Origin of the sequence: Microcosmobacter mediterraneus (genome assembly GCF_031846265.1) — a bacterium.
Lineage (GTDB): Bacteria > Bacteroidota > Bacteroidia > Flavobacteriales > Flavobacteriaceae > Microcosmobacter > Microcosmobacter mediterraneus.
Genome location: NZ_JAVRIA010000003.1, coordinates 1 through 57671 on the forward strand (window position 1 = coordinate 1; position 57671 = coordinate 57671).

A 57671-nucleotide genomic window follows, 5' to 3' on the forward strand; every position below is an offset into this window, starting at 1 on the left:
ATTAGAGATTAGAGATTAGAGATTAGAGATTAGAGATTAGAGAAAATTAAAAAATAATGAAATATGCAAGCCCTAATCAATTCGCAGAATTGAAAAACCAAGGCGCAGAATAGATGAAGAAAAGCTCCGAGATTCAGAAGAACGGAGTTCGACGCGGAGTTTTCAAATCGGTTTCAGTTTGCAAAACTGAAAATTCCTTGGCTTGGTGTCCTTTTTTGATTCGTTTTTTGGACAAGCAAAAAATGAATAACAGAAAAACTAAATAAGATTCCTGCCTACGCAGGAAATGAATATGAAAGAGTTACTAAATAGACTAATTAACCACCAAAGCATCTCAAGTGAAGAAGCCAGAAATGTTTTGGTGAATATTTCTGAAGGTAAATACAACCAAAGTCAGATTTCATCATTCTTAACGGTTTATATGATGCGAAGTATTACTCTTGAAGAACTTCAAGGATTCCGCGATGCGCTTCTTGACCTTTGTATTGCCATAGACTTATCTGATTTCAATACAATTGATCTCTGTGGAACTGGAGGTGATGGCAAAAACACTTTTAATATATCAACATTAGCTTCATTTGTTACAGCTGGAGCTGGTGTGAAAGTAGCTAAACATGGTAATTATGGCGTTTCATCAGCATCTGGATCATCAAACGTTATGGAAGCATTAGGTGTCAAATTCACCAATAATGATAATACCTTAAAAACATGTATTGACAAGGCAGGAATATGTGTACTTCACGCACCACTATTTCATCCAGCAATGAAAAATGTTGCGCCAATTCGTAGAGAACTAGGTGTAAAAACATTCTTTAATATGTTGGGACCTATGGTAAACCCTTCATTTCCTAAAAACCAGATGGTAGGTGTTTTTAATTTAGAATTACAACGATTGTACGGTTATCTATATCAAAACACTGATAAAAACTACAGTATTGTTCATGCCTTAGATGGATATGATGAAATCTCATTAACAGGAAACACTAAAATTATTACTAACCAAAGTGAATTAATGTTTGAACCATCAGATTTACATTTAAAAACACTCAAACAATCAGAAATTTTTGGAGGTGACTCTGTAGCTCAAGCAGCGAAAATATTTAAAGGTATTATAGAAGGTAATGGTACAGAAGCACAGAATAATGTGGTTTGCGCAAATGCTGGCTTAGCCATTGCTACGGTTAATACTATTTCACATCAAGAAGGATTTGAAATGGCACTTGAGAGCTTAGCAAGTGGCAAGGCGAGATCATGTTTAAACAGATTAATAGAGCTCACAAATTAATGGATATACTAAGCAAAATAGTCATCGATAAAAAAGCTGAAGTTGCATTGAGAAAGCAACTCATACCTGTTACACAATTGGAGCAATCTGTTTTATTTAATCGAGTTGCCAATTCACTTGCAGATAAACTCCGAAAAAGTAGTTCTGGAATTATTGCTGAACACAAACGCAGATCGCCTTCAAAAGCAACTATAAATAATAATTTAAACGTTCAAGATGTTGCCAAAGGTTATGAATCTGCTGGAGTTTGTGGCATGTCTGTGCTAACAGATAGTAAATATTTTGGAGGATCATTAGATGACTTAATACTGGCAAGAGCTGCATGTGATTTACCACTTCTTAGAAAAGAATTCTTCATTGATGAATATCAGATTATTGAAGCAAAATCCTACGGAGCAGATGTCATTTTACTCATTGCCGCAATACTTTCGCGTGAAGAAATTAAACGATTTTCAGAGCTAGCAAAAAGCTTGCAGTTAGATGTTTTATTAGAAGTACACAACGAAGAAGAATTGAAGAAATCAAAAATGCCTTCAATAGACATGTTAGGAGTGAATAATAGAAATCTAAAAACCTTTGAAGTGAGTCTTGAAACTAGCAAAAGGTTGAGCAGTTTGATTCCTGATGATTTCGTGAAAGTCTCTGAAAGTGGAATCAGTTCAGTAAACGCAATAAAAACCTTGCAACCTTTTGGCTATAAAGGTTTTTTAATTGGTGAGAATTTTATGAAAACAGACAATCCTGGAGAAAGTGCAAAGGAATTTATAAATAAATTATAATATCATGTCGAGCGTAGTCGAGACATCTCATCAAAAAATTTCTCAATCGCTTTTCTCATGTTGAAATGACAAAAAAATGAAACTAAAAGTCTGCGGAATGAAACATAACATCGCTGAAGTTGCCGAACTAAAGCCAGATTATCTTGGGTTTATATTTCATGAACCATCGTCAAGACATTTTGATGAAGCTATTCCGTCCTTACCAGGAAACATTCAAAAGGTTGGTGTTTTTGTAGATGAATCAATTGAATATGTTGTTGGTCAAATTGAAAACTATAGTTTAAACGCAGTTCAATTGCATGGTCATGAAACACCAGAATATTGTCGATTAGTAAAAACCACTGGAATAACAGTCATAAAAGTTTTTTCAATTAAAAACGAGTTTGATTTTTCAATCCTAACAAATTATGAAGAAGTATGCGACTACTTCTTATTTGATACCAACGGAAAACTTCCTGGAGGAAATGGCTATACTTTTGATTGGAAAATTTTACAGAATTATCCTTCCACTAAACCATTCTTTTTAAGTGGTGGCATTGGGCTTGAAGAACTAGAACAACTTAAAAAATTTAAGGAAACTACAGCTGCAACGTATTGCTATGCTATTGATGTTAACAGTAGGTTTGAAATTGAACCTGGATTGAAAAATATTGAAGATTTAAAAAAAATTAAAACAAGTTTGTCATTCCGCACTTGATGCGGAATCCACTATGAACAGAAGAAAATAAAATGAGATCCTGAACCAAGTTCAGGATGACAAAAAAACATGAAAAAAACATACAACATTAACGAAAAAGGCTATTACGGCGAATTTGGAGGTGCGTTTATCCCAGAAATGCTGTATCCAAATGTAGAAGAGTTACGTCAAAATTATTTAAAAGTGATGTCTGAAGCATCCTTTCAGGATGAATTTAATCAGCTATTAAAAGATTATGTTGGTCGTCCTTCACCTCTATACTTTGCCAAACGTCTTTCAGAAAAATACAATACTAAGGTCTATTTAAAGCGTGAAGATCTTAATCATACAGGAGCACATAAAGTGAACAATACAATTGGCCAAATACTTATGGCGAAGCGTCTTGGTAAGACTAGAATTATTGCTGAAACTGGAGCTGGTCAACATGGTGTTGCAACTGCTACAGTATGTGCCTTAATGGGATTAGAGTGTATCGTATATATGGGAGAGATTGACATTGCAAGGCAAGCACCAAATGTTGCTCGAATGAAAATGTTGGGAGCAGAAGTTCGTCCTGCATTGTCTGGAAGTAGAACACTAAAAGATGCTACCAATGAAGCCATTCGTGACTGGATCAATAATCCTGTAAACACACACTATATTATTGGTTCTGCTATTGGTCCTCATCCTTATCCAGATATGGTGACGCGATTTCAATCAGTTATTTCAGAAGAAATTAAATGGCAATTAAAAGAAAAAGAAGGTCGAGAACATCCAGACTATGTGGTTGCATGTATAGGTGGTGGTAGTAATGCTGCAGGAACCTATTATCATTTTTTAGATAATGAAGCTGTTGGTATTATTGCTGTTGAAGCAGCTGGAAAAGGAATCAATTCAGGAGAAAGCGCAGCAACTTCAGTTCTTGGTAAAGAAGGAATTATACATGGCTGCAAAACACTTTTAATGCAAACCAGCGATGGGCAGATTACCGAACCGTATTCCATTTCTGCTGGGTTAGATTATCCAGGTGTTGGACCATTACATTCACATTTATATACATCAGGTCGTGGTGAATTCTATTCAGCTACAGATGATGAAGCTATGGTTGCAGGATTAGAGTTAACACAACTTGAAGGGATCATTCCTGCCATTGAAACGAGTCATGCTTTAGCTATTTTTGAACATAAAACCTTTAAGCCAGAAGATGTGGTTGTAATTAGTCTATCTGGTCGTGGTGATAAGGATTTAGATAATTATATTAAGTACTTTAAATTATAATGTCATTCTGAGCGAAGCGTAGGAATCTCATAAAAGAGATTGTCACGTCGTTTCACTCCTCACAATGACAACTAAGAATATGAACAGAATAAATAAAAAACTTCAAGAAAACAAAAAGCTACTGTCAATATACTTTACAGCAGGTTACCCAAACCTAAATGATACTGTTTCAATCATACAAGACCTTGAAAAAAGTGGTGTAGACATGATTGAAATAGGCTTACCCTTTAGTGATCCTTTAGCAGATGGGCCAACCATACAAGCAAGTTCTACTAAAGCACTAAAAAATGGCATGACTACTGAAGTTCTTTTTGACCAAATCAAGGATATCAGAAAAACAGTTTCTATTCCATTAATCATAATGGGTTATTTTAATCCAGTGTTACAATATGGTGTTGAAGCTTTTTGCAAAAAGTGCCAAGACATTGGTATTGATGGCTTAATATTACCTGACTTACCAGTCGATGTATATGCAGAAGAATACAAGGCAACTTTTGAGAAGTATAGTCTAATAAATGTGTTTTTAATAACACCTCAAACAAGCTATGAGCGAATTCACTATATAGACTCCGTCTCAAACGGCTTTATCTATATGGTAAGCTCAGCAAGTACCACAGGAGGACAAGCTGGTTTTGGCGATGCCCAAACAAGCTATTTTAAACGTATAGCTGAAATGAACCTTAACAACCCTCAAATTGTTGGTTTTGGCATTAGCAACAATGAGACTTTTAAACAGGCTACGACTCACGCTAAAGGCGCCATTATTGGTAGTGCATTTATTAAGCATTTAACCCATAATAATTTTGGCACTATTTCAGATTTCACAAGAATGATTCTTAACAATGAATAACAGAAACATCCATGCAGATTTTTTAAATGTCCTTAAATACAAGGATCAAGAATTGATTGATCTCTATATTGGTTTAAGAGACTATATTTTGTCGCTTTATCCTGAAAGTATTGAGCTTTTATATCACACACATGCTTTAACGTCAGTATATTCAACCTCAGAAAAATTAGGTGATGCGTTTTGTATGATTCCAATTTACACCAATCATCTAAATCTTGGTTTTAATAAAGGAACGCTACTTAACGATGAGACAAAACTACTTCAAGGAACTGGTAAACTAATTCGGCATATTCCTATTCTGAAACCTGAAGATTATCGAAATAGTAATGTGCAGCAACTAATAACTTCTGCAATTGAATTATCACTTACTGATAGAAATCATGCACCAAAGAATACAGGAATCACAATTTCTAAAATTAAAACATAAGAATGCCATATCAAATTTACGTTGTAGAACTTTCAAAACGTGTCTTTACTGAAAACAGAAAATTTCGTGAAGCAAATCTACAATTTAATGGTGTATTAGAGTGCTTATATGTTGGTATGACGAGTAAAACGCCAAAGGAAAGATTTCTTCAACATAAAACCGCATATAGAAATAAAAAAGGGCATAAACTCTCCTCTAACATTGTAGAAAAATATGGCTCTTACTTACGACCAAGTCTCTATAATCATATTGGACCAATTAGAACTAGAGAAGAGGCTTTAAAAAAGGAAAAAGCTTTAGCTTTAGAATTACGACGACAACGTTATGCAGTTTGGTTTAATTAATGTTTCTGCTTCTTACTGAGCATATCTAAATACATCGCTTCAACTTTTGATCTTGCCCAAGGCGTACGTCTTAAAAATTTTAAACTCGACTTTACGGAAGGATCATTAGTAAAGCAACGAATAGAAATTTGATAACCCATATATTCCCAACCATAATGAGCCACAAGCACATTAATAATTTGCTCTAATTTTACACCATGTAAAGGATTGTTGATCTGAGACATCTAATTAGATCTGCGAGAATTAGTATTTCGCCTGCGATTTCTATTTCGGTTAGAATTTTTGTTCCCTCCAGAAGAACTTCTAGAAGCAGAATTTCTATTACGATTTTGATTTCGCTGTCTACCTTGACCTTGCTTAATAGGTTCTGTTGAGGCATTAGGATCTGGTTCAAAGCCCTCAATAATCTCTACCTCAATCTTTTGATCAATCAATTTTTCAATCCCTTTTAAATAAGACGTTTCATCTGCACTTACTAAAGACAAAGCTTGTCCATTAGCTCCTGCTCTACCAGTTCGCCCTATTCTGTGTACATAATCTTCAGAAATATTAGGCAATTCAAAATTAACAACGTGAGGCAGTAAAGGAATATCGAGTCCTCGAGCAGCAATATCAGTTGCTACCAACACTCTAACTTTACCAGTTTTAAATCCTGCTAATGCCTTGGTTCTTGCACCTTGACTTTTATTACCATGAATTGCTGCAGCACTTATACCTGAAGCCACCATTTTCTTGGTGAGTCGGTTTGCACCATGTTTCGTTCTGGTAAACACCAACACTTGTTGCCATTGACCTTCGGAAATAAGTTTTATTATTAATCCTGTTTTCTTGCCCTTAGCAACACGATACACTTTTTGTGAAATAGCATCAACAGTAGAGTTTTCAGGAGTTGCTTCAACTTGTACTGGATTATTTAAAATACTATTAGCTAGCTTCCTTATATCTTTAGAAAACGTGGCTGAAAACATGAGGTTTTGACGCTTGCTAGGCATCAATTTCATCACACGTTCTATATCTCTAAGAAAACCCATATCGAGCATTCTATCGGCTTCATCTAGTATAAAAACCTCAACACGTTTTATAGACAATAAGTTCTGATTTTGAAGGTCTAACAAACGACCAGGAGTTGCTACTAAAATGTCTATACCTTGACGAATTTTCGCCACTTGCGGTTTTTGATTGACACCTCCAAAAATCACAGCGCTACGTATATTTAAAAATTCGCTATAATCCTTAACGCTCTCATGGACTTGTGCAGCTAACTCTCGTGTTGGCGTTAAAATCAAAGCTCGTATTGGTCTAAATTTTGTCTTAGGATTCTCGGATAAATAATGTAATAAAGGCAAGGTAAAACCTGCAGTTTTACCTGTTCCTGTTTGAGCTGAAGCCAAAACATCTCTACCTTCTAAAACTGGCGGAATGGCTTTTTCTTGTATTGGACTCGGCGTTGTATATCCCTTTTTGCTAATTGCTTTAAGCAAAGCTGTAGATAAGCCTAGGTTTTGAAATGACATATAAATTGGTTGTAAATGACAATCTATACGTTTAGCGTCATTCTTTTATTAATGGCCTAAGGTACTCTAATTTTCATGACTTAGGTAAAATGAATCCTTAATAGAAGTATTTATAAAAACTCACGATACTGTATAACTCTAAAATCAAAGGTATTAAAGTCAGGGTTTTTAGACTTTAGTTGTTTGTACAAAGGCATTCTACTTATAGAAATGTTAGCTGCTCCTGAGCCTGACGTTAATGAAACTGTTTTGATTGTTCTCATATAGGTCTCGACTTCGCTCGACCTGACAGGAATTGTGAATTTATGAATCCTTGGCACATCATTATTGACGAGTTCTAATTTTAATCCGTATGTTTTTAGATGTTTTCTAAAAAAGAATTCTGGTCCGTTTTTACTATTACCTCCTGTAAATAATATCGTGTCAATATTAGGAAACTGTTTTATATAACCTATAACATCTCGCAGCACAATATTTTTCATACCTAAATCTGACGCATCAATTTTATGACGTTCTGCACTTTCAACAATATCACAAACACCTATTTTGTGCCGAACAAGAAATTGCTTGCGTTGTTCAACGGCCTCTTCAGAATTATCATACCTTAAATTTAGGTTATGGATTACCTCTATTTTTTTCCATAGAGAATTGTAATAACTCCCATAACAAAAGTCAACATCCTGTTCTAACAAATTCCCTTTAGAGAATCGTGGTGGTGGTAAGGTACCAACAATGATTTTGGTAGTATCGTTTTTTAAAAATGGTGGATATGGATGCTTATGTAAAAACAATAAATCAGTATTTATATTTATCTTTAAACGAAACTGTAAATTTACCAAAATTACGTTTGTAATAAATCAACACCTAGATGAAGCCAATTTTAAAATTAACTAATGAATATGTTCAAATTCTTTTTGGTGTTATTTTGGCAAGTATTGGTTTAAAAGCCTTTTTATTACCCAACGGCTTCTTAGATGGTGGTGTTACAGGAATTGCCATTCTTCTGAACACTCAATTTGATATTAATATTTCGTATTTATTAATCGGACTGAGCATTCCGTTTTTAATCATGGCCTATTTTACTGTATCTAAGCGTATTGTAGTAAAGTCGATTATTAGTATTGTTACATTAGCCTTATTTATTCATTTTGAAAATTTTCAAACCATAACAGACGATAAACTTTTAATTGCCATTTTTGGTGGTTTATTTTTAGGTGCAGGAATTGGCATTGCTATTAGAAATGGATCTGTGTTAGACGGTTCAGAAATTTTAGGTGTGTTTGTCAATGACCGATTTGGGATAAGTATTGGTAAAATTATTCTATTATTTAATATCATTCTCTTTAGCATTACTGCATTTGTATTGTCTAAAGAGGTCGCCTTATATTCTATCTTAACCTATATTGTTACCGCAAAAGTTACCGACTTAACTATAGAAGGTTTCGAGGACTTTATTGGAATTACTATTGTATCCAGTAAAAATGATGAAATCAAAAAATTAATTATGAAAGAACTTGGAGCTGGAATGACCATTTACAAAGGAAAAAAAGGATTTGGTAGTCAAGGTCAAACACAGGATTTTGATATTATTCATACCGTAATTAATAGAATTGATTTACGGAAAATAAATAGACTGATTGATCGCACAGATTCTAATGCGTTTATAATAGAGTTCGATGTTAACAACGTTAAAGGCGGTGTATTACGACGCTATTTATCTAGAAATAAAGGCAAACGTTTAGCCGCAAGTTTATCTGACAATAACTAATTATTTACTAAATAAAATGATGCTTAGATTATTAATACTATTGAGCTTTACTCTTGTTCTAAATTGCAAAAATGAACCTCAAATAAAAACTAATGCTGAGTTTACTAAACCTATGCCAAAGTTAGAAGAAGGCAGATACAATGTAGCCTTTTTAATCATGGATGGTGTTTATAACACCGAACTAACTGCACCTTTCGATATTTTTCAGCATACTATTTTTAGAGATAGTATAAAAGCTATGAATACCTTTACAGTCGCTAATACTTTAAATCCTATTAGAACTTTTGAAGGGATGTACTTGCTTCCAGATTTTGATTACACCTCAGAAAACTTACCTAAAATAGATATTCTTGTAATTCCGAGCGCAGAACATCATTTAGATACTGATTTAGAAGATGAGGTGATGCTAAGTTTTGTAAGACAAGTTGATAAAGACGCACAGTTTATGACCTCACATTGCGATGGTGCATTTGTGTTAGCCAAAGCAGGATTATTAGACGATGTGGTATCTACAACGTTTCCTTCAGATATAGATACTATGCGAGCTATGTTTCCTAAATTGAACATTAGAAAGGATATTCTCTTTGTGCATGATGGAAAGTATATTACCTCAGCAGGTGGTGCAAAATCATTTGAGGCTGCCTTATATTTAAGCGAATATCTTTATGGTAAAGACATTGCTCAAAGTCTTGCTGGAGGATTAGTCATTGACTGGAATCTAGACGATGTTCCTCATTTAGTCATTGATTAAGCTGGCTTTATAGCATTTTGCTTAACTACTTGCGATAAAACAATCTGTGTTTTGGTTTCGCCATATACAATGAGGTTGTCTATAAATCCTTCTAAATGTTTTTGATTTCTCAATACAACTTCCATAACTATGTTTTCGTTACCTGTAATTCTGTAGCAATTAACAACCTCATCATAGGTTTGTATTTTCTCTAAAAAGGGTTTTAATTTTCCCATAAAAGCTCTAAGCGTAATTATCGCTTTGAACTGATACCCTAAATCTAAAGATGAAATCTGAGCAATATAGCCTTCCAATATTCCGGAGTCTTCCATTTTCTTAATTCGCTCAGAAACTGCAGGAGAGCTTATTCCTACTTGCTTGCCAATAGCTACATTAGATTGACGTGCATTCTCTTGCAAGCATTTTAAGATCTTATTATTAATTAAATCCATATTTTTTAAAGTAAATATATTAAAATTTAATAATTATTAAAGTAATTAGTTTAAATAGATTTAAATATTAATTTAAAGTAACCCATTTTGCTCGTAACTTTGTGAAAATTGCTATAAATAATGTCGCCGAATCTCCCAAATTATTTGTCCGAACTCCCTATCTATCAGAAGGCTATGGATATCTGGACACTGTCCAGAAATATTTCTACATATCTTAATTATGATTTATGCACTCTGGATGAGTATGGTAATGAAGATCCTAATATTTACTTTTCAGGTGACATTGTTCAGCAAAGTTCTTCCTTAAGTTCAGAAGTTATTAATACTGCATTAGAGAATACTCGAGATGAGAAATACAAACGAATGTTATCTTTAAAACGTTTAACTCGACATCTGTATAATAACTGTACACGTTTAGAAAATGCAAACAGCAATGGTAAAGAATATTTACCGCTTCTTAAAGTTGAACTTAAAAGATTTAACAGACTGCATCGCTCTTGGATGCTCACACTTTAATTCTCAGCGCTCGACATTTAGGGATTTTAATTTTGTAACTTTGCAGGCAAAATTAAACATCTAATAGCATGTCTATAGAAAAGCTTCCAAAAATAAAACATACATCATCTAACAACTTTTTTTTATTAGCAGGTCCTTGTGCTATTGAGGGAGAAGATATGGCAATGCGTATTGCTGAACGTGTTGTAAGAATAACTGAGGATTTAAAAATACCTTATGTATTTAAAGGCAGTTTTAAAAAGGCTAATCGAAGTCGTATAGATAGTTTTACTGGTATTGGCGATGAGAAAGCACTTAAGATTCTAAAAAAAGTTTCTGACACCTTTAATGTACCAACGATTACAGATATTCATGAAGTTTCTGATGCTGCTAAAGCTGCTGAATATGCAGACGTTCTTCAAATTCCTGCTTTTCTAGTAAGGCAGACTGACCTTGTTGTTGCAGCAGCTGAAACAGGGAAATTTGTAAACCTAAAAAAAGGACAATTTATGAGTCCTGAAGCTATGAAACATGCCGTAAAAAAAGTACAAGATTCTGGAAACAGTAATGCCTGGATAACAGATCGTGGTACTATGTTTGGCTACCAAGATATGATTGTAGATTTTAGAGGCATACCAACAATGCGCACTTACGCGCCAACCGTTTTAGATGTGACACATTCACTACAACAACCTAACCAATCTTCTGGTGTTACAGGAGGTCGACCAGATATGATTGAAACGATTGCAAGGGCTGGTGTTGTAAATAATATTGATGGTCTATTTATGGAAACTCATTTCGATCCTGCAAATGCTAAAAGCGATGGCGCCAATATGCTACACTTAGATCACTTGGAAGGTTTACTTAAAAACTTAGTGGCGATAAAGAAAACTGTAAATTCACTCTAAGAACGCGGTTTAGGTAATTGCCTATCATACATTACAATACTTCCTGCAACAGATACGTTAAGACTTAATTCGCTATTAAACTTCACTAAAAAGTGACTTTTCTCTATGGCTTGTTTGGATAATCCATGATCTTCGGCACCTAATAAATAGACACAACGTCTTGGGTGATGGAATGTTTCTAAATCTTGTGCTTCTTCAGTCAATTCAACACCAACAATACGAGCGCCTTTGGGTAAATTATTATAGAATTCATTAAACGTATCGTAATGAAAATAAGGCATAGATTTTACTGCGTTATGTGTATCGCTAGCTTGTTTTGCGTAACGGTTACCAATAGTAAAAATAAAACTTGCACCTAAGTTTTGAGCAGAGCGCCAAAGTACACCTAAATTTTCTGGTGTTTTACCATTTTGGATGCCTATGCCAAAGAATTCGTTAATAAGGTTATCATTCATAGTATAAAACTAAAAAAGTCTTTCATTAAATGAAAGACTTTTCTTTGTAGCGGGAACTGGACTCGAACCAGTGACCTTCGGGTTATGAGCCCGACGAGCTACCTACTGCTCTATCCCGCGATTTAATTTCAAAATAACTGTCTTAGCTATTAACTTTCGGTTCATAATGCCGACCCAGTCATTTTGGATTGCAAATATACGATGCTTTTTGATTTTAACAAGTATAATAACGAAAAAACTCCTGCAGATTAACAGGAGTTTTAATTAAAACCAAAAGACTGTTATGTTTAGTTATCGTCTTCTTCTGTATCTAAAGTTGCTATACTTCCTTTACTATTTGTAGCTTCGTAATCAAAAGCAATACCTTCTGGTAATTGCTCACCTAAAGCTGCAAAATCTCCTTTAAAATCATTATTACCTATCATTAAGGTTTTTAAGTTACTTAAACTAGCAATACCTGATGGTAAATCGCCATAAAAAGCGTTATTGGAAAGTATTAAATCTTCTAAATTGGTTAATTTATCCATTGAGGTTGGCAATGTTCCAAATAAGCTATTATCAAATAAACTTAGGGTTACTAATGATTCTAAATTAGAAATACTAGATGGTAATTTACCACTCAAATTATTACTGCTAACCAATAATTGTTTCAAGTTTTTTAATTCTCCTATTGAACTAGGTATTGATCCTGAAAGTTCATTGCTGTATAATTCTAAAACTTTTAAATTCTTAAGATTACCAATCTGAGCTGGGATTTTTCCTTTGAGAGTGTTCATAAATAATTGTATTGACTCTAACTCTGCAAGTGTAGTAATCTCATTTGGTATTTCACCTTCTAAACTATTAAATGCAATATTAATTTCTTGTAAAGACTTAAGGTTGCCAATAGTATTTGGGATTGATCCTTTTATTTGATTTCTGAACAAACATAATTTTTCTAAGTGAACTAAATCGCCAATCTCTGCTGGTAACTCACCTTGTAAATTATTGAGCATTAAATTTATCTCAACGACTTTTCCGTCAGAAACTACAACACCATACCAATCGGTAACTGGTTGAGTCATGTCCCAAGAGGTGCTCCATTCTGATCCATTTGTTGAATTGTACAAGGCTTTTAAGGCCTCTTTTTCCTGAGGAGATATGTTGGCAAATGCAAAAACAGATACCAAACATAATACTAGTGATAGCTTCAAAGTTTTCATAATAGTAGATTTGAGGAGGGACTCTTTACTGATACGAAACTATAAGATTATCGTTTAAAATACAACTTTTTTCGACGAAATGCACTTTTGTATGTATAATTAACTGAATATCAATTAATTAAAAAATAACTTATTGTGCTTCTGAAGCTGTAAAACTTACTATATTTTCGGCTTCAATTGTAAAATCTACAAGTAAAGGATTACAGCATACTTCACAATCTTCAATATAACTTTGAGGCCCTGACGATTGTTCTAAAAGTATAGAAATCTGTTCCCAACAATGAGGACATTGAAAAAAATACTCTAGCTGTTGCATAATTTAATCAAAACGTATCGCTTTTACAGGTGTAATTTTAGAGATTATTACTGATGGTATAACGAGTAATAACATACAGGCTATGAAAGTTCCTATATTTAATAGTAATATATAGTCAAAGGATAAATACACTGGTGCTTCATTAACATAATATGTATCTGGATTTAGCGGAATTATTTTAAAATATTTTTGAATTAACAATAATCCAATGCCTATAATATTTCCCCAAAGCAAACCTAAACCAACTAAATAGGAAGCATTAGTTAAAAATATTTTTCTAATACTAAAGTTAGAACTTCCAAGTGCTTTAAGAATTCCTATCATTTGTGTACGCTCTAGAATTAAAACCAATAACGCTGTGATCATATTAATACCTGCAACTAGTATCATAATACCTATAATGCCATAAACATTATTATCAAATATTTTAATCCATTCAAAAACAGAGTAATATTTATCAGAGACTTTTCTTGCATTTAATAATGATGGAATACTTTCATAGATCTCAGTCGTCTTTTCATCTAATTTAGAATAGTCATCGATAAAAATTTCGAAGCTTCCTACATCCTCTTTTTCCCAACGATTAAGACGTTGTATATGCCTTATATCTCCTAGTATAAACGTTTTATCTAATTCTTCAAATCCTGAGCTAAAAACACCTGAAATTGTAAATGATCTAATTCTTGGTACTTTTTGCAAGTCTTCTCCAAAAACCATTTGAAATTTATCACCAGATTTTAAATTTAATCGGTTGGCGACGATACTTGAAATCAATACTGAGTTACTCATAGTGTCATTAAAATTTGGTAATGAACCTTCTACAAGAAATGTTTCAAAATAAGACCAATTATAATCTGAAGCAACACCCTTAAGTACAACACCTTCAACATTCGTTTCAGTTCTAATTAATCCGAATTTGGCAGCTACAGGTTGTATATATTTTACACCTTCAACAGTTTTAAATTCTGGATAAAAATCTTGGTTTATAGAGATAGGAACAATAGACTCGTTAGACGCATTATTATCATAATTAGACACCACAATATGGCCATTAAAAGCTACGACTTTATCTCGTATTTTCTGTTGCAGACCTAAGCCAGTGGCAATAGCAACCAACATCACAACCATACCAATAGTAATAGCAGTAATTCCAATTTTTATTATTGGTGCTGATACACTACTTTTATACGACTTACTACCAATGATGCGTTTAGCTATAAAGAGTTCGAAATTCAAAATGTACTTATGCAATTACTAGTTATCAAAAATAGGGTTTTATTCTGTTTCTTAATGCTTATTGCCTGTGGTTCTAAATCCAAAAATGATATCGCTGCCAATAACGAGGTTGTTAATAATATCAAGGAGAATAAAACTATTGTAGTTGGTGCCAACAGAACATCAGAGTATTTATCATTATTAAAAGGTAAGCGTGTTGGTATTGTTGCCAATCAGACGAGTGTTATTTTTAAGAGCACAGATTCTATTTTTGAAGTTGATCCTGAGACAAACAAACCTATTCTATACGAAACTCAGGAAGTCTATACACATCTCGTAGATTCGTTACTAGACCATAATGTTAATATTAAAAAAGTATTTTCTCCTGAACATGGTTTTAGAGGTAAAGCAGATGCAGGAGAATTGGTTAAAGATGGTATCGATACCAAAACAGGATTACCAATTTTGTCATTACATGGAAAGCATAAAAAACCATCAAAAACACAACTTGAAAATCTAGATATTATGATTTTTGATATACAAGATGTTGGTGTTAGATTCTACACCTACATTTCTACATTACATTATGTTATGGAAGCTTGCGCAGAACAAAACATTCCACTTCTAATTTTGGATCGTCCAAATCCTAATGGTAACTATGTGGATGGTCCTGTTTTAGAAAAGGAACACAGTAGTTTTTTAGGTATGCATCCTATTCCTTTGGTTCATGGAATGACCATTGGAGAATATGCTAAGATGATAAATGGTGAAGGTTGGCTTAACAATGCTTTAAAATGTGATATTATTACTGTAGAACTACTAAATTACACTCATAATAGTACTTACAGCTTACCAATACGACCGTCGCCAAATTTACCGAATGATCAATCCATAACTCTATATCCAAGTTTAGGTCTATTTGAAGGTACCAATGTAAATGCAGGCAGAGGAACTGAATATCAGTTTCAACGTTATGGAGCGCCATTTTTAGATCAAAACCATTATGAATTTAACTATACTCCAATTCCAAATTTTGGATCAAAATACCCTAAACATCAAGATAAGATTTGCTATGGTGTAGATTTATCTAACATTGAAGCTAAACGGCAATTCACTTTAAAATACATCTTGGATGCTTATCACAACGCTACAGATAAATCTAAGGTATTTAATATGTCTAATTTTACCACTCATGCAGGAACTGCAGAGTTGCAACAACAAATTGAAAGCGGTCTCAGTGAAACTGAAATTAGACTAACCTGGAAAGAAGAATTGTCTAATTTTAAAAAAATAAGAGCTACGTATTTACTTTATGATTAGTTAGAGCTAGTCTCTGCAAGAGTTACCTCAGCAGTACTTATATCTATAGATTCTCTTCCAAAAACTTTAACTACAAAAACTATTCTAACAGGTGATTGCACTACAACAAAAACATGCTTACCAACTGACAATTCTCTTAATGGAACTTTAAAATCTGTTGCATTTACAGTGTAACTTAGCTCGCGTTTAACGGCTCTATTTATAGAGTACACATAGTTGATTTTCTTATCACTTTTTAAGATTAGTGTATCTTTTGTAGTGTTAAGGTCATGATATAAGCCATCTGCTCTAATATTAAAGTTTTTTTCAATTTTGGCGTAAGATGTTTGTGCTAAAATCGGTTGTGTAAAAACACCGAAAACGGCTAAAAGGATAATCTTGTTATGTAGTTTCAAATTTGCGCTATTAAGTTCAACATTGATGAACTCAACAGGTATTTTTTAGCCCTCAGTTGTGAAAGTAGATACTTTTCCTACAAAACTCAAGATTTATTCTATGAACGACTTAAAATACTCGAAGAACAGCAAAATAATGTTAATAACATTGTTAATAACCTAGCTTTTTATGAGTGAGATTAAAAGATCTGGATAATCAGTAATAATACCATCAACAGAAAAATCTATCATTCTTTTCATATCATCTATATCATTAACTGTCCAAGGTATTATTTGAATTCCTTTTTCTTGGTATTGTTCAATAATTGAATTATCTAAAAGCTCAAAATATGGACTTATAATTTCTGGAGTATAACTCAACTTTAAAAATTTTAGATCTATATTTTCATCTTCATCAACCAATAATGCTACTTTCATCTTAGGATCTTGTTTTTTAATTTCTTCTAGAATACGTAAGTCGAAAGATTGTAGATTACACCGTTTACCAATTTTATATTGCTTTAATTCCTCTAATACCAAGTTTACAAATACTTCTGGTTTGGGAGTATAGATATCATCATATTTTGGCTTGGCTTTTAATTCAATATTATATTTAATATCAGGATTTAAAGCTTCTGCCATTTCAAAAACTTCTGATAATAGTGGTTTATAAACGGATTGTAATTGCTGATCTGGAAAACGTGGATGAGTTTTGGTTCCGCAATCAAATTGTTTAATACTATCATGAGACATTTGATATAAATTAAATTGCATATCATCATGTTCAAGTATTGGCTTCCCAGTTGGCATCTTGCAGATGGTTCGGCTCATAAAAGGCTCATGAGAGACTATAACCTGGTTATCATTTGTCACTGCGACGTCGAGCTCCAAAGTATGAACACCTAGCTCTATAGCTTTTTTAAATGCTGGTAGGGAATTTTCTGGCAACAATCCTCTGCAACCTCTATGACCTTGAACATCTATCATTGTATTGGAGTTACAACTTACAAGTAACACTAAAATAAATAGAATTTCATTATTTCTCCACATTAGAAATGGTCGTTGGCTTTGCATATTTTTGAAATGGTTGTCTAAGCAGTTCAACAATATTGCTGTTTTTTTCTTCATCAGGGAAAACATCAACACCATAAACTAATTTATCTCTATCAATTTCCATATAGGTCCCTAGAAGTCTATCCCAAATAGAAAATATATTTCCGTAGTTAGAATCTGTGTAAGGCAACACATAATGATGATGTACTTTATGCATATCTGGTGACACTAATACATAACTGAGTGCTTTATCTATTTTTTTTGGAAGTTTAATATTGGCATGATTAAACTGTGTTGCAATTAAAGACATGGATTGATATAGCATAACAATGGCAATTGGAGTACCAATTATAAAAACTCCAAGTAATGTAAACACAAATCTAATGACACTCTCTAATGGATGATGCCTGTTAGCTGTTGTAGTATCTACGTTATGATCACTATGATGCACCAAATGGACCATCCATAATGGTTTAACTTTATGCTCAACGTAATGCGGTAGATAGGCACCAATAAAATCCATTAAAAACACTCCAAAAAGTACGTATAACCACAATGGCATTTCTGGCAACCAATTTATGATTCCAAAATCATTAGCCATAACCCAATCTGCAGATTTTAATAATAAGAATGCTAAAGCAAAATTGACAATAATAGTGGTTAAGGTAAAAAACAGGTTAGGTAAAGCATGCTTCCATTTTTTATACTTAAAATTAAATAAAGGCACAGCACCTTCAATAAGCCAAAATAGTGTAAGACCGCTAACTAATATTAAACTTCGGTGAGATGAAGGAATCGTTTCAAAATAATGGATTATAGTTTCCAAGGTAGTATTAGTTTTTATTCATTATCAAAGTTACTTTTTTTAAATCTACTAAAGAAACTTTAGATCGCCAAGCTTCCATACCATCTGTGTTTTTTAATAAAGCATATGCTGTAAAATTTAAGAGATTAAATAATGATTTGTTAGCTGATGCTACACCTTCTTCTCCAAAATCTTTTAGCACTCTAAGGAGTTTTTTAGGTTTATCTCTTAAAGCCCATTCAAACTGGCTTAGTAGATTACACTTTTGCAACAAAATAGCTTGCTGATTTTGCGCTTCACTTTTTGCAAATCCTTTAGCTTCGTTTATATAAATAGATGCTAAGTCTATAAGCTCTCGTTCAATATCTTTGTTTCTAACTATTGCTAAATCTAAATATTTTTTAGCAAGTCTATAGGCTGTAACAAAATTCTGTTTTTTAGCATAGCTTTTAAGCTCCTCTCTTAAAAACTTAGTATTTATGGCATAGGTTTTTAGAATTTTTTCCCAATTAAATCCAAACTCTTCATTAAAATAGGCTCTACTATTTAAAATATTACCATTAGCATCCATAATCTTTACACTATCGTCATTAAATTTATCGATATATCTGGTAGATCGTTTTCCTTCAATTTCAGATAGCAAATCTTCATAGAATGTCTCACTAATTACTACTGGTACAAAATTTTCCCATAAAATTTCACTAATAACTTCATTATCGAGTATACTAACATATTCCCTTCTACTTAAACCTTCTACGCGTATCAAAGTTTGAAAATCTAAAGCTGCACCTTCCCACATAACAAAAAGCATTTTGTCTTGAGCTAAGGCTAATTTTTTAGCAAAGCTTAATGAAGTCATCCACTCATAATCTTGAGCAAAACTAAAACTGTAGACAACTAGAAACAGGGATACTACTATTTTTCTCATAAGCCAATATTTTCTGAATAATGTATCAAAAATCGAGCCTTAACTATCATTTATAATTTAATTCTATTTTTCATGGCTTCAACAATATTAAATGCTGCAGGACAAATGGCAACATTTTTTAATGTAAGATTAGAAATTTGCTGAAACTTTTTACGATCTGTATGGGGAAACTCTCTACATGCTTTAGGTCTAACATCGTAAATAGAGCAATAATTATCGGCACCTAAAAAGGTGCATGGTACAGATTGCAATACATAATCATTATCCTCATCTAGTTGTAAATATTGCTCTATAAATTGCTGCTCTTTTATTCTAAAATATTTAGAAATACGAAGAATATCTTTATCAGTAAATAAAGGGCCTGTGGTTTTACAACAATTGGCACAGTCTAAGCAATCTGTACGTTCAAATTCCTCATCATGCAGCTCTTGCATGGTATAATCTAATTGCTTTGGTGGTTTTTTACTAAGCTTCTTAAAAAACGTTTTATTTTCATTGTGTTTTTCTTTGGCTAATTTGGGTAAATTATTAATAAGGTCTTGCATATTGTAAAGTTAGCTAAAGTTATTGATATCTTTAAGAAAAGACAACACCACCACAAAACAATTTGTAACATTTTACTATCTTCATGCACCAATAGTTAACCAACCCATCTACAACCATCAACCTAAGTTACTTTCAACTCAGAAAGTGAATGTTTAAATTTTTTCGCCGTATTCGTAAAGATCTAATATCTAACGGTAAAACCAGCAAATACTTCAAATACGCTATTGGTGAAATTCTGCTTGTTGTCATTGGAATTTTAATTGCGCTTAGCATTAACAATGTCAACGAAGCAAAAAATAACGAAGCGCGCTTAGTAAAAATACTTAAAGAAATTCGCCAAGATTTGGAGAATGATGTGGTTGCAGCTCAAGGTCGATTAAAGGCAGGTAATGAAATGGACTCACTCTGTAATCTTGTGCTTGATGAAAAAATAACACAACAAGACTACATCGACAGAGGCGATAGTGATGATTTGTTTTGGATTGGCTTACAATTTTGGTCTTTCGATTTTCAAAAAACAGCATTTAATAAGTTTGAAAATTTTCAAGGGGTTATCCCAGAACACTATGATGTTCTTTTAGAAGACATTAATAATTACTACAACGTTACAGGTAAATTGCATAATGATGTTTACGCAATTTTTAGACAACAAATAATGGATAGACACGACTACCTCGCCAATAATATGGATTGGTACTATTTAATGCGAAAAAGTAAGCATACACCAGAAATGATAGATTTTTATCTCAACAATCCCATGTATAGAAATTGGGTGTCACAGCATAGGGCAGATAATATAAATGGTAAATACGGAACCGTCAATGATTTACATAATAAGGGTATTGGGCTTATTTTTAAAATCACGGACATTCTGCAAGACGACTATAAACTAGATAATCCTGAAGTGGTAAAAAAAATGGGGAAACCTAGAGACGACCTATCTCAATATTCGGGGAAGTACAGTATAGAAAAATTCGACAATCAAATAGAAATCAGTCATGTTGCTGGCCATTTATTTGCCAATATGCAATGGCACTTAAAAACTATAGAAAAAGATTCGTTTACCTCCTTTGAAGACCCGAATTACCACTACAAATTTAAGAGAAACCAAAACAAGATTATTGGCATACAGATGTATCATCTTAAAGACTCAACACGAAGCGGTTATTGGAAAAAAGAACCTAATGATTAAATTCTTCCGTCATATTCGTCGCTCACTAATCCAAGAAAATAGGACTGAACGTTTAGAAAATGTCCAGTGGACATTTTTAGTGAAAGTGCCAGCTTGCCGCGTTGGAATTAAATATTATAAACATGATTAAGTTTTTTCGTAAAATCAGATATGACCTCATGAAACAAAATAAGATGTCAAAATACTTTAAATACGCCATTGGTGAAATCCTACTCGTCGTTATGGGGATTTTAATAGCCTTACAAATTAATAATTGGAATGAGCGACGCAAGGAAACAAATAGCGGAAATCAATTTTTAAAAAACATTCAAAGTGACCTCGAACAAGACATTTTATTAGCAGATAGTGTTCTTAAAATAAACAGCCAATCGTTCAGTATTATTAGTAGCATAGACTCAATTTTTCATAGTCAAAGTTATTTCGAAGCCGAAAAATACGAACAGCTTTTTGGTGTACCTGACACCTTACTTTTTAACATTGTATTTTATCGTGATCCTTCATTTAGATCAATTAATAGTTCCTATAAATCACTCATTGCAGATGGTAAATCAGGATTAGTTAAGAATCGTCAATTATTTCAAGAAATTCAACAACTCTATAACGAAAATCACGAGCGACTTTCCAGCACTTACGAAGTCATTAAAAATTTAGAAGAACGTATTGGTTGGGCATATCCTATTGAAAAAATGCGTTGGTCGTATGCCGATTTAAAAGGTGCAAAGGATAAAAAAATCTTTGCTGACCTTATTTCGTTAACCGAACAAAAATATTGGTATGCCCTAAATTTAATTAGAGTGAAAAACAGAAGCCAAGAAGTAATTTCGTTAATTGATAAAGAACTGGCGCAATGATAAAATTCTTCCGTCATATTCGTCGTTCACTAATCCAAGAAAATAGGACTGAACGTTTAGAAAATGTCCAGTGGACATTTTTAGTGAAAGTGCCAGCTTGCCGCGTTGGAATTAAATATTATAGACATGATTAAGTTTTTTCGTAAAATCAGATATGACCTCATGAAACAAAATAAGATGTCAAAATATTTTAAATACGCCATCGGCGAAATTCTACTTGTAGTTATTGGGATTCTGATAGCACTTCAGATTAACACGTGGAACACGAAAAGATTAGATAGCTCAAAGGAAACTGCAATTCTTAAAGAATTACATAAGGAGTTTTTAGATAATAAAATTCAGTTTGATAGTGTTAAGTCGGTTCATACAAGGTCTATAAAATCTCTTAATACCATTATTGATGCTATGCCTCTAACCAAAGAAAAGGTATTTAACTTAATGGATGCTTTCGAGAATGCTCTACATACGTTTACCTTCAATCCTTCCAGTGGTGTTGTAAACTCTTTGATTGCTTCTGGGAATTATGAACTTATTAAAAATGATACCTTACGAAATTATTTGGTGACTTGGAAGGATGTGTATCAAGACTTTTTAGAGGAAGAGCTTAACCATCAAAAATACAGGTATGATTTTATGGATCCGCATTCTGCAGAGCACACAGATTTAATTATGTTTAAAAAAGGTGATCAAGAAGCTATAGATTATTCTTTAGACTATATAATATCTCGTGAATTTAGAGGTCATCTCACTGTTATTAAAGGAAGACTTCAAAATATAATAACCGACTTAGAAAAAAAGACTTTAGAAAATCATATAAACGAAATTATTAGACTAACCCAGACCAATGATTAAATTTTTCAGACATATTCGTAAATCATTAATTGAAAAGAACAAAATGGGAAAGTACTTTAAATACGTGATTGGCGAAATACTGCTAGTCGTAATAGGCATTTTGATTGCACTACAGATTAACAATTGGAATGAAGACCAAAAATCGGCAAAGCAAGAAAAAACATATTACTGCAAAATTTCTGAAGATTTACAAGTAGATATTAAAAATATTGATAGCGCATTGGTCTCTATTGATATACGTTTAGAAAGGACAAAAAAATTCATGAAAAACCTTTTAAAAATACAAGACGATAAAGCGGTTATATTCAAGGATTTTATACCAACATTTAGGTATTACAAATTCCTTCCAACCAAAGCAGCTATTGTAGACATCACGTCATCTGGTAAACTTGAAAAGCTAAGAAATCAACCCTTAAAAAAAAGTATTTTGAGTCATTACACAGAACAAGAAAATGCTTTAAAAATTGTCGATATTAATTATAATAAATTAGTTGACAAACTCTTCGATTTAGAAAAATTTGCAGATTTTGGGTTTCAGGAAGTACCTCAATATCAAAATATATTTGATGCTGAATTGCAAGAATTATTAACCAGTAAACAATGGCAAGAAAATCCGGACAACGAACTATTTATAAAGATTAAAGATGTAATGATTTTAAATATGATTCAGGGCGAACGAGAAAAAGAGCTTCTTAAAGGCATCAAAGCCGATGCCGAAGAATTAAATAGTTTATTAGTTGAAAACTGTAATTGACATGATTAAGTTCTTTAGACATTTTAGAAAATCATTTTTAGATAATAACCAAATGGGAAAATACTTTAAATATGCTATAGGTGAAATCTTGTTAGTTGTCATAGGTATTCTGATTGCACTTCAAATCAACAATTGGAACCAAAATAGAATAGCTGACAACTATGAGAAGAACGTACTATTAGAATTAGAAAAAACACTTACTAATGATTTAGATTTTTTCAACAATTTAGAAGATCGTGTAAAGCGAAAAGATACGGCTATAGATAATTTAATATTTGCAAGACAAGGTAAAAAGAAGTTTAGCGATATAGAACTTAAGAATAGTATTTGGTGGGCCAATTCTGGTTTATTATTCTCTTATAATAAAGGACCTTATGAAACTTTAAAATCGAGTGGTTTGGACAAAATAAAATCAGACTCATTAAGAATTAGTATCACCAGTCTTTATGAAGTTACCTTGCCAAGAGTTGAGGCTTTTATCCAATATGCTGAAGAAGATTACGTCTCATTAATAGAAGAAGAAAATAGAAAATTAAAAGAACAAGGTTTTTACAGTGAGTATTTTGAGCTTGGAAAAAATGATGAAGGTCATGAAGGCTTTTATATTAGAACAAACTATGATTTAAATAAATATCTTAATGAGCCATCCTATGACGAAATGCTAAAATTACAAGCTAAATTCAAAAAGGACAATTGGAGTACTATGCTATATGCTCAAAAAGAAACACAGGAATTATTAGAAAAAGTAAAATTAGAGCTAAAAGAACGATTTAATGATTAAATTCTTCCGTCATATTCGCCGCTCACTAATTAACCAAAACAACATGGGAAAATACTTTAAATACGCGATTGGTGAAATCTTATTAGTTGTAATTGGGATTCTAATTGCACTACAGATTAATAACTGGAATGAAAATAGAAAACTAGAACACAGTAAACACAAGCTCATGCTCGCCTTAAAAAAAGAATTGGTTAGTAATAAAAATGAGTTAGATAATTACCAACTAGGAATACATAAAAGTAATAGCAAATTTAATAAAGTACTTCTTTACTCTGTAGGAGATTATTCCATTCCTATTGATAGTCTTAAGTACTATCTATCAGAAATGATTTACGGTAGAACATTATTAATATTAAATTCCGTTCAGGAAGAAGCCATTAACTCCGGTAAGTTTGAAATGTTAAGTGATAGCTTAAAGCAGAATCTTTCTGTACTAAAAGATTATACCAATTCCAGAAATACAATTAGCGATAGAAGTACTAATATGTTTAATCTTGATAATGATAATGAGTCAGTTAATTTAATGGCTAGATTATATATGCTTCCTGTAATTCCTGAAGAATTTTTAAGTCATCCGTTAATTCCAACACATCCTGAATTTTTATTAAGCGATATCGAACTATCTGCTCTTGTCAAAGATCCTGAAACTTATTTAACATTAAATAAAATATATCTAATATATGCAGCCGATGAAGTTTGGATTAAATATGGTTTATTAAGACTTACTAATGAAACCATTGCATTAATTGACCGAGAATTAAAGTAATAATAAATCATGATTAAATTTTTTAGACATATAAGAAAATCTATGATTAACCAAAACAGAACTAAAAAGTATCTGCTCTACGCTATTGGCGAAATTCTGCTTGTAGTTATTGGGATTCTAATTGCACTACAGATTAATATCTGGAATGAAAACAGAAAAGATTTAGAACAAGGCAGTATTTTAATGAAAGAACTCCTTAATGAGTTTGAGTTTCATGTAAAAACCTTTGACTGGGCTTTAGATATGCAAACAGAGAGCTACGAAAGTCAGAAAACTATTTTCGGTGTTAAAGATTTAAATAGTCTAAGTGCAGATAGTTTATTTAACTTCTTTGGTTTTTCTAATATTGATGTAAATATAACCTCCAATACTTATGAAAAAATTAAAAACCAAGGCATAGGAACACTATCTCAAAATGACTCACTAAACAAAGCAATAAATAACTGTTTAATGGGATCTGTAAAATTATACAACAGGCGAATTGATTATTACTTAGAGCGCGAAAAAATATATCTAAATCATATTAGAGAATCCAATATTGAATTCAACTTTGATTTAATTAAAGGTATAGAAACAATACCTGAAGAGGAAATTAAACAAGATATAATTAACTTCATTAAATTACCTAAAACTAAACTTCTAATTCAGCAAAACTATAAAGATAAAGAAAGTGCTATAAATTTTATTATTGATTATAAAAAGTATTGGTTAGAATTGATGAAAGCCATTCATAAGGAGCTCAAAGTAAAAGAGCCTAATTTAGAGCCTTTGCCAAAATTTGAAGACTATTTAGATTATAAAATTAACTGATGATTAAATTCTTTCGTCATATTCGTCGTTCACTCTTAAACGAAAACAAAATGGGTAAATACTTTAAATACGCCATCGGTGAAATTTTACTTGTGGTGATTGGAATTTTGATAGCTCTGCAGGTAAATAATTGGAATGAAAAACGCAAACAAAGTGATTATGAAAAACAACTATTGAGTCAATTAAAATTAGATTTTAATCGTAATATTAATGACATAAAATTCAACATAAAATTACAGAATAGAATAATCAATTCTTCTAAACTCATCTTACAACACTTAGAGAACAAACAACCATATCATGATTCTTTAAGTGCACATTTTGGAACTACTGTTTTATGGACCAAATTTATTGTCAATGAAGGTGCTTACAAGTCCATAGAATCTCAAGGTTTAGACATAATATCTGATTTAGAATTGCGCGATTTAACCTTTAGAATATTTGAAGACAAACTCAATTGGTTAAGACAAATGGAAAATACCATTATAGATCTTACAGAAGATTTTCGCAAAGGAGAAGCAGCCAAATACTTTACGGCCTTAAATCCAATTGTAATTAAAGATGGGAGATTTGCAGATGGTTGGGCGCAACTAATAGATTATCCTATGTTACTTTCAGAAGAAGGGCAATCGTATATACTTTACCTAAATACTGTTATAAACGAAACAGAAATTTTACTATCAATAACAAAAAGCTATTTAGATGAACATGAGCAAGGAATTACAAAGATTGATTCTATATTAAATTTTACAGCCAATGATTAAATTCTTCCGTCATATTCGTCGCTCACTAATTAACCAAAACAAAATGGGAAAATATTTTAAATATGCTATTGGCGAAATTCTGCTTGTTGTTATTGGAATCCTCATTGCATTACAGATTAATATTTGGAACCAGGAAAAAAATAACGAACAAAAAGTCATAAATACGCTTAAGCAAATACAAAAAGATCTACTAAACGATTTGCAAGAAGCACAGTATTTCTCAGATAGCTGGGAACGAGACGATAAAATGTTAACGCATTTTTTCAAGGCCTCAAAACCAGAAAAATACTTTAGAGATAACATTTCTGATTTTGCTTTTATAGGTCTTACGACACATAGATTTGTGCAGAATAAACAAGGGTATAATCGGTTAAATGAACAAATAGAGATTGTGCCACCAAAATACGATGATGTCTTAAATAAACTAAGTAGGCTATATAATGAACGTTCAACATATTTATTTGAAAATCAAGACGTTTTTAACGCGCAAGTACAAGACTATAGAAATTACCTTTATGACAATGTAGAATGGATGGAGAATTTTGATATAAATAACGAAGAGGTCTTCAATTATTATTATTCATCGAATAAACACCGAAAAAGTCTCGTAAAAATTCGGGCCAATCTTAATAGATATAATAATCAGTTTTCGGTAGTTAAAGATCAGTCTTTGCTCTGTTATTTGGCTATTAGAGCTATTATAAATGACAGATCCGAATATCCTAATATTATTAAAAGTTTTGGATTAGAATATTCTAACAACAACATAGAAGATTTTATTGGTAGTTACGGTTTTAAAAGTGATAGTCTAGCCTTAAACTTTATGGAGATAAAATACAATGTCTTATTCTGGTCTAGTCCAAATCAACGCGAACTATACACTGAAGGATTCATTTTAAGAGAATATGGTAAAGACTCCTTAGGGTTTGTCTCTTCTAATATTTACCCAATGAAGTTTATCAGAGATGCCAATAATAAAGTTACCGGCTTTAAGGGCTTTAATAGTAATGACTCAACAGATGGTGTAGAAGCTATAAAACTAGACTAATGCTTAAATTCTTTAGACATATTAGAAAATCATTATTAGAACAGAATAAAATGGGTAAATATTTTAAATACGCTATTGGCGAAATTCTGCTTGTAGTTATTGGGATATTAATAGCACTTCAGATTAACAATTGGAATGAAAAAAATAAAAGTAGGACAAAGGAAAATGTGATTTTAACAAATTTCAAAGAAGATCTAAATTCTGATTTAGTGAAGTTAGAAGCCCTCAAAAAAGCATTTCAGCTTAGAGTGGAATCAAAAAAAATATTTGAATCCGTTTATCAAAACAAAGCTAAAGAACCTGTTTCGCTATCTCAAGCATTTAAAAATCAATATGTAGAGCTGTTAATTGGCTTTTCACCAAATACAATTACTATAGACGAAATAAAAAATAGTAGTGGTATGGCGATTATTTCTTCAACTGAATTAAGAAGACAATTAGTAACCTTATATAACACCTACGATATTTTTATAACAAAACTAAAGATAGGTTTTACAAAGAATCAAGAATTATTAGATTATGTGAGTTACCATTTTGATAATGTTTTAGAGCCAACAGATTCAGAAATTAATAAAATGTTAAACGACAAATATTTTATTAATCAAATAATTGCTAATTATTCCTACGGGCTTTTGGAAGAAACAGTCATAAATTATAATCTGTGCATGGAAACTTTAAACATGTTAGAAAAACAATTAAAATGATCAAATTCTTCCGTAAAATTAGATATAACCTTATGAGTGAAAACAAAACAGGCAAATACTTTAAATATGCTATTGGCGAAATACTTCTTGTTGTAATCGGAATTCTAATAGCACTTCAAATAAATAATTGGAACCAAAACCGTCTGGAAAAGGTAAAATCTTTAGAGTATCACAAAAGGATGGTAGAAGAATTAGATTTGATGATACAAACCTTTAAATGGGACTCTACTCGAGGCCATAATATGACTAAACGTTTAATTTCTTCAGTTAATAGTTTGGAAAAAGAAACTATATCACAAGAAGAACTAGACACTTTGGAATACAGCTTAAAAAATTATTTTCAATTTGTTAGAATAGACAATACCTTAAACACGTTCGAAGAGATAAAAAGTTCTGGCGATTTAGGGTTAATTTATAACAAGGACTTACGTAAATCTATCAGTATGTTTTTAACAAGGTTAAACGCTATAAGTAAAATATATGACCAATTGGCAAACCAAGTGAATGAATCAAGTCTAATGGATACCTACATTAGAAAACAAGTATACACAGATGCCAAAACAGAAATAGAGTTTAATATTGCTGAGATGAAACAGGATAAAGTCTTAATTAATAAGCTTTCCCGTTTTACTGATAATTGGAAAACTAAAATGAGTTTTTCTACTAGCCTAATCAAATTGGCAACAGAGTTACAATCTAATATTCAATTGGAAATAGACAATGATTAAATTCTTTAGACATATCAGAAAATCATTAATCGAAAAGAATAAAATGGGAAAATATTTTAAATACGCTATTGGTGAAATTCTTTTGGTTGTCATCGGTATTCTGATTGCCTTACAGATTAATAATTGGAATGAAACAAGAAAAGATACTATAAAAGCCAAAAGTTATCTGCTTAACATTAAAGAAGATCTAAAAAAAGATACCACAGCATATAATGCAGCAATTGGTAGCTTAAAATCAACCTTACCAGACACAGAATTTCTTTTGAGTATAAAAGATTTTAAAACCCTTAAATACGACTCACTGTATAATTCATTGCCTACTGTTTATTATGAGATTTCTATAAACTCGCAAACATTTGATAAGCTTATAAATTCAGGAATCACAGATTTGGGTGATGACACGCAATTGTTTGATGACATCAATAATTATTACACCAACATATCTAACAACTACTATTCCGTTAGAAACTGGGATATTAAAGAAACGAATAAAGAAGCGGACTTTTTTTTCAACCAAAGTTTTGAAATACCTAATAGTTACTTTAACTATTATGGTATTAAAACAAATTTTTTCTCTGCAAAATCTCCTGACGAAAATCTCGCTACCTTTTCTAATATGATGCGTAGTGTTGAAGCTAGAAACAAATTAAAGAGTGCCTATTTTAGAAAAAGTAGATTGTTTAACACCTTTGAAGATATCAAAAAAGAGGCAATAAAACTGCTTAATAAAATTGATGAAAAAACACAATGATCAAATTCTTCAGACATATACGCAAAGACCTTATGGATCAAAATAATACTGGAAAATATCTTAAATATGCTATTGGAGAAATACTTCTTGTAGTTATAGGAATTCTTATTGCACTTCAAATTAATAATTGGAATGAAGAAAGAAAAACATCAAAAAGAACTGCCTATTTATACAATCAACTACATAAAGAGTTTAAAAGAGATAGTCTTAACCTTGAAGCGTTTATATATTTAACACGACAGAAAATTACAGGTGGTAATCAAATCAAGAGCTATTTAAAAGGAGAAAATATTGGCAGAGACTCCTTAATTACTAATCTGTTTTTTAATGGTAAAGCACTAATATTTACCAGCTTAACTCCAACTTATAATGAGATTATATCGACAGGACAACTGGCATTAATTAATAATGATTCGCTAAAAGGGTTAATTTATGAGTATAAAGACTATTTAAATAAAGTTAACTCACTTGTGTTTGAAGAATCAAAGAATATAAAAATGGCCTATAACAATTATTTGTATAATTATTTTGAACATGAAATAATGACCAAACTATTTGAAAGCACTAAAGAAGAGGCTTATCCTAAATTAGATTGGTTAGATAATTATGATCATGATTTAGAAGCCTTTAAAAATGATGCTCAATCATTATATCATGTTAATGCAAATACAGGAGCAGATTCAGAGCTACATCGTACTTATACAACCTCTATTATGAATAGATTAGAAAATATATTACATCAATTAAGAGCTGTTAATAAATGATTAAATTTTTCAGACATATTAGACGGTCATTATTAAATGAAAACAAAATGGGAAAATACTTTAAATACGCTATTGGTGAAATACTATTGGTTGTTATAGGAATATTAATAGCGCTTCAAATAAATAATTGGAATGAAAGCAGGAAAATTGAAAACGAAATCAATCAAACTGTAGCAGATTTAGAAAAAGATCTAATAAACAATCATAAAGAAGCGCAACGGGTTTTGAAATTTTATTATAAACTAGATAGTTTAACCAAACTTGGAATTTATAACAAACTAAAAAAAGAAGATTACTACAACAATCAATTCCTTAATTATCTTACCACTAACTGGTATCAATTTCGACCAAAAACTAGCAACATAATTAAATTAATAGACTTCGAAAAAGATGCTAAAGCAGAATACAAGCCTATTATTGAGGCAGCCAAATTATTGAGAGATCAAAAGATAGATTTAGATAGTAACTGGGATCATGTAGCCAAAACTGTTAATGACGAAATGGAATTTAATAGCAAGTACCTTTTTACTTTAGCTAAGGACAGTATTAATAAAGCTGCAAAAATTGATTACTTTTTAAATGATCCTGAATATGAAAAACGGCTTTCAAAAAGCTGGGCTATTAATCAGGTCTATTACGATAACGTATCTAGATATTTGGCTCTAAATCTTGGAACTTTATTACACATTAAACAGATAAATAGTGATTTCGATACTGCTAAAATTAAACAGGTATTTGCAGAATATAATATGAGCCCATTTAAAAATGCAGATTGTTCAGAATCTTTAAGCACTGCGCCTCAATATAAAATGTATAGAGCTTCACATCTACTAGCAAATGTGACCAAAGATACCGTATTTGTAAATATCCACTTTGATAAAAAAAGAACATCTCAACACATATTAGAACCTTACCAAACAGCTAGAAGTAACAGCTATTTTCTGGGCATAGATGGGAGCCAAAATGCATTATATGAACAAATTGATAAACAAGGTAATTGCATAAGGAAATTTAAGGCTGTACAACATGGTTATTTAATTATAGATTAACACATGATCAAATTCTTCCGTCATATTCGTCGTTCACTAATTAATCAAAATAAGATGTCAAAATACTTTAAATACGCCATCGGCGAAATATTATTGGTTGTAATAGGAATATTAATAGCACTACAGATTAACAATTGGAATGAAAATCGAAAACAAAATAATTTACGAAAAACGCTTACCACATCAATACAAGAAGACCTAAAAGCAGATATAAATTACTTAAACAAATACACTAAAAGGGTGGATACTCTTTTTCAAACTTTAAAAGATCAATCTGCATATGTTAATCGTATTTCATACAGTATAGACTCTTTGGTACATTTTTTAAAAAATGATATTAATATATTCATAGTTTCATTTAAAGGTTTTAACAATACAACCTATGAGTCGATGAAGACTTCTGGTCAATTAAATGTATTAGACGAATTATTAAAAAAACAACTCTATGAACTTTATATTTTACAGAATGTAGGTCGAGAATCATATATTAGTTCAAGGAATGACTATTTTGATGAAATAGAAAATATTGTTGCGTCTTATCCAATTCCTGTACCATTTTCATTTATAAAAAAATCGCCTCACAATGAATTTCTATGGGATAATCTAAACAAGAAAGATTTATTGCTAAAACTTAACTCTTGGGGCAGTTTAAAGGCTAATTTTTTCAGAACTACTAATAGTGACTTTAAAGAAATTTTGGACAAAACCAAGGCTATTTTACAAATGATAGAAGAAAACCATGACTAAAGATCTATTCGGAAAGGCCTTATTAGACTATCACAAAGGAAATTACACAGAAGACCTTATCACCTCTACCAATATATCTGATGAAGACGTCTTGCCACTTCCCTATTTATTTAGAGCTTATTCCGAGATGCCAAAGCTAGAAAAAAAAGCTTTGCAACTTTGCAAAGGTAATGTTCTCGACGTTGGTTGTGGATCAGGAAGTCATAGTTTATATCTTCAAGAAAAGGGATTTAAAGTAAAGGCCATAGATAACTCCAAAGGTGCTATTAGAGTTGCTGAGCAACGTGGTGTTTTGCATACTGAACTAAAACCATTATTAGAAGAAACTGATACCTTTGATACTATCATGCTACTTATGAATGGTACTGGGATTTTTCAAACACTTGAACAGACACCTAAATACTTAAATCATTTAAAAACAATACTTAATCCTAATGGTCAAATTCTTATTGACTCTTCAGATATAAAATACATGTACCAAGATGATGATGGTGGTTATTGGTTAGATATGAACGCCAACTATTATGGAGAACTAGATTATTTTTTAAGCTATAAAGGTGAAAAAGAAACACCTATAAAATGGTTGTATCTAGATTTTGAAACCTTAAAAACAGCTTGCGAAACCATTGGTCTAGATTGTGAGAAGATTATGGATGGTAAACACTATGATTATTTGGCTAAACTATCGATTTAAAATTTTACGAGTCTATATCGATTATTTTTAAAAACAAATTGTCTTTCACTTAAAAATTTAAGTTCATCAAAAACGCTACCAAACTTTGCTTTAGTTTCTATTCCTATACTATAGCAATCGTCAAAGTATTCTATCGCTAAAGTAGCTTTATCTCTAAACGCCAAATCGTATTTACTGCCTGGACGATTGTTAACAAAATCTAAATCTTCTAAAGTTTCAAGTAGTGGCTTATTGTTTTTATTAAAGGAAATTCTATAGAATTGATTTGATTGAGCATCTGCTATTTTCCAGTTTCCAGAAGCGGTTTCTTTTAAATGCTCTAATGTTTTAAAACAGATCTTGTCTTGCGAATAAGTAAAAGATGAAAAACAAACACCTAAAAATAGAATGATACATTTCATAAATATAAAGACATTTACATTTTTTCTCCAGCAATATAGGTATGTAATACTTTTATTCTTGGAATTTCTCTCTCATTTAGGGTCATGATATCTTTATCTAAGATTATAAAATCTGCAAATTTACCAACCTCAATGCTTCCTTTTTCATGCTCTTCAAAATTAGAATGTGCTGCCCAAATAGTCATGCCTTTTAGAGTTTCTTCTCTGGTTAAACCATTTTCTTTTTGGAAACCACCATCTGGATAACCCTTAGTGTCCTGTCTTGCCACAGCTGCATAAAAGGTTAAAAACGGACTCACTTTTTCTACCGGAAAATCGGTACCTAAGGCCACTGAACCACTTTTGTTTAATAATTCTTTGTAGGCATAAGCACCTTTAACACGTTCTTCACCTAATCGATCACCTGCCCAATACATATCACTTGTAGCATGTGTTGGTTGTATAGAAGGTATGATGTTATCGTTTTCAAAATAACTAAAATCATTATCTGTAACCACTTGCGCATGCTCTACGCGCCATCGTCTATTGTTTTTACTTTCTAATACTTTTTGGTAGGTTTTTAGCACCACTCTATTGGCAGAATCTCCTATAGCATGCGTATTCATCTGATACTCAGAGTTAGCGATACGTTGTGCTAAAGCAGCAAAATCATCAACACCAATAACCATAGCTCCAAAATGGTGGTCTTTATCAGCGTACGGTGCTTTTAAAGCTGCACCTCTAGACCCTAAAGCTCCATCTGCATAAACTTTTACAGATTGTACATTCAGAAAATCTGTTTTTACTTTTCCTTTAGACAAGTAATAATCTAAATTTGCTTTGTTATTAGTAATCATAGCATATACACGCATTTTTAAATCTCCTGATTGTTGCATGTTATCAATGAGCTCTATAACCTGTTTGTTTAAACCAGCATCTGAGACCGTTGTTAAGCCTAAATCAAAACACATCTTTTGCGCATCTAACAGTGCTCTTTTTTGTTCTTGTAGTGTTGGTGAAGGAAACTTAGCCTCTACCAACTCCATAGGATTATCTATGAGAATTCCAGTGAGTTGTCCATTCTCTTTAATGATTTCACCGCCTTCTATCTTGGTTTCATTTGTAATACCAACTAAATCTAGAGCGGCTTGATTACACAACATCGCATGACCATCTATACGTGTTAATGCTACAGGAGTTTCTGGAAATAATTGATCTAATAAATTCTTATTTGGAAATGCTTGAACATCCCAATCGTTTTGATCCCAGCCTCTGCCGATCACAAAGCCTGTATTTCTTTCATTCTGAAACGTAATAACACGTTTCATGACCTCTTCAAAACTTTTAGTACCAACAAGATCTACTCGATTTTTTGAAATACCTAAATTGTAAAAATGACAGTGTGCATCTATAAAGCCTGGTACAATTGTATGACCCTCTGCATTAATAGAATCTATGGCTTCATACTTAGCCTTTAGCTCATTTAAAGGTGCTACATCATAAATTTTACCATCTTTTATTACAAAAGCTTCAGCAGTTTCAAATTCTGAATTTACAGTATAGATATTGGCATTAAAGACTAAAGTATCAACAGATTCCTTATTAGAGCAAGAACACAAAAAGCCTATAGCAACAATTAAAATTAACTTTCTCATTTAATTAGAATTTTGGTTTATAAAAATAAAAAAAGCATTCTACATTAATGCAGAATGCTTTTTTAAGTTGTGTTTTTTATTAATTCAATCTAGCTAAACTTGCTTGTAATGTTTCAATCTTTGCTAGCGTATCGGATTCCTTCTTACGTTCTAAAGTAATCACTTGCTCAGGAGCATTACTCACAAAACGTTCATTCGATAATTTTTTCTGAATACCAAATAAGAATCCTTCAGCACGTTTTAACTCTTTAGTTAACTTCTCTATTTCTTCTTCTACATTAATATGATCCAAAGATATTGGCACAAAGTATTCGTTAGATTTTACTCTAAAAGAGGCACCTTCTACTTTTTCTTCTACCTCAACGATATGCGATGCATTCGTTAATTTTTGAATCACAGCATTATAATCATTTGAAAATGAGTCGTTATTAATAACAAATACTTCAATGGTATCTTTAAAAGCAATATTCTTCTCTTTACGAACAGTTCTCAATCCGGAAATAATTGCAGTAACAACCTCAAAATCCCTAATTAACGTTTCATTAAATGTTGTTTTCTTAGGATACTTAGAAATAATTAAAGCATCTTCTGGTGTTCTCTCATGCAATGTTTGCCAAACTTCTTCAGTTAAAAATGGCATAAATGGATGCAATAACTTTAAGTTATCTTCAAATATACCTATAATGGCATTAAACGTTTTTGAGTCTATAGGTTGTTGATAAGCTGGTTTTACAAGCTCTAAAAATAAGCCACAAAAATCATCATAGATTAACTTATAAATAGCCATTAAGGCATCAGATAAACGATACTTACTATAATGGTCTTCAATGTCTACTAATGTTTTCTGAAATTTGGATTGATACCAATCTATTGCTATTACACTAGATTCTGGCTGCTCAATAGTTTCAGAAACCTCCCAAAGCGTCGTTAAATAAAATGCACTCCATACTTTATTTGCTAAACCTTTACCTTGTTGACATAAGGCTTCATCAAACATTAAATCGTTTCCTGCGGCAGAACTTAACAATAAGCCAACACGTACACCATCTGCACCATAATCTTCTATAAGTTTTAAAGCATCTGGAGAATTTCCTAGTGATTTACTCATCTTACGACGTTGTTTATCTCTTACAAGTCCTGTTAAATATACATTCTCAAACGGTTTTTCATTTTTGTATTCATAACCTGCAATGATCATACGAGCCACCCAAAAGAATAAAATATCTGGACCTGTAACCAAATCATTGGTTGGGTAATAGTATTTAATCTCTTCATTTTCTGGATTGCGAATACCATCAAAAACAGACATTGGCCATAACCAAGAGCTAAACCAGGTATCAAGTGCATCAGTATCTTGACGCAAGTCATTAGTTGTTAGTTTTTGGTTATTAGATTTTTCTATTGCTAGCTTTAAAGCGTCTTCTATTGTTTCTGCAACCACAAAATCTTCTTTTCCATCACCATAGAAATAGGCAGGAATCTGTTGTCCCCAAAGTAGTTGACGAGAAATATTCCAATCTCTAATATTCTCCATCCAATGACGATATGTATTTTCAAATTTCTTTGGAAATAACTTAATATCGTCATCTTCTAACACCGCTTTTATAGCTGGTTTTACTAAGTCTTCCATTTTTAAGAACCATTGATCGCTTAAACGTGGTTCTATAATCGCTTTGGTTCGTTCAGAAATACCAACGCGATTGGTATAATCTTCTATCTTGTCTATTTGACCTAATTCTTCTAATTCTTTTACAATAGCTTTACGCACTTCAAAACGATCTTGACCTTCGTAATGGAGTCCATAACTATTTAGTGTAGCATCTTCGTTAAAGATGTCAATAACTTCTAAATTGTGTTTATCGCCTAAAACCTTATCGTTTTCATCATGAGCAGGAGTTACTTTTAAACAACCTGTACCAAATTCAACATCGACATAGTCATCTTCAATAATTGGTACAACACGATTGTTTATAGGTACAATAGCATTTTTACCTCTAAGGCTTTGATGTCTTGGATCTTCAGGATTTATACAAATAGCACTATCACCCAAAATTGTTTCAGGACGTGTAGTCGCTATCGTTAAGGTCTCGTCTGTTCCTTCTACTTTGTAGTTAACATAATAAAGTTTTCCTTGCTTTTCTATATATTCTACTTCCTCGTCAGACAATGTTGTTTTAGCCTCGGGATCCCAATTAACCATACGATAACCACGATAAATAAGACCTTTGTTATACAGATCTACAAAAACTTTAATTACAGCTTCTGACATGTCATCATCCATGGTGAATTTTGTACGATCCCAATCACAAGAGCAACCCAATTTTTTTAGTTGTTCTAGGATAACTCCTCCATATTCTTCGGTCCAATCCCAAGCATGTTTTAAAAACTCGTCTCTAGTTAAGTCATTTTTATCAATACCTTGCTCTTTTAGCTTTGCAACTACTTTAGCTTCTGTAGCAATTGATGCATGGTCTGTTCCAGGAACCCAACAGGCGTTTTTACCTTCTAATCGTGCACGACGAATTAACACATCTTGGATCGTATTATTGAGCATATGTCCCATGTGAAGTACACCAGTAACATTAGGTGGTGGGATGACAATAGTGTAAGGCTCTCTGTCGTCTGGTTTAGAATGAAAATAATTATGTTTCATCCAGTAATCATACCACTTACCTTCAACTAAGGACGCATCATATTTAGATGGAATGCTCATACTTTGGAATAGTTTTTGAATAATGACTAGCAAAAGTACTTATATTTCTGTTTTATTGAAATTTTTAGATGTAGAAACGTTAATAATATGTTACCATTCATCTAATTAATTTTGACATGCAACAAAAAGTAAGTAGATTTGATTAATCAATTTAAATTTTAAATGATGAAAACTATTTTTACAATTTTATTTGTTGGACTATTAAGTGTTGGAGGTTTTGCTCAAAACAAAGTAGCAAAAATTGAGTTTAAGGAAACAACAATAGATTATGGTACTATTGAAAAAGGTGCCAATGGTATTAGAACTTTTGTATTCACTAATACAGGTGATGCGCCTTTAATAATTTCTGATGTAAAGTCTTCTTGTGGTTGTACAGTGCCAAAGAAACCCAAAGGACCAATATTACCAGGAGAAACTGGAGAAATTGAAGTTAAGTATGACACAAAGCGTGTTAATCCTATAAGAAAAACAATTACCGTTATTTCTAACGCAGACACACCAACAGTTGCTCTAAAAATTAAAGGTTTAGTAATAGATCCTAATAAGACGAGTGTTTTAGAAAAGAAAAGTAAAAGCGTTATGGAACAATAACATTAAGTTATTTTACAGAATAAATGAAAGCTCTCAATTTTTGAGGGCTTTTTCTTTAAATACATCTTCTAGTTTAAACTTAAAGCTCAAGCGTTCTTTTTCTTCTCGTTCAACTGTAACTCTTACTTGCTTACCTGTTCTATCTGTAAAAAAACCATTAGCCTCTTCCAAAGACATATTTTGCGTTGGTTTACCATTGACACTAATAATAATATCATTAATTAATAAACCAGACTCTGCAGCAGGTGAATCTTCTCTCAAATCAACAATAGTAAATGCTGGTTTTAAAACATATCGATAAAAGTCAGAAACTTTAACAGAAGTGCTTTCATCATTTTTACGACCATAACTATCATAACTAACTTTATTAACCTGTTCTCTTACCATTCTATAACCAACCTGTTCTAGCACTATACCACTTTTATTGTAGTAAAATGGTTTATTAAAGTTACTGTTTCTTTTGAGTACAATTTTTTGATTAGGATAATCGAAAATGATATTGAAGCGTTTTAATAATTCGCCTCCAATACTACCATTTCTGGCCTTAAATTTTCTAGCGTAAGAAATAGACACAGAATCAGGAAACGCAACATTGACATCTTCTAAAATAAAGTTACTAAGCCTAAAAGCGTTTACTTTAGAGCGTTTACCGTAAACATTGCCACTTAAACCTTTTCCTAAAAAATCTTTGAAAAAAATGCCATTAAGTGGTTTAATGTTTAATTCATGATCCTCAAAAAGCCACAAGGCATCACTACTACCTGTGTCTAAAAGTAATTTTACTGGTATAGCTTCATCATCAATAGTTACTTGAGCATCAATAAAAGGTTTTCTGTTATCAAAACTAAGTGCAAAAGATCTGCATTTCTTTTTACAATCTTTATAGGTGTAATGGTCTGGATCATAAAGTCTTAAATACTTAGAATTGTAATTTATTTCAACGACATGATCCTTAAAAATATCATAGCCAATGATACCATGCACTTGTACACCTAATCGTGGTGTAAAGTTAATATCACTATCAAAAATGACATAAATATCTTGGTTAACACCAACAGCATTACCTAACTTAACTAAGTTACTTTTAGATTTTAAGGCTTCGATCATACCACCAGAACCTAATCCTCTTAAATAAATTTTTTCTACATCTTTAATTTGTAATGAATCTGTATTCATGAAATTAAAGAGAATAGGTTTACTCACACCAGAGTCTAGTATAAACGATAACTCAACACCATTAATTTCAACTGGAAGGATAATTAAATTTCCAGCAAGTTTAAATCTAATTTTATCACTCTTACCATTAGGAAGATTAAACCTGCTTTGACCATACGAAGAACCAAGACAAAGGATCAGGAAAATTAGATTAATAACTACTAAACTTTTTTTCAAAAAAATTAGGTTTAAACACAATTTACAATTTTTAAGTTTCACGGCGAGTTATTATTATTTTTTTAAAAAAACTTTAAGATAATTTTCGGAACTTTGTCATTCAATTTATTTCACATGCCTAACATATCTCAAAAAGGTCGTTTAATGCCTTCATCACCAATTAGAAAGTTGGTGCCTTATGCAGAGGAAGCTTATAAAGCTGGTAAAACAGTTTACCATTTAAACATTGGCCAGCCAGATATAAAAACACCTCAAATAGCTTTAGATGCTGTTAAAACACATTCGCTAGATATTATTGCTTATACAAGATCTGAAGGGTCTGAGGCTTACAGAAACAAAATAGCAAACTATTACAAAACAAATGATATTAGTGTTAATAGTAATGATATTATAGTCACAACAGGTGGTAGCGAAGCGTTGTTATTTGCTTTTGGTAGTGTTATGGATATTGATGATGAAATTATTATACCTGAGCCATTTTATGCTAACTATAATGGTTTTTCAACTGCTTCTGGAGTGAATGTAGTTCCTGTAATTTCTAAAATAGAAGATAATTTTGCATTACCTCCTATAGAAGAATTCGAAAAATTAATTACGCCAAAAACCAAAGCCATCCTTATTTGTAATCCAGGAAATCCTACAGGATACCTCTATAGCAAAGAAGAAATTAGAAAACTGGCTAACATTGTTAAAAAATACAACCTCTTTTTAATAGCTGACGAAGTCTACAGAGAATTTGCTTACGATGGCCATACACATCATTCTATATTACAAGAAGATGATATTAAAGAGCATGCCATTGTTATTGATTCTGTATCTAAACGATACAGTATGTGTGGTGCTCGTATTGGTTATTTAGTTTCTAAAAATAAAGAGCTAATATCAACAGCACTTAAATTTGCTCAAGCTAGACTGAGTCCTCCTACCTTAGCTCAGATCGCAAGTGAAGCTGCCTTAGATACACCGCAAAGTTATTTTGATAACGTTATTACAGATTACGTTAGTAGGCGAGATACACTCATTAACGAATTAGAAAAAATTGAAGGTGTAACAGTAGCTAAACCCAATGGTGCTTTTTATTGTATTGCAGAATTACCTATAAAAAATGCAGATCGTTTTGCGCAATGGTTATTAGAATCTTTTGATATTGATAACGAAACCGTTATGGTTGCTCCTGCTGGTGGTTTCTACTCTACTCCTGGAATGGGTTTAAACCAAATAAGAATAGCATACGTACTTAATGAAGATAGTTTAGTAAAAGCCGTAAATATCCTTAAACAAGCCCTTAAAGTTTATAACGATTGAGTAACCTAAAACATAATGTATCTCTAAAACCTTTCAATACCTTTGGGTTAGATGTTTTGGCTAAACGCTTTATATCTATAACTTCTGAATCTGAATTAATTGATGCTTTAAAAAACGAAACTGATGCTCCTATTTTTATTTTAGGTGGAGGTAGTAATGTGTTGTTAACACAAGATATAGACAGTACTGTATTCCATATTAACATAAAAGGAAAATCAATAATTGAAGAGACAGAAAACACAGTTATTGTTTCAATTAATGCAGGAGAAAACTGGCACCAGTTTGTACAATGGTGTTTAGACCATAATTTTGGAGGTATAGAAAACCTCTCCTTAATTCCCGGAAATGTTGGTACAGCACCAATGCAAAATATTGGCGCTTATGGCGTGGAGTTAAAAAACACTTTTGTATCCTGCGAAGCTATTCATATTAAAACTCAAGAAAAACGTCGTTTTACTAAAGACGATTGTAATTTTGGCTACAGAGAATCTGTATTTAAAAAAGCACTAAAAGGTCAGTACATTATTACAAGTGTAAATTTCTGTCTAACAAAACATAAACATGTTTTATATACAGATTATGGTGCTATTCAATCTCAGCTAGAGCTAAATGGAATTAATAAACCAACCATTCAAGATATATCAAAGGCAGTGATCACTATTAGACAACAAAAATTACCAGATCCAAAAATTATTGGTAATAGTGGTAGTTTCTTTAAAAATCCTGTTGTAAGTAATGATTTATTTCAGGAATTAAAAGATAATTTTCCTGAAATACCTAGCTACACTATTAATGAAGACTCAGTTAAAATTCCTGCTGGTTGGCTTATTGAAAAAGCAGGTTTTAAAGGTAAGCGCTTTGGCAACTATGGTGTGCATAAAAATCAGGCACTAGTATTAGTAAACTATGATGACGCAGAAGGAAGTGATATATTGCAACTTGCAAAACTTATACAGAAGACTATTCTTCGTATATTTAAAATTAATATTGAGACTGAAGTCAATATTATATAATAAAAAAGTCATAACCTAAGTTATGACTTTTAAACCATAGAATATTTTTAAAGATAAAGCTATTAATCAATCATTTTAAAAAGAAAAATGGATATTCTAAGGTTATGTTTTGGTAATTTGAGTATCTAATTTTACTGTTTATAACAGTATATACGATTCAAAATAGAATTTGGATTACAAGTTTTAAAAAATAATTAAAAATTTAAATGAGTTTAAAACACTCCATAGAACAACAAATCATTACGCTGTTAGCAAACGAAGATGAACGTGCTTTAAACTTGCTCTATAAGAACTACTCAAACAGCCTTTATGGTGTTATTTTAAAAGTGACTAATAATGAAGAGATCGCTGAAGATGCCTTACAAGAAACTTTTATTAAAGTTTGGAAGAATGCAAAAAAATATGATGCCAAAAAAGCTAAACTCTTTACTTGGCTTTACAGAATTGCCCGAAATACAGCGATAGACAAATTACGAAGTTTTAATAATAGATTTCAAAAAGAAGTCCAAATCGATAAATCTAACGTATATATTTTACCGACAATGAATTTGAATCAAGATGTTATTGATTTAAAAGAGCATGTCGCAAGACTCGAAGAGAAGTATCAAATTGTATTAAAAGCCTTATTTTTTGAAGGCATGACACAACAAGAAGCAAGTGACGAATTAGAGATTCCGCTTGGCACTATCAAATCGAGATTAAAAATAGGGTTACGAGAACTCAAAAAAGTTTATTGCCCTTAAAAGTTAAACTATGGAACAAAAACTACAATCTTTTTTTAAGTCTGGCCTATTAGACTCATATATAATAGGCACAACATCTGTTGCAGAATCTTTGGAGGTTGAACACTATATAGATAATTATCCAGAGGTAAAAAGCGAGTACGAGCGTCTGCAAGATAATTTAGAAATTCTTGCCAAAGCAGATGCTCTAGAAGCACCTAAAGGAATTTTAGATAACGTATTTAAAGCTATTGAAACACCATTAGAAAAAAACGTAGTGGCTTTAAATCCTAAAAAGCAAACCCCTTGGTATAGTATTGCTGCAAGTGCTGCAGCCATATTGTTTGCAGTAACAAGCATATATTTCTATAATCAGAATCAGATTCTTCAGAATGAAAGTCTTATTGTAGATGCAGAAATCGATGATCTTAGAAGTGATATTGAAAACAACAACTCTAAATTAGATGATTTAAGTAGAATGCTTTTAAAGCTCAATAATCCTGACTCAAGAAAGTATTTGTTAAGCGGTAATGAGCGTGCTAAAGATCTTAAAACTGTGGCTTACATTAATCCTGTTGAAAAAACATCAATGATAGATGTTGTGGAGTTACCTCAGCTTCCACCAGAAAAATGCTACCAAATATGGGCAGAAGTAAATAACAGAATGATTAACCTTGGTATTTTAGACGAAAAAGATCGCAAGTTACAATCTATACCTTATGTAGAAGATGCCTTAGCATTGAGTATATCTATCGAGCCTAAAGGCGGCTCGGAAACCTTTGCGGATGAAGAGAATGCAGTGGCAGAAATCTCGTTGAAGGATAATTAATTGAGTTTATAATAATCAATTAAAAAAAACCCATCAAATTTGATGGGTTTTTTTTTATCATAATTCAAAGATTTTAGTCTTTGTCAAACATCGCCTTATGAATTAGTCCTGCCACGATAGCACCTGCTATAGGAGCAACCCAAAATAACCATAATTGAGACATGTACTCGCTATTTACTGCAAATAAAGCCTGACTCGTTGAACGTGCAGGATTCACAGAGGTATTCGTAATAGGAATACTAATAAGGTGAATTAATGTTAAACCTAAACCAATAGCAATTGGTGCAAAGCCTTTAGGAGCTCTTGCATTAGTACTCCCTAAAATAATCAATAAGAAAAACATCGTTAAAATAAACTCTGCAATTAATGCAGAGGTCATGGAGAAACCATCTGGTGATAAATCGTTATAACCATTAGCTGCAAATCCGCCAACATCTACGAAATCAGATTTACCAGAGATAATAAGGTAAAGTAATCCTGCAGCTGCTACTGCACCAACCAGTTGAGCTATAATATAGCCAACTAAGTCTTTACCTTCAAACTTTCCTCCAGCCCATAATCCTAGAGATACAGCAGGATTAAAGTGTCCTCCAGAAATATGACCTACAGCATAAGCCATAGTTAAAACGGTAAGACCAAAAGCTAAAGATACGCCTACAAATCCAATGCCTAAATCGGGATAACCAGCAGCAAAAATTGCGCTACCACAGCCTCCAAATACTAGCCAAAATGTTCCAAAAAATTCTGCAAATAGTTTTTTCATAATACAAATGTGTTAGTTGTTAGTTAATTAAATATAGTAATAATCAAACATTTAGACACTAAGATAGACCTAGAAGTCACATTTAAAGATTTTAAACTACTAAAAGCAAAACAAAATAGCTTTCTTAATCCTTTACAAAAAGTTATCTTTGTAAAAATTAATTACAATGAAATTACTTCTCATCACACTAGCACTTTTAGCCTTAGCAATTGCAGGAATTGCTATTAAATTATGGGCAAAAAAAGATGGTGAATTTGCTGGTACTTGTGCTAGTCAAAACCCAATGCTAAACCAAGATGGTGAAGCTTGTGGATTTTGTGGTAAAACACCTGATCAGTTTAAAGATTGTAGCGAACCTCAGCACTCTTAATTTTAATGGTGCTAGACATTGTTTTTTACAGCTTCACCACAATAATTGCTATTCAATTAATCTATTACCTTGGCGTTTTTATGCCTTTTGTTGCAGCGAAGCCTAAGCCTGAAGCACCAAAAAATATTCCTGTTTCCATAATTATTTGTTGTAAAAACGAAGCAGATAATCTTAAACAAAATCTCCCTTATATCATTGAACAAGATTATCGTGATTTTGAAATTATTTTAATTGATGACTACTCTAAAGACGATACTTTAGAAATTATGAAATCATTTAAAGACAAACATCAAAACATTAAAGTTGTAGAAGTTAAACCTATTGACGCTTTTTGGGGAAATAAAAAATATGCCCTTACACTTGGAATAAAAGCTGCGACTCATAATTTTTTATTGTTTACAGATGCAGATTGCACGCCAAACTCTAAACAATGGATTTCTAAAATGACACGATATTTTTCTAACGAAAAATCTATGGTTTTAGGTTACGGAGCCTATAAAAAAAGGAAGTACTCTTTGTTAAATAAACTAATACGCTACGAAACACTACTCGCTGCAATTCAATATTTTTCTTTCGCAAAAATTGGAATGCCATATATGGGAGTTGGTAGAAATCTAGCATACCGAAAGGAACTTTTTTTTAATGCTTCAGGTTTTATGAATCATATGAATATTAGATCTGGAGATGATGATTTATTCGTTAATCAGGTAGCAACTAAAACTAATGTAGCGCTATCTTATGAAACAGATAGTTTTACTTTAACTGAGGGCAAAACCTCTCTAATTAGTTGGTTTAATCAAAAAAGAAGACATGTAAGTACTGCAAAACATTACAAAACATTACATAAATTCTCCCTATCACTCTTCTATATTACACAATTATTATTATGGGTGAGTTTAATCATACTGCTTAGTGCTCAATTTCAACTTATTATAGTATTATGTCTTTTTGGTCTAAGAATATTATCTCAAAGTATTGTAATTCACAAGGGTTCTAAACGCTTTAACGAGCGCGATTTACTCCTATTATTTCCTTTTTTAGAACTATTTTTAGTTTTATTTCAAATGGCTATCTTTATCACCAATCAGATATCAAAACCTGTTCATTGGAAATAAAAGACGCTATAGCAAAAGCAAAACAAAACAATCAAATTGCATTTAATTTTTTACTAGATACATTTTGGAATGATGTTTATGCATTCCAACTAAAACGTATAGAAAATGAAAATGATGCAGAAGATATTACCATACAAACCTTCTCTAAAGCTTTTGATAAAATTAGCACCTTTGATGAGTGCTATAAGTTTAAAACTTGGCTTATCACTATCTCTAAAAATATTCATATAGATTTAGTTAGAAAGGAAAAAAACAAACCTAAACGTCTATCTAAAGATGATGATACTAATGCCTTACAAGTTTTAGATGAGTCTCCTTCTCCTGAAGATAAACTCATAACAGAACAGAACTTAGCTAAGTTACTTAGAGATATAAAGAAACTTAAGCCACATTATCAAGAGGTTATTAATCTTAGGTATTTTCAAGAATTAAGTTATAAGGAAATTTCAGAACAGCTTAATGAACCAATGAATAATATTAAGGTTAAATTACTACGAGCCAAAAAATTATTATCAGAAATTATTCAAAAAAACAATGAGATCTAATCTCAAAAAACTAGGTCCTGGACTCTTATTTGCTGGTGCTGCAATAGGAGTGTCTCATTTGGTACAATCTACACGAGCAGGAGCTGACTTTGGCCTAGGTTTAATTTGGGCTTTACTATTAGTTAACCTATTTAAATATCCATTTTTTCAGTATGGTCCTCGTTATGCCTCAGCAACAGGAGAGAGTTTGCTAGATGGTTATAAGAAATTAGGAAAAAGTGTCTTATGGACCTATTTGATATTAACGTTTGCAACGATGTTTACCATTCAAACAGCTGTAACAATTGTAACAGCTGGGTTAGCATATTCGTTATTTGGGAGTTTTATAACTATAGAAGTTTGGACCATAGTTATCCTTGCCATTTGTCTTGGAATTCTTCTCATTGGTAAATATAAATTATTAGATAAACTCATAAAAATTATAATAATTACACTTACTATCAGCACCATTGCAGCTCTAATATTCTCTTCATTTAATACAACAAGTGGTTTACAATTAGCGCAAGTTTTACCTAAAAATTCTATTGAGATTGGATTCCTTATTGCATTTATGGGTTGGATGCCTGCACCTTTAGATATTTCTATATGGCATTCGTTATGGACTGTTGAAAAACAAAAAGATGATGCAGATTTCACACTTAAAACTGCGCTTTTCGATTTTAACATTGGGTATTTAGGTACTATAATCTTGGGCATATGTTTTGTATGTCTAGGCACTTTAATTATGTATAATTCTGGTGCTTCATTTAGCAATAATGCAGGTGAATTTGCTGATCAATTAATCACTATGTATACAGATAGCCTAGGTAATTGGTCATACATTATTATTGGTGTTGCTGCTTTTACAACCATGTTTAGTACAACCTTAACGACTTTAGACGCTTCACCAAGAGCGATGCATAAATCAATATCTCTATTATATAACACAGAATATAAAAAAGGCTATCTGTTTTGGATATTGTTTCTTGCATGTGGTACTATTTGTATTTTTCTATTTTTTGCCTCAGAAATGGGTTTACTAATAAAAGTTGCTACTATTCTATCCTTCATAACTGCTCCTTTTTATGGTATTATTAATTACATACTCATATCAGGAAAACATACACCCAAACAATGGCAACCATCTGTTTTAATGCATGTTTTGAGTATTCTTGGAATACTCTTCCTTGTTGGATTTAGTATTTGGTACCTCTCAATAATACTATAGTGTTATGCTATGTTTTTGGATGTATTATATGGCTTTTACTTCTTATCTTTGTAATCTGATTAAAAACTATGGAACAGAAGATTGCTTCAAATATTCTACCAAAGCGAAAGCCAAAACCTAAATGGCTAAGAGTTAAGCTACCAACTGGTAAAAAGTATACAGAATTAAGAGGATTAGTTGACAAGTATAATCTAAATACAATCTGCACCTCTGGAAGTTGTCCAAATATGGGTGAATGCTGGGGAGAAGGTACAGCCACATTTATGATTTTAGGTAATGTGTGTACTCGTTCTTGTGGTTTTTGTGGTGTTAAAACAGGACGACCAGAATCTGTAGATTGGGACGAACCTGAAAAAGTAGCGCGCTCTATTAAAATAATGAATATTAAGCATGCTGTACTTACCAGTGTTGATAGAGACGATCTAAAAGATATGGGAAGCATCATGTGGTCTGAAACTGTAAAGGCTGTAAGACGGATGAATCCTAACACTACATTAGAGACTCTTATACCAGATTTTCAAGGTATTGAACGCCATATCGATAGAATTATTGATGTTGCACCAGAAGTTGTGTCTCATAATATAGAAACAGTAAGACGTTTAACTAGAGAAGTGCGTATACAAGCTAAGTATGATAGAAGTATGGGAGTTTTAAAATACTTAAAATCTCAAGGGCAACGACGAACAAAATCTGGTATAATGCTTGGTTTAGGAGAAACTCGAGAAGAGGTTATTGCTACACTTCATGATTTAAGGGATAATGATGTTGATGTCGTTACTATTGGTCAGTATTTACAACCAAGTAAAAAACATCTACCTGTTAAACAGTTTATCAATCCTGAGCAATTTGATGAATACAAAGCCATCGGTTTGGATTTAGGATTTAGGCATGTTGAAAGTAGCGCTTTAGTAAGGTCATCTTACAAAGCACAGAAACATATCAATTAATGATAAGGGTTGGCATCAATGGTTTTGGTCGTATTGGAAGACGATTATTTAGACTAATACATGGTCGATCAGGTATGGAAGTTGTTGCCATAAACGATCTGTCTGACTCCAAAACACTTAGCCACCTCTTCAAATACGATAGTATTCATGGCATTTTAAATTTAGATGTAAGTTTTACATCTAATTCTATTTCTGTTGATAACAAGTCTGTAGCTTTCACTAATCATGACAATCCTAAAGCAATAAATTGGTCTATTCATAATGTAGATATTGTCATTGAAGCTACAGGAAAATTCAAAACTAAACCAGACTTAATGCATCATATAAACAATGGTGCTCAACAGGTAATACTCTCAGTACCTCCAATTAACGATGATATTAAAACTGTAGTTTTAGGTGTTAATGATCATATAATAAATGGTGATGAACGTATTATATCAAATGCCTCTTGTACTACGAATAATGCAGCACCAATGATGGCTATCATTGATGATTTATGTGGTATAGAACAAGCTTATATTACCACAATTCATTCGTATACAACAGATCAAAGTCTTCACGATCAGCCACATAGAGATTTAAGACGAGCTAGAGCTGCAGGACAATCTATAGTGCCAACTACAACAGGAGCAGCAAAAGCATTAACTAAAATTTTCCCACATCTTTCTGATGTAATAGGTGGTTGTGGTATAAGAGTTCCCGTAATTAACGGATCTCTTACTGATATCACTTTTAATGTTAATAAAACGACTACTGTTAACACTATAAATAATACGTTTAAAAAAGCCGCCAATACTCACTTAAAAGGTATATTAGAGTATACCGAAGACCCTATTGTTTCTGTCGATATTTTAGGAAATACGAACTCTTGTGTATTTGATGCCTTAATGACCTCAGTTATAGGCAATATGGTTAAAATAGTAGGCTGGTACGATAATGAAACAGCTTATTCCTCAAGAATTTTAGAACTAATTTGCAATTTATCGGATAAAAAAGCACTTTTGTCGAATAAATAATTATATTTGTTTCATATAAAGTGTTCTAAAATGTCCCAAATCAAATATTTAATATTTGCTTTTTTAGTGTCTTTTGTGTTCTCAATACATGCACAAGAGCCAGCACAGGATGCAGATGTGTTAAAGTTACGCACAAGTAATTTCATCGATCAAGCTGGTTTTGAAAGTCAACGAGGCGATTATTTTAAAGCCGAAGAGAACTTAGAAAAAGCACTAGATATTGCAATTAAATTAGACGATAAAAAAAGTGTTGGAATTATACATACTAAAATTGCAAGACTTCAATATCATATCCTAGAGCCAGAAAAAGCCCTTGTTTCTTTAACAAGAGCTGCAGAAATACAACGCGAAATTAATGATTATGCAAATTTAGCGCTTACCTACAACATTAGAGGAGTATTGCATAGCAGTAAAAAAGAATACCAAACAGCATTAGATTATTTTAAAGCATCTAAGGCAAAGTTTGAAGAAGAAGACTTAGAACAATACATTCCTGAGGTTTTGCTTAACGAAGCCAAAGTATTCACAGAATTAAAAAATTACAAATCTGCAAAAGAGGGTTTAGAAAAGACAATTTTACTCTCAAAAAAACACAATTTATCAAACATTCTAAGTAGTGCGTTAATACTAAGCGGAAAAGTTTATAACAACTTAGATAATTCAGATTTGGCATTAACTATGACCAAAGAAGGTTTAGAAATTGCACAATCTCAAAATTTTTTAGACAACACTAACAGTGCATATTTAACACTTAGTAATATTTATGAAAGTAAGAAGGATTATAAGCTTACAAGTGATTATTTAAGAAAACACGTTAAACTTACTGATAGTATCCTTAACATAATACCTGAGAATTTAGAAACTCAAAACTCTAAATTTATTACACAATACAACAAAGCTGAAAATCAAGAATTAAAAGCACAGATAAATGATGTAGAAAAAGGTAGTAACTTAACGAGAATTACAACTATACTAAGTATCGCCTTAATTACAATTCTATCATTATTAACTTTATCATTATACAAGAATAATAATATAAGGTTACGCACCAACAATATGCTTCATAAAAAGAATGACGAGCTAATTGTGGCCAAAGAAAAAGCAGAATTAGCGTCAAAAACTAAAGCTAACTTTTTATCAACAGTAACACACGAGTTAAGAACACCACTTTACGCTGTAACCGGATTAACCTCTATGTTAATGGATGAGAATCCAAAACCAGATCAAATACCTCACTTAAAATCATTAAAATTTTCAGGAGATTATTTACTCACTTTTATTAATGATATTCTTCAAATTAATAAAATTGAAGCCAATAAAGTAGAATTAGATCCAGAAGTATTTAATCTAAAAAATAAAGTTGACAATGTTATTTCTGCGCTTAATAATTCAGCATTAGATAACAACATAACCATGCATTTTGAATACCAAAACGATATTCCTGAGAACTACATGGCTGATCAACTTAAAATCTCACAAATTCTAATTAACCTTATTGGTAATGCCATTAAGTTTACAAAAGATGGTGATATTTGGGTACGTGTAAATAAGATTGCTGAAAAAAATGACCAACACACTATACGCTTCGAGGTCGAAGACAATGGTATTGGTATTACAAAAGAAAAGCAAGACCAAATGTTTGAGAGCTTCTCTCAAGGCTCTGTTCAGATTAATAGAAAATATGGAGGAACAGGACTTGGTCTATCAATTGTTAAAGGTTTAATTAAAATCTTAAAAGGTAAGATATACCTTAAAAGTGAACTTGGTAAAGGTTCTACCTTCTTCTTTGAAATACCTATGGTAAAGGCAGAAGCTGTAAAGGCCAAACCTATAGAAAAAACTCATGGTGATAATATTAAAGCATTAGATCTAAGTGAGATTAAGATTTTAGTTGTTGAGGACAACAAAATCAACCAAATGATTACTAAAAAGATTCTTAACAAAATGGATTTGTATTGTGATGTGGTTGATAATGGTGAGTCAGCAGTAGAAAATGTTAAAGAAACCAACTATGATGTTGTTTTAATGGATATACATATGCCTGGAATTAGTGGTTTAGAGGCTACAAAAATTATTAGAACTTTTGATAAAGAGTTAACCATTTTTGCATTAACTGCAGTTACACTTGAAGATAAAATGCACGAGTTTGACGAAGCTGGTTTTGATGATATCATCTCCAAACCCTTTAAGCAAGAAGACTTTGAGAAAAAGTTATACTACGCGCTTACAGGTTTACCAACAAAATCAGAAATTTCTGCTTAATAAAATTTAGTTACAAAGTTATAAACGTCGTTTTCAAAAAAGCTACCTTCATCAACAAATACCATCTCAATTGGTGTGTAGTATAATTTAGTCAAGTCATTCAACTTATCTTTTAAACGCATATAATCTTTCTCAGTTGTTAGAATAAGTGATTTGGTTTCTAATTCTGAGATGTCTTTAGATGTAAAATTATGATGGTCTTTAAAGTTCAGATGCTCAAAATTAAACTGTTTTTCTTCTAAAAATGTAACAAGAGGATTAGCGTCAGCGATTCCTGTAACTAAAGTAAAATTATTAGATTTTAAATCTTCTAAATATTTTGTAGAATTATTAGATATAATAGTTTCGGAATATTTTATATACGAAAAATAAACACTTTGATTTGTTTTAGATTTTAATAAACTTCTAATCTTAGATTGTTCCGCTTTAGAAATATCCTTTGGGCATTTAGTAACAATAATAACTTGAGCTCTATCAGCTCCAGAAACAGGCTCTCTCAAATTCCCTGTTGGTAAACACATATCGTTTACATACAAATTATCATAAGCAGTAAGCAAAATATTAAAACCAGCTTTCACAGCTCTATGCTGAAACGCATCGTCTAATAATACAATTTGTAAATCTTCTAATTGAGACTTCAACTTCTTAATACCCTCTTGTCTTTGTTCATCTACAGCAACAAGGATGTCATTTTTAAATTTTGAATACAACTGAAACGGTTCATCTCCAATAGTATCAGCAGAACTATTCTCATCAGCAAGTAAATAACCATTGGTATTTCTGCCATAACCTCTACTCAACGTTGCCAGACTGTAATTATCCTTTAAAAGTCTAATAAGATATTCTGTTGTTGGTGTCTTACCAGTTCCTCCAGTACTAAGATTACCAACACAAATTACCGGAAAATTATAAGTCCTTGCATCAAATACGCCAAAATCATAAAGCATATTACGAATACCAGTTACAAGCCAATACAATGGAACTATAGGTAATAATAGAAGTCTAATTATCTTCATATAGCGAAAGTAATTATTTTATATTTGTTAGGAATTCAATTATTCAGAATATGATTATTCAAGATGTTATTACCATACTCGAAGATTTAGCTCCTAGTCACTACGCCGAAGACTTTGATAATGTTGGACTTTTAGTTGGTGATAAAAATATTACAGTTGAAGGTATACTAGTAACCTTAGATACATTAGAAGCTGTTGTTGATGAAGCCATAGAAAAAAAATGCAACCTCATTGTTAGTTTCCATCCTATTATTTTTAAAGGACTAAAAAAACTCACCGGAAAAACCTATGTAGAGCGTGTCGTTGTAAAAGCTATACAGCACAATATTGCCATTTTTGCCATACACACAGCTCTAGATAATGCACTTTTAGGTGTTAATGATATTATCTGTAATACCTTAGGCCTAGTCAATAAACAAATATTAATACCACAAAAAGGGACGATAAAAAAATTAACCACTTATGTTCCTAATAGTTCAGCAGAATTGCTTAGATCTAAGTTATTTGAATCAGGAGCAGGAGCTTTAGGTAATTACGAATTGTGTAGTTTTAATACTCTAGGCATAGGTACATATAAAGGCAATGAAAACTCTAATCCTGTTATTGGTAAAAAAGGTCAGCTTCAATCTGAAGAAGAAACAATGATTTCTGTAACCTTTATGAAACATAGAGAGTCTCAGGTTATTAAATCATTATTTGAAGCACACCCTTACGAAGAAGTTGCTTATGAAATTACAACCTTAGATAATATCAATCAAAATATTGGTATGGGAATGATTGGTGAACTACCTAATGAAGTTGAAAGCCTTTCAGTACTAAAACTTATTAAAGATAAAATGAAAGCTGGCTCGCTAAGATATTCAGCTATACATAAAAACACAATAAAAAAGATTGCCGTTTTAGGAGGTTCTGGAGCATTTGCAATTAGTGCAGCGAAAGCTGCAAATGCCGATTTATTTGTTACTGCAGACCTTAAATACCATGACTTTTTCACGGCAGAAGATTCTATCATTTTGGCAGATATTGGACATTACGAAAGTGAACAGTACACAAAATCGTTTTTAGTGGACTATCTCTCAAAAAAAATTACTAATTTTGCACCTGCCTTAGCCGCAAGCAAGGTAGTATTATCAACAACAAATACCAATCCGGTAAAGTATTTATAATTATGGCGAAAAAAGAAGTATCTGTAGAAGATCGTTTAAGAGCATTGTACGATCTACAACTTATAGATTCTCGTGTAGATGAAATTAGAAATGTAAGAGGAGAACTTCCATTAGAAGTAAGAGATTTGGAAGATGAAGTCGAAGGGCTTAACACAAGATTAGAAAAGCTTAATGCAAATTTAGATATCATAGATGATGATATAAAATCAAAAAAAAATCTAATTGAAGAAGCCAAAGCTTTAATAAAAAAGTACAGTGAGCAGCAAAAAAATGTTAGAAATAACAGAGAATACAATTCACTGACTAAAGAAATAGAATACCAAGAGCTTGAAATTCAGTTAGCTGATAAGCACATAAAAGAATTTAAAGTTCAGATAGAACAAAAGAAAGAAGTTATTTCTGAAACAAAAGATAAATTAAAGGATCGTCAAGCACACCTCAAGCACAAAAAAGGAGAGTTAGACGAAATCTTAGCCGAAACGCAAAAAGAAGAAGAAGCTTTAATTGGCAAGTCTGAAGAATTTCAGAAGAAAATAGACGAGCGTCTTGTAAAAGCTTATACCAGAATCCGTAATAATGTAAAAAACGGATTAGCTGTTGTACCCATTGAAAGAGGTGCATCAGGTGGATCGTTCTTTACTATTCCGCCTCAAGTACAAGTAGAAATTGCGTCTCGTAAAAAAGTAATTACTGACGAACATAGTGGTCGTATTCTTGTTGATGCTCAATTAGCAGAAGAAGAAAAAGTAAAAATGGAAAAATTATTTGCTAAACTATAACAACTAGCTTTAATTAAAATTGGAATCGCCTCTGCTGAAATACGTAGAGGCTTTTTTTTGGTATTAACTTATCATCTTAATATTGTGAATAATTTAACATTAAGGTTTTATAACTTTATTCGTCTATTGAGAAAGAAAAACAACATTATGAAAAATTTAGTAGTAGCCTTAGTATTTTGTTTTGCCTTTAGCTGTCAAAACTCCGCACAAGTTACCAACCCAAAACAGCAAGCCGTTATCGATGCCGAACCTATAGAAATTCCTCTAGAAAACGGAAAAGCCAAAGCTTATTTTGCAAGTGGTTGTTTTTGGTGTGTAGAAGCTATTTATGAAAGTGTAAAGGGCGTTAACGAAGTTATATCTGGCTACTCTGGTGGTTTTACAAAAAACCCAACTTACGAGCTCAGTAATACAGGACGTACTGGACATGCTGAAGCTGTCGAAGTGATTTATGACCCAAATGTAGTGAGCTTTACAACTTTAGTTGATGTGTATTTTGCCTCACAAAACCCAACTCAAGTAAATGGTCAAGGACCAGATAGAGGCTCGCAATATCGTTCTATAATTTTCTTTCAAAATGCTGAGCAAAAAGAAATAATTCTAAAGAAGAAAGCTGCTCTTGCTAAAAAGCTGAACGCTACAATAGCTGCGGAAGTGTATCCATTTCAGAAATTTTGGATTGGTGAGGATTACCATCAAAATTATGAGCGCTTGCATCCAAATCAAGGTTATATCAGAAATGTATCTATACCAAGGTTAAGACGATTCCAGGCAAAAATGCCTGAGGTTTTAAAAAGTAGTCATTAATTAATCTTTATAATGTCATTTAGAACGCAGCAAAGCGTAGTGGAGAATCTTTAACTGCTAACACACTACCAAGAGATTATTCAGTCTTAAACTCCTTCTGAATGATAATTCAAAAATCATTATACTTAAAAGAAAAGTTAAGCCAAGCACAGACCTTTGAGTTTTAGAAACCTTAAAGGTCTACTATTGTTTTATTGCCTTTAACTCAAAAATCAAAGGGTATAATTTATCATCCCTAACATACATACCAGAATCTGTTTTTGTAAGTTCTGGCAATACATTATAAGGACTTTCATCGTGTTCATTTAAATACTCTATGGTTAAACCTGCTTCAATAAGAGCATTAATAATTTCGCTAAATCCATGATTCCAACCATACTCTTTACTTACCATTTTTGACGATTCATTAGCATAAGTACCTTCATATTCTTCATATATGGCTTCATCTTGCATATAACCATATTTTAATTTAGGAGGTTGTACTAAATAATCAAACATCCAAACTATAGGATGAAACTCAACCATGTAAAATACACCTCCAGGTTTTAAACGTTCAGCAATCATTTCAGCCCAGGGCTTTAAATCTGGCAACCAGCCAATAACACCATAACTTGTAAAAACAATATCAAAAGTATCTGTTATATGCTTTGATGTCTCAAGTACATTACAACAAACAAACTCTGCATTAAGGTCTAACTCTTGGCTTAATTGTTTTGCCAAAGTAACGCCTTCATTACTTATATCTACACCGACAGATTGAGCACCTAACCTACTCCAGCTTAGAGTATCCTGACCAAAATGACATTGTAAATGCAATAAAGATTTACCTTTTACATTACCTAAAGCCTCTAATTCATAAGACATTAAAGACGATTTTCCGGCTTTAAAAGCTTCTAAATTATACATATCACTTTTGGCATGTTCTCGGACTTTTTGATTCCATGTAGCTTTATTAACTTCAAAAAAATGACTTTTATCTTCCATTTTATTAATAAGTTTTCGTCTCTTCCCTTTTATTAATGTAGAATGACCTTAATTTTGACTGTAATTTAAAACAACTTTTTAACATGAAATCATTATATCTTGGATTGATTTGTCTACTCTTAGTTACATCCTGTAAAACTGAAAAAAAAGAAGCACCTAAACCAGAAGAAGTTAAAGAACTAACTGTTGCTGAAAAAATAGCACATGCACATGGTTATGAAAACTGGAAAAACGTATCTAAGGTAAAATTTACGTTTAAAGTAGATAGAGATACAATTAAAGGAAAAGGAAGATCTTGGCAATGGTTTCCTAAAACGGATGATATAAAAATGACTGCAGGAGAAACAACTGTTGAATACAACAGAAGACAAATGGACAGTACTCATATTAGTACTGATAGAGGTTTTATAAATGATAAATATTGGCTTTTTGTTCCTTTTCAATTAGTTTGGGATACTTCTGCTACAATTTCTAATCCAAAAAAAGCTGAAGCACCAATAAGCAAAACAGAAATGGATATGATTACTATTTTGTATGGTAACGAAGGTGGTTACACTCCTGGTGACGCTTATGATATCTTCTACGATGAAAACTATATGATTAAAGAATGGATTTTCAGAAAAGGAAATGCAGAGAAACCATCAATGGCTACCACGTTTGAAAATTATCAAGATTTTAATGGTATTAAGATTGCCATAGACCATAAAATGGACGATGGAAATTGGAATTTAAATTTTGGGGATGTTAGCATAACACTAAAGTAATACTACATTTAATTTTTGGCATTACTTTTGTTTTATAAAGTACAAGGTTCACGTTAAAACATTAAAAACGTATATCTTATACTCTTCCGCCTTGTGCGTCTATATATATATATCACAGCGCTTTGTTATCAAAGCGCTTTTTTTATAATTTATTTACATATGCTCTCTATCTCTATTTTGCCAAATAAAATTGAATCCGGTTTTTTGGATTTCAATTTCAAAATCTCTTTTTACTTTAATTATATTTTCAGTCATACTAGCGACATAAATATTTAAAACAATGATTATTACAGAAATAAAATATAATGGAACAATCCAGACTCTACTAAATCTAATTTCCATTATAAATCGATCA

65 protein-coding genes and 1 tRNA gene (1 of these 66 running past the window's edge) are annotated in these 57671 nt (G+C 31.9%); 44 read left to right on the top strand and 22 right to left on the bottom strand.

Annotation, left to right across the window (positions count from 1 at the left end; all coding sequences use genetic code 11):
- Positions 1-292 precede the first annotated feature (292 nt).
- The 7 genes from trpD to RM697_RS06395 all read left to right on the top strand — a co-directional run bounded on the left by trpD (position 293) and on the right by RM697_RS06395 (position 5639).
- Entirely contained in the window at positions 293-1285 is a 993-nt protein-coding gene (gene trpD / locus RM697_RS06365; RefSeq protein ID WP_311427035.1) for an anthranilate phosphoribosyltransferase, read from the top strand.
- Positions 1285-2064, top strand: a complete 780-nt coding sequence (trpC, locus tag RM697_RS06370) for an indole-3-glycerol phosphate synthase TrpC (protein ID WP_311427036.1) — start codon at positions 1285-1287, stop codon at positions 2062-2064. Before trpD ends, trpC begins: the two co-directional genes overlap by 1 nt.
- 97 nt (positions 2065-2161) lie before the next feature.
- Entirely contained in the window at positions 2162-2761 is a 600-nt protein-coding gene (locus RM697_RS06375) for a phosphoribosylanthranilate isomerase (RefSeq protein ID WP_489753211.1), read from the top strand.
- A gap of 69 nt (positions 2762-2830) precedes the next feature.
- Positions 2831-4018, top strand: coding sequence for a tryptophan synthase subunit beta (gene trpB, locus RM697_RS06380; protein ID WP_311427038.1), 1188 nt, complete (start codon positions 2831-2833; stop codon positions 4016-4018).
- A gap of 79 nt (positions 4019-4097) precedes the next feature.
- Positions 4098-4868: a tryptophan synthase subunit alpha gene (gene trpA, locus RM697_RS06385; RefSeq protein WP_311427039.1), complete on the top strand. Its 771-nt coding sequence runs from the start codon at positions 4098-4100 to the stop codon at positions 4866-4868.
- Positions 4861-5295: a DUF1801 domain-containing protein gene (locus tag RM697_RS06390; protein WP_311427040.1), complete on the top strand. Its 435-nt coding sequence runs from the start codon at positions 4861-4863 to the stop codon at positions 5293-5295. Before trpA ends, RM697_RS06390 begins: the two co-directional genes overlap by 8 nt.
- A 2-nt stretch (positions 5296-5297) precedes the next feature.
- Entirely contained in the window at positions 5298-5639 is a 342-nt protein-coding gene (locus RM697_RS06395; RefSeq protein WP_311427041.1) for a ribose-5-phosphate isomerase, read from the top strand.
- Here RM697_RS06395 and RM697_RS06400 read toward each other — a convergent pair.
- The 3 genes from RM697_RS06400 to RM697_RS06410 all read right to left on the bottom strand — a co-directional run bounded on the left by RM697_RS06400 (position 5636) and on the right by RM697_RS06410 (position 7944).
- Positions 5636-5863, bottom strand: coding sequence for a VF530 family protein (locus RM697_RS06400; RefSeq protein WP_311427042.1), 228 nt, complete (start codon positions 5861-5863; stop codon positions 5636-5638). The two genes, RM697_RS06395 and RM697_RS06400, sit on opposite strands and share 4 nt — an antisense overlap.
- Positions 5864-7153 (bottom strand): DEAD/DEAH box helicase, encoded by a 1290-nt coding sequence (locus RM697_RS06405; protein ID WP_311427043.1) that lies wholly within the window; start codon positions 7151-7153, stop codon positions 5864-5866. It lies immediately after the preceding gene.
- 110 nt (positions 7154-7263) lie between these two features.
- The gene (locus RM697_RS06410; protein ID WP_311427044.1) at positions 7264-7944 is read right to left on the bottom strand and encodes a uracil-DNA glycosylase family protein; all 681 of its coding nucleotides are present in this window, start codon (positions 7942-7944) and stop codon (positions 7264-7266) included.
- A 77-nt stretch (positions 7945-8021) separates the two neighbouring features.
- On the opposite strand from RM697_RS06410, the gene RM697_RS06415 reads away from it, so the two are divergent.
- Positions 8022-8921 (top strand): YitT family protein, encoded by a 900-nt coding sequence (locus RM697_RS06415; protein WP_311427045.1) that lies wholly within the window; start codon positions 8022-8024, stop codon positions 8919-8921.
- 19 nt (positions 8922-8940) lie between these two features.
- Entirely contained in the window at positions 8941-9672 is a 732-nt protein-coding gene (locus tag RM697_RS06420; RefSeq protein WP_311427390.1) for a DJ-1/PfpI family protein, read from the top strand.
- On the opposite strand, the gene RM697_RS06425 is transcribed toward RM697_RS06420, so the two are convergent.
- On the bottom strand, positions 9669-10103 hold the full coding sequence (locus RM697_RS06425) for an Lrp/AsnC family transcriptional regulator (protein WP_311427046.1): 435 nt from the start codon (positions 10101-10103) through the stop codon (positions 9669-9671). The genes RM697_RS06420 and RM697_RS06425 overlap by 4 nt on opposite strands.
- A 120-nt stretch (positions 10104-10223) precedes the next feature.
- On the opposite strand from RM697_RS06425, the gene RM697_RS06430 reads away from it, so the two are divergent.
- Positions 10224-10619 (top strand): hypothetical protein, encoded by a 396-nt coding sequence (locus RM697_RS06430; protein WP_311427047.1) that lies wholly within the window; start codon positions 10224-10226, stop codon positions 10617-10619.
- A 68-nt stretch (positions 10620-10687) separates the two neighbouring features.
- The gene (kdsA, locus tag RM697_RS06435; protein ID WP_311427048.1) at positions 10688-11506 is read left to right on the top strand and encodes a 3-deoxy-8-phosphooctulonate synthase; all 819 of its coding nucleotides are present in this window, start codon (positions 10688-10690) and stop codon (positions 11504-11506) included.
- Here kdsA and RM697_RS06440 read toward each other — a convergent pair.
- The 5 genes from RM697_RS06440 to RM697_RS06460 form a co-directional block, all read right to left on the bottom strand.
- Positions 11503-11961, bottom strand: a complete 459-nt coding sequence (locus tag RM697_RS06440) for an RNA methyltransferase (protein WP_311427049.1) — start codon at positions 11959-11961, stop codon at positions 11503-11505. The two genes, kdsA and RM697_RS06440, sit on opposite strands and share 4 nt — an antisense overlap.
- A gap of 47 nt (positions 11962-12008) precedes the next feature.
- Positions 12009-12081 (bottom strand) — tRNA-Met (locus RM697_RS06445).
- Positions 12082-12248: 167 nt separating this feature from the next.
- Positions 12249-13163, bottom strand: coding sequence for a leucine-rich repeat domain-containing protein (locus RM697_RS06450; protein ID WP_311427050.1), 915 nt, complete (start codon positions 13161-13163; stop codon positions 12249-12251).
- Between the two features lie 130 nt (positions 13164-13293).
- Positions 13294-13479 (bottom strand): CPXCG motif-containing cysteine-rich protein, encoded by a 186-nt coding sequence (locus tag RM697_RS06455; protein ID WP_311427051.1) that lies wholly within the window; start codon positions 13477-13479, stop codon positions 13294-13296.
- 3 nt (positions 13480-13482) lie between these two features.
- The gene (locus RM697_RS06460) at positions 13483-14715 is read right to left on the bottom strand and encodes an ABC transporter permease (RefSeq protein ID WP_311427052.1); all 1233 of its coding nucleotides are present in this window, start codon (positions 14713-14715) and stop codon (positions 13483-13485) included.
- A 9-nt stretch (positions 14716-14724) separates the two neighbouring features.
- On the opposite strand from RM697_RS06460, the gene RM697_RS06465 reads away from it, so the two are divergent.
- A complete protein-coding gene (locus tag RM697_RS06465) occupies positions 14725-16014 on the top strand; it encodes an exo-beta-N-acetylmuramidase NamZ family protein (RefSeq protein WP_311427053.1) in 1290 nt (429 codons plus the stop codon).
- On the opposite strand, the gene RM697_RS06470 is transcribed toward RM697_RS06465, so the two are convergent.
- The 5 genes from RM697_RS06470 to RM697_RS06490 form a co-directional block, all read right to left on the bottom strand.
- On the bottom strand, positions 16011-16409 hold the full coding sequence (locus RM697_RS06470) for a hypothetical protein (RefSeq protein WP_311427054.1): 399 nt from the start codon (positions 16407-16409) through the stop codon (positions 16011-16013). The genes RM697_RS06465 and RM697_RS06470 overlap by 4 nt on opposite strands.
- A 159-nt stretch (positions 16410-16568) precedes the next feature.
- The gene (locus RM697_RS06475) at positions 16569-17375 is read right to left on the bottom strand and encodes a glycerophosphodiester phosphodiesterase family protein (RefSeq protein WP_311427055.1); all 807 of its coding nucleotides are present in this window, start codon (positions 17373-17375) and stop codon (positions 16569-16571) included.
- A gap of 49 nt (positions 17376-17424) precedes the next feature.
- Positions 17425-18267, bottom strand: coding sequence for a sterol desaturase family protein (locus RM697_RS06480; RefSeq protein WP_311427056.1), 843 nt, complete (start codon positions 18265-18267; stop codon positions 17425-17427).
- A gap of 7 nt (positions 18268-18274) precedes the next feature.
- Entirely contained in the window at positions 18275-19174 is a 900-nt protein-coding gene (locus RM697_RS06485; protein WP_311427057.1) for a hypothetical protein, read from the bottom strand.
- Between the two features lie 50 nt (positions 19175-19224).
- On the bottom strand, positions 19225-19719 hold the full coding sequence (locus RM697_RS06490) for a YkgJ family cysteine cluster protein (protein WP_311427058.1): 495 nt from the start codon (positions 19717-19719) through the stop codon (positions 19225-19227).
- Positions 19720-19868: 149 nt separating this feature from the next.
- Between RM697_RS06490 and RM697_RS06495 the strand changes: the two genes are divergently transcribed.
- From RM697_RS06495 to RM697_RS06570, 16 genes are all read left to right on the top strand, one after another.
- Positions 19869-20912: a DUF6090 family protein gene (locus RM697_RS06495; RefSeq protein ID WP_311427059.1), complete on the top strand. Its 1044-nt coding sequence runs from the start codon at positions 19869-19871 to the stop codon at positions 20910-20912.
- Positions 20913-21034: 122 nt separating this feature from the next.
- Positions 21035-21763 (top strand): DUF6090 family protein, encoded by a 729-nt coding sequence (locus RM697_RS06500; protein ID WP_311427060.1) that lies wholly within the window; start codon positions 21035-21037, stop codon positions 21761-21763.
- A 126-nt stretch (positions 21764-21889) separates the two neighbouring features.
- Positions 21890-22615, top strand: coding sequence for a DUF6090 family protein (locus tag RM697_RS06505; protein ID WP_311427061.1), 726 nt, complete (start codon positions 21890-21892; stop codon positions 22613-22615).
- Positions 22608-23369: a DUF6090 family protein gene (locus RM697_RS06510; RefSeq protein ID WP_311427062.1), complete on the top strand. Its 762-nt coding sequence runs from the start codon at positions 22608-22610 to the stop codon at positions 23367-23369. Before RM697_RS06505 ends, RM697_RS06510 begins: the two co-directional genes overlap by 8 nt.
- Before the next feature lies 1 nt (position 23370).
- A complete protein-coding gene (locus tag RM697_RS06515; RefSeq protein WP_311427063.1) occupies positions 23371-24150 on the top strand; it encodes a DUF6090 family protein in 780 nt (259 codons plus the stop codon).
- A complete protein-coding gene (locus tag RM697_RS06520; protein WP_311427064.1) occupies positions 24143-24916 on the top strand; it encodes a DUF6090 family protein in 774 nt (257 codons plus the stop codon). Before RM697_RS06515 ends, RM697_RS06520 begins: the two co-directional genes overlap by 8 nt.
- Before the next feature lie 9 nt (positions 24917-24925).
- On the top strand, positions 24926-25726 hold the full coding sequence (locus RM697_RS06525; protein ID WP_311427065.1) for a DUF6090 family protein: 801 nt from the start codon (positions 24926-24928) through the stop codon (positions 25724-25726).
- Positions 25726-26490: a DUF6090 family protein gene (locus RM697_RS06530; protein WP_311427066.1), complete on the top strand. Its 765-nt coding sequence runs from the start codon at positions 25726-25728 to the stop codon at positions 26488-26490. The genes RM697_RS06525 and RM697_RS06530 overlap by 1 nt, the downstream gene beginning before the upstream one ends.
- Positions 26483-27538 (top strand): DUF6090 family protein, encoded by a 1056-nt coding sequence (locus RM697_RS06535; protein ID WP_311427067.1) that lies wholly within the window; start codon positions 26483-26485, stop codon positions 27536-27538. Before RM697_RS06530 ends, RM697_RS06535 begins: the two co-directional genes overlap by 8 nt.
- Positions 27538-28242, top strand: a complete 705-nt coding sequence (locus RM697_RS06540) for a DUF6090 family protein (protein ID WP_311427068.1) — start codon at positions 27538-27540, stop codon at positions 28240-28242. Before RM697_RS06535 ends, RM697_RS06540 begins: the two co-directional genes overlap by 1 nt.
- Positions 28239-28970 (top strand): hypothetical protein, encoded by a 732-nt coding sequence (locus RM697_RS06545; RefSeq protein WP_311427069.1) that lies wholly within the window; start codon positions 28239-28241, stop codon positions 28968-28970. Before RM697_RS06540 ends, RM697_RS06545 begins: the two co-directional genes overlap by 4 nt.
- Positions 28963-29721, top strand: a complete 759-nt coding sequence (locus RM697_RS06550) for a DUF6090 family protein (protein ID WP_311427070.1) — start codon at positions 28963-28965, stop codon at positions 29719-29721. The genes RM697_RS06545 and RM697_RS06550 overlap by 8 nt, the downstream gene beginning before the upstream one ends.
- The gene (locus tag RM697_RS06555) at positions 29718-30485 is read left to right on the top strand and encodes a DUF6090 family protein (protein WP_311427071.1); all 768 of its coding nucleotides are present in this window, start codon (positions 29718-29720) and stop codon (positions 30483-30485) included. The genes RM697_RS06550 and RM697_RS06555 overlap by 4 nt, the downstream gene beginning before the upstream one ends.
- On the top strand, positions 30482-31534 hold the full coding sequence (locus RM697_RS06560; protein WP_311427072.1) for a DUF6090 family protein: 1053 nt from the start codon (positions 30482-30484) through the stop codon (positions 31532-31534). Before RM697_RS06555 ends, RM697_RS06560 begins: the two co-directional genes overlap by 4 nt.
- Positions 31535-31537: 3 nt before the next feature.
- Entirely contained in the window at positions 31538-32281 is a 744-nt protein-coding gene (locus RM697_RS06565; RefSeq protein ID WP_311427073.1) for a DUF6090 family protein, read from the top strand.
- Entirely contained in the window at positions 32274-32975 is a 702-nt protein-coding gene (locus RM697_RS06570; RefSeq protein WP_311427074.1) for a class I SAM-dependent methyltransferase, read from the top strand. Before RM697_RS06565 ends, RM697_RS06570 begins: the two co-directional genes overlap by 8 nt.
- On the opposite strand, the gene RM697_RS06575 is transcribed toward RM697_RS06570, so the two are convergent.
- The 3 genes from RM697_RS06575 to RM697_RS06585 all read right to left on the bottom strand — a co-directional run bounded on the left by RM697_RS06575 (position 32972) and on the right by RM697_RS06585 (position 37723).
- Positions 32972-33376, bottom strand: coding sequence for a hypothetical protein (locus RM697_RS06575; RefSeq protein WP_311427075.1), 405 nt, complete (start codon positions 33374-33376; stop codon positions 32972-32974). The two genes, RM697_RS06570 and RM697_RS06575, sit on opposite strands and share 4 nt — an antisense overlap.
- 14 nt (positions 33377-33390) lie before the next feature.
- Positions 33391-35010, bottom strand: a complete 1620-nt coding sequence (locus tag RM697_RS06580) for an amidohydrolase (protein ID WP_311427076.1) — start codon at positions 35008-35010, stop codon at positions 33391-33393.
- Positions 35011-35089: 79 nt separating this feature from the next.
- Positions 35090-37723: a valine--tRNA ligase gene (locus tag RM697_RS06585; RefSeq protein WP_311427077.1), complete on the bottom strand. Its 2634-nt coding sequence runs from the start codon at positions 37721-37723 to the stop codon at positions 35090-35092.
- Positions 37724-37888: 165 nt separating this feature from the next.
- On the opposite strand from RM697_RS06585, the gene RM697_RS06590 reads away from it, so the two are divergent.
- Positions 37889-38314 (top strand): DUF1573 domain-containing protein, encoded by a 426-nt coding sequence (locus RM697_RS06590; protein WP_311427078.1) that lies wholly within the window; start codon positions 37889-37891, stop codon positions 38312-38314.
- 33 nt (positions 38315-38347) lie between these two features.
- Here RM697_RS06590 and RM697_RS06595 read toward each other — a convergent pair whose 3' ends face one another.
- A complete protein-coding gene (locus RM697_RS06595) occupies positions 38348-39706 on the bottom strand; it encodes an aspartyl protease family protein (RefSeq protein ID WP_311427079.1) in 1359 nt (452 codons plus the stop codon).
- A 114-nt stretch (positions 39707-39820) separates the two neighbouring features.
- Here RM697_RS06595 and RM697_RS06600 point away from each other — a divergent pair, with 114 nt between their 5' ends.
- The 4 genes from RM697_RS06600 to RM697_RS06615 all read left to right on the top strand — a co-directional run bounded on the left by RM697_RS06600 (position 39821) and on the right by RM697_RS06615 (position 43575).
- Positions 39821-41011 (top strand): pyridoxal phosphate-dependent aminotransferase, encoded by a 1191-nt coding sequence (locus tag RM697_RS06600; protein ID WP_311427080.1) that lies wholly within the window; start codon positions 39821-39823, stop codon positions 41009-41011.
- Positions 41008-42024, top strand: a complete 1017-nt coding sequence (murB, locus tag RM697_RS06605) for a UDP-N-acetylmuramate dehydrogenase (RefSeq protein ID WP_311427081.1) — start codon at positions 41008-41010, stop codon at positions 42022-42024. Before RM697_RS06600 ends, murB begins: the two co-directional genes overlap by 4 nt.
- 206 nt (positions 42025-42230) lie before the next feature.
- A complete protein-coding gene (locus tag RM697_RS06610; protein ID WP_311427082.1) occupies positions 42231-42767 on the top strand; it encodes an RNA polymerase sigma factor in 537 nt (178 codons plus the stop codon).
- Between the two features lie 10 nt (positions 42768-42777).
- Complete coding sequence (locus RM697_RS06615; protein WP_311427083.1) at positions 42778-43575, top strand: anti-sigma factor domain-containing protein; 798 nt, start codon at positions 42778-42780, stop codon at positions 43573-43575.
- A 73-nt stretch (positions 43576-43648) separates the two neighbouring features.
- Here the strand turns inward: RM697_RS06615 and aqpZ are convergent, their stop codons facing one another.
- Positions 43649-44338: an aquaporin Z gene (aqpZ, locus tag RM697_RS06620; RefSeq protein ID WP_311427084.1), complete on the bottom strand. Its 690-nt coding sequence runs from the start codon at positions 44336-44338 to the stop codon at positions 43649-43651.
- A gap of 166 nt (positions 44339-44504) precedes the next feature.
- Here aqpZ and RM697_RS06625 point away from each other — a divergent pair, with 166 nt between their 5' ends.
- The 7 genes from RM697_RS06625 to RM697_RS06655 all read left to right on the top strand — a co-directional run bounded on the left by RM697_RS06625 (position 44505) and on the right by RM697_RS06655 (position 51800).
- A complete protein-coding gene (locus RM697_RS06625) occupies positions 44505-44708 on the top strand; it encodes a membrane or secreted protein (RefSeq protein WP_311427085.1) in 204 nt (67 codons plus the stop codon).
- A gap of 5 nt (positions 44709-44713) precedes the next feature.
- Positions 44714-45823 carry a glycosyltransferase gene (locus RM697_RS06630; RefSeq protein ID WP_311427086.1) on the top strand — a complete coding sequence of 370 codons (1110 nt, stop codon included), beginning with the start codon at positions 44714-44716 and terminating at the stop codon, positions 45821-45823.
- Positions 45814-46368: an RNA polymerase sigma factor gene (locus RM697_RS06635; protein WP_311427087.1), complete on the top strand. Its 555-nt coding sequence runs from the start codon at positions 45814-45816 to the stop codon at positions 46366-46368. Before RM697_RS06630 ends, RM697_RS06635 begins: the two co-directional genes overlap by 10 nt.
- Positions 46358-47575 carry an Nramp family divalent metal transporter gene (locus tag RM697_RS06640; protein WP_311427088.1) on the top strand — a complete coding sequence of 406 codons (1218 nt, stop codon included), beginning with the start codon at positions 46358-46360 and terminating at the stop codon, positions 47573-47575. Before RM697_RS06635 ends, RM697_RS06640 begins: the two co-directional genes overlap by 11 nt.
- 68 nt (positions 47576-47643) lie before the next feature.
- Positions 47644-48522, top strand: a complete 879-nt coding sequence (lipA, locus tag RM697_RS06645) for a lipoyl synthase (protein WP_311427089.1) — start codon at positions 47644-47646, stop codon at positions 48520-48522.
- On the top strand, positions 48522-49538 hold the full coding sequence (gene gap, locus RM697_RS06650; RefSeq protein WP_311427090.1) for a type I glyceraldehyde-3-phosphate dehydrogenase: 1017 nt from the start codon (positions 48522-48524) through the stop codon (positions 49536-49538). The genes lipA and gap overlap by 1 nt, the downstream gene beginning before the upstream one ends.
- Positions 49539-49568: 30 nt before the next feature.
- Entirely contained in the window at positions 49569-51800 is a 2232-nt protein-coding gene (locus RM697_RS06655; protein ID WP_311427091.1) for an ATP-binding protein, read from the top strand.
- On the opposite strand, the gene lpxK is transcribed toward RM697_RS06655, so the two are convergent.
- Entirely contained in the window at positions 51797-52816 is a 1020-nt protein-coding gene (gene lpxK / locus RM697_RS06660; protein ID WP_311427092.1) for a tetraacyldisaccharide 4'-kinase, read from the bottom strand. The two genes, RM697_RS06655 and lpxK, sit on opposite strands and share 4 nt — an antisense overlap.
- A gap of 50 nt (positions 52817-52866) precedes the next feature.
- On the opposite strand from lpxK, the gene RM697_RS06665 reads away from it, so the two are divergent.
- The 3 genes from RM697_RS06665 (at position 52867) to msrA (ending at position 55568) form a co-directional block, all read left to right on the top strand.
- On the top strand, positions 52867-53982 hold the full coding sequence (locus tag RM697_RS06665; RefSeq protein WP_311427093.1) for a Nif3-like dinuclear metal center hexameric protein: 1116 nt from the start codon (positions 52867-52869) through the stop codon (positions 53980-53982).
- A gap of 2 nt (positions 53983-53984) precedes the next feature.
- Entirely contained in the window at positions 53985-54761 is a 777-nt protein-coding gene (locus RM697_RS06670) for a zinc ribbon domain-containing protein (protein WP_311427094.1), read from the top strand.
- A 147-nt stretch (positions 54762-54908) separates the two neighbouring features.
- The gene (msrA, locus tag RM697_RS06675; RefSeq protein ID WP_311427095.1) at positions 54909-55568 is read left to right on the top strand and encodes a peptide-methionine (S)-S-oxide reductase MsrA; all 660 of its coding nucleotides are present in this window, start codon (positions 54909-54911) and stop codon (positions 55566-55568) included.
- Positions 55569-55751: 183 nt separating this feature from the next.
- On the opposite strand, the gene RM697_RS06680 is transcribed toward msrA, so the two are convergent.
- Complete coding sequence (locus tag RM697_RS06680) at positions 55752-56552, bottom strand: class I SAM-dependent methyltransferase (RefSeq protein WP_311427096.1); 801 nt, start codon at positions 56550-56552, stop codon at positions 55752-55754.
- An 83-nt stretch (positions 56553-56635) separates the two neighbouring features.
- Between RM697_RS06680 and RM697_RS06685 the strand changes: the two genes are divergently transcribed.
- Positions 56636-57316, top strand: a complete 681-nt coding sequence (locus RM697_RS06685) for a hypothetical protein (RefSeq protein WP_311427097.1) — start codon at positions 56636-56638, stop codon at positions 57314-57316.
- Positions 57317-57469: 153 nt separating this feature from the next.
- On the opposite strand, the gene RM697_RS06690 is transcribed toward RM697_RS06685, so the two are convergent.
- Positions 57470-57671: the 3' end of a hypothetical protein gene (locus RM697_RS06690; RefSeq protein WP_311427098.1), read on the bottom strand. 242 nt of this gene lie beyond the right edge of the window; only the last 202 of its 444 coding nucleotides appear in the window; the start codon falls outside the window, past its right edge; it ends in the stop codon at positions 57470-57472.

Coding starts and splice junctions, on each gene's coding strand:
- aqpZ (WP_311427084.1), bottom strand. CDS start 44,338: ATGAAAAAACTATTTGCAGAATTTTTTGGAACATTTTGGCTAGTATTT.
- trpC (WP_311427036.1), top strand. CDS start 1,285: ATGGATATACTAAGCAAAATAGTCATCGATAAAAAAGCTGAAGTTGCA.
- RM697_RS06440 (WP_311427049.1), bottom strand. CDS start 11,961: ATGAATGATAACCTTATTAACGAATTCTTTGGCATAGGCATCCAAAAT.
- RM697_RS06565 (WP_311427073.1), top strand. CDS start 31,538: ATGATCAAATTCTTCCGTCATATTCGTCGTTCACTAATTAATCAAAAT.
- RM697_RS06570 (WP_311427074.1), top strand. CDS start 32,274: ATGACTAAAGATCTATTCGGAAAGGCCTTATTAGACTATCACAAAGGA.
- lpxK (WP_311427092.1), bottom strand. CDS start 52,816: ATGAAGATAATTAGACTTCTATTATTACCTATAGTTCCATTGTATTGG.
- RM697_RS06615 (WP_311427083.1), top strand. CDS start 42,778: ATGGAACAAAAACTACAATCTTTTTTTAAGTCTGGCCTATTAGACTCA.
- RM697_RS06535 (WP_311427067.1), top strand. CDS start 26,483: ATGATTAAATTCTTCCGTCATATTCGTCGCTCACTAATTAACCAAAAC.
- RM697_RS06420 (WP_311427390.1), top strand. CDS start 8,941: ATGCTTAGATTATTAATACTATTGAGCTTTACTCTTGTTCTAAATTGC.
- RM697_RS06395 (WP_311427041.1), top strand. CDS start 5,298: ATGCCATATCAAATTTACGTTGTAGAACTTTCAAAACGTGTCTTTACT.
- RM697_RS06665 (WP_311427093.1), top strand. CDS start 52,867: ATGATTATTCAAGATGTTATTACCATACTCGAAGATTTAGCTCCTAGT.
- RM697_RS06655 (WP_311427091.1), top strand. CDS start 49,569: ATGTCCCAAATCAAATATTTAATATTTGCTTTTTTAGTGTCTTTTGTG.
- RM697_RS06640 (WP_311427088.1), top strand. CDS start 46,358: ATGAGATCTAATCTCAAAAAACTAGGTCCTGGACTCTTATTTGCTGGT.
- RM697_RS06585 (WP_311427077.1), bottom strand. CDS start 37,723: ATGAGCATTCCATCTAAATATGATGCGTCCTTAGTTGAAGGTAAGTGG.
- RM697_RS06630 (WP_311427086.1), top strand. CDS start 44,714: ATGGTGCTAGACATTGTTTTTTACAGCTTCACCACAATAATTGCTATT.
- RM697_RS06425 (WP_311427046.1), bottom strand. CDS start 10,103: ATGGATTTAATTAATAATAAGATCTTAAAATGCTTGCAAGAGAATGCA.
- RM697_RS06455 (WP_311427051.1), bottom strand. CDS start 13,479: ATGCAACAGCTAGAGTATTTTTTTCAATGTCCTCATTGTTGGGAACAG.
- RM697_RS06490 (WP_311427058.1), bottom strand. CDS start 19,719: ATGCAAGACCTTATTAATAATTTACCCAAATTAGCCAAAGAAAAACAC.
- RM697_RS06465 (WP_311427053.1), top strand. CDS start 14,725: ATGCAATTACTAGTTATCAAAAATAGGGTTTTATTCTGTTTCTTAATG.
- msrA (WP_311427095.1), top strand. CDS start 54,909: ATGAAAAATTTAGTAGTAGCCTTAGTATTTTGTTTTGCCTTTAGCTGT.
- trpB (WP_311427038.1), top strand. CDS start 2,831: ATGAAAAAAACATACAACATTAACGAAAAAGGCTATTACGGCGAATTT.
- RM697_RS06670 (WP_311427094.1), top strand. CDS start 53,985: ATGGCGAAAAAAGAAGTATCTGTAGAAGATCGTTTAAGAGCATTGTAC.
- RM697_RS06590 (WP_311427078.1), top strand. CDS start 37,889: ATGAAAACTATTTTTACAATTTTATTTGTTGGACTATTAAGTGTTGGA.
- RM697_RS06550 (WP_311427070.1), top strand. CDS start 28,963: ATGATTAAATTCTTTAGACATATCAGAAAATCATTAATCGAAAAGAAT.
- RM697_RS06575 (WP_311427075.1), bottom strand. CDS start 33,376: ATGAAATGTATCATTCTATTTTTAGGTGTTTGTTTTTCATCTTTTACT.
- trpD (WP_311427035.1), top strand. CDS start 293: ATGAAAGAGTTACTAAATAGACTAATTAACCACCAAAGCATCTCAAGT.
- RM697_RS06450 (WP_311427050.1), bottom strand. CDS start 13,163: ATGAAAACTTTGAAGCTATCACTAGTATTATGTTTGGTATCTGTTTTT.
- RM697_RS06415 (WP_311427045.1), top strand. CDS start 8,022: ATGAAGCCAATTTTAAAATTAACTAATGAATATGTTCAAATTCTTTTT.
- RM697_RS06555 (WP_311427071.1), top strand. CDS start 29,718: ATGATCAAATTCTTCAGACATATACGCAAAGACCTTATGGATCAAAAT.
- gap (WP_311427090.1), top strand. CDS start 48,522: ATGATAAGGGTTGGCATCAATGGTTTTGGTCGTATTGGAAGACGATTA.
- RM697_RS06515 (WP_311427063.1), top strand. CDS start 23,371: ATGATTAAGTTCTTTAGACATTTTAGAAAATCATTTTTAGATAATAAC.
- RM697_RS06680 (WP_311427096.1), bottom strand. CDS start 56,552: ATGGAAGATAAAAGTCATTTTTTTGAAGTTAATAAAGCTACATGGAAT.
- RM697_RS06525 (WP_311427065.1), top strand. CDS start 24,926: ATGATTAAATTTTTTAGACATATAAGAAAATCTATGATTAACCAAAAC.
- RM697_RS06625 (WP_311427085.1), top strand. CDS start 44,505: ATGAAATTACTTCTCATCACACTAGCACTTTTAGCCTTAGCAATTGCA.
- RM697_RS06500 (WP_311427060.1), top strand. CDS start 21,035: ATGATTAAGTTTTTTCGTAAAATCAGATATGACCTCATGAAACAAAAT.
- RM697_RS06545 (WP_311427069.1), top strand. CDS start 28,239: ATGATCAAATTCTTCCGTAAAATTAGATATAACCTTATGAGTGAAAAC.
- RM697_RS06560 (WP_311427072.1), top strand. CDS start 30,482: ATGATTAAATTTTTCAGACATATTAGACGGTCATTATTAAATGAAAAC.
- RM697_RS06400 (WP_311427042.1), bottom strand. CDS start 5,863: ATGTCTCAGATCAACAATCCTTTACATGGTGTAAAATTAGAGCAAATT.
- RM697_RS06390 (WP_311427040.1), top strand. CDS start 4,861: ATGAATAACAGAAACATCCATGCAGATTTTTTAAATGTCCTTAAATAC.
- RM697_RS06685 (WP_311427097.1), top strand. CDS start 56,636: ATGAAATCATTATATCTTGGATTGATTTGTCTACTCTTAGTTACATCC.
- RM697_RS06530 (WP_311427066.1), top strand. CDS start 25,726: ATGATTAAATTCTTTCGTCATATTCGTCGTTCACTCTTAAACGAAAAC.
- trpA (WP_311427039.1), top strand. CDS start 4,098: ATGAACAGAATAAATAAAAAACTTCAAGAAAACAAAAAGCTACTGTCA.
- kdsA (WP_311427048.1), top strand. CDS start 10,688: ATGTCTATAGAAAAGCTTCCAAAAATAAAACATACATCATCTAACAAC.
- RM697_RS06600 (WP_311427080.1), top strand. CDS start 39,821: ATGCCTAACATATCTCAAAAAGGTCGTTTAATGCCTTCATCACCAATT.
- lipA (WP_311427089.1), top strand. CDS start 47,644: ATGGAACAGAAGATTGCTTCAAATATTCTACCAAAGCGAAAGCCAAAA.
- RM697_RS06520 (WP_311427064.1), top strand. CDS start 24,143: ATGATTAAATTCTTCCGTCATATTCGCCGCTCACTAATTAACCAAAAC.
- RM697_RS06430 (WP_311427047.1), top strand. CDS start 10,224: ATGTCGCCGAATCTCCCAAATTATTTGTCCGAACTCCCTATCTATCAG.
- RM697_RS06405 (WP_311427043.1), bottom strand. CDS start 7,153: ATGTCATTTCAAAACCTAGGCTTATCTACAGCTTTGCTTAAAGCAATT.
- RM697_RS06495 (WP_311427059.1), top strand. CDS start 19,869: ATGTTTAAATTTTTTCGCCGTATTCGTAAAGATCTAATATCTAACGGT.
- RM697_RS06475 (WP_311427055.1), bottom strand. CDS start 17,375: ATGATAGATGTTCAAGGTCATAGAGGTTGCAGAGGATTGTTGCCAGAA.
- RM697_RS06485 (WP_311427057.1), bottom strand. CDS start 19,174: ATGAGAAAAATAGTAGTATCCCTGTTTCTAGTTGTCTACAGTTTTAGT.
- RM697_RS06540 (WP_311427068.1), top strand. CDS start 27,538: ATGCTTAAATTCTTTAGACATATTAGAAAATCATTATTAGAACAGAAT.
- RM697_RS06510 (WP_311427062.1), top strand. CDS start 22,608: ATGATTAAATTTTTCAGACATATTCGTAAATCATTAATTGAAAAGAAC.
- RM697_RS06505 (WP_311427061.1), top strand. CDS start 21,890: ATGATTAAGTTTTTTCGTAAAATCAGATATGACCTCATGAAACAAAAT.
- RM697_RS06580 (WP_311427076.1), bottom strand. CDS start 35,010: ATGAGAAAGTTAATTTTAATTGTTGCTATAGGCTTTTTGTGTTCTTGC.
- RM697_RS06375 (WP_489753211.1), top strand. CDS start 2,162: ATGAAACATAACATCGCTGAAGTTGCCGAACTAAAGCCAGATTATCTT.
- RM697_RS06610 (WP_311427082.1), top strand. CDS start 42,231: ATGAGTTTAAAACACTCCATAGAACAACAAATCATTACGCTGTTAGCA.